The sequence below is a fragment of the Curtobacterium sp. MCPF17_031 genome, assembly GCF_003234035.1.
Lineage (GTDB): Bacteria > Actinomycetota > Actinomycetes > Actinomycetales > Microbacteriaceae > Curtobacterium.
The window spans coordinates 397026-453392 of the sequence record NZ_QKSG01000002.1 but is presented as its reverse complement, the minus strand read 5'-3'; the positions used below and the strand labels follow the sequence as shown (position 1 = coordinate 453392).

General features: G+C 69.8%; 56 protein-coding genes (2 of these 56 running past the window's edge). 34 read left to right on the top strand and 22 right to left on the bottom strand.

Annotation, left to right across the window (positions count from 1 at the left end):
• The 6 genes in view from DEJ31_RS05170 to DEJ31_RS05145 are tightly spaced (at most 35 nt apart) and all read left to right on the top strand, a layout consistent with a single transcriptional unit that may run on beyond the window.
• Nucleotides 1-1022 carry the 3' portion of a glycosyltransferase gene (locus DEJ31_RS05170; protein ID WP_146243100.1) on the top strand. The gene continues 79 nt to the left of window position 1, outside the view, so only the last 1022 of its 1101 coding nucleotides appear in the window; its start codon lies off the left edge, out of view; its stop codon occupies nt 1020-1022.
• Between the two features lie 35 nt (nt 1023-1057).
• A complete protein-coding gene (locus DEJ31_RS05165) occupies nt 1058-2326 on the top strand; it encodes an oligosaccharide flippase family protein (RefSeq protein ID WP_181433457.1) in 1269 nt (422 codons plus the stop codon).
• The gene (locus DEJ31_RS05160; protein WP_111121346.1) at nt 2323-3132 is read left to right on the top strand and encodes a glycosyltransferase; all 810 of its coding nucleotides are present in this window, start codon (nt 2323-2325) and stop codon (nt 3130-3132) included. Before DEJ31_RS05165 ends, DEJ31_RS05160 begins: the two co-directional genes overlap by 4 nt.
• Nucleotides 3129-4148 carry a glycosyltransferase gene (locus tag DEJ31_RS05155; protein ID WP_111121345.1) on the top strand — a complete coding sequence of 340 codons (1020 nt, stop codon included), beginning with the start codon at nt 3129-3131 and terminating at the stop codon, nt 4146-4148. The genes DEJ31_RS05160 and DEJ31_RS05155 overlap by 4 nt, the downstream gene beginning before the upstream one ends.
• Nucleotides 4145-5020, top strand: coding sequence for a glycosyltransferase (locus DEJ31_RS05150; RefSeq protein ID WP_111121344.1), 876 nt, complete (start codon nt 4145-4147; stop codon nt 5018-5020). Before DEJ31_RS05155 ends, DEJ31_RS05150 begins: the two co-directional genes overlap by 4 nt.
• On the top strand, nt 5011-5505 hold the full coding sequence (locus DEJ31_RS05145; protein WP_111121343.1) for a DapH/DapD/GlmU-related protein: 495 nt from the start codon (nt 5011-5013) through the stop codon (nt 5503-5505). Before DEJ31_RS05150 ends, DEJ31_RS05145 begins: the two co-directional genes overlap by 10 nt.
• On the opposite strand, the gene DEJ31_RS05140 is transcribed toward DEJ31_RS05145, so the two are convergent.
• Together DEJ31_RS05140 and DEJ31_RS05135 are read right to left on the bottom strand one after the other, a co-directional pair.
• Nucleotides 5483-6628: a glycosyltransferase gene (locus DEJ31_RS05140; protein WP_111121342.1), complete on the bottom strand. Its 1146-nt coding sequence runs from the start codon at nt 6626-6628 to the stop codon at nt 5483-5485. The two genes, DEJ31_RS05145 and DEJ31_RS05140, sit on opposite strands and share 23 nt — an antisense overlap.
• Entirely contained in the window at nt 6628-7755 is a 1128-nt protein-coding gene (locus DEJ31_RS05135) for a glycosyltransferase family 4 protein (protein WP_181433456.1), read from the bottom strand. Before DEJ31_RS05135 ends, DEJ31_RS05140 begins: the two co-directional genes overlap by 1 nt.
• Before the next feature lie 125 nt (nt 7756-7880).
• On the opposite strand from DEJ31_RS05135, the gene DEJ31_RS05130 reads away from it, so the two are divergent.
• The 4 genes from DEJ31_RS05130 (at nt 7881) to DEJ31_RS05115 (ending at nt 13407) form a co-directional block, all read left to right on the top strand.
• A complete protein-coding gene (locus DEJ31_RS05130; RefSeq protein WP_111121340.1) occupies nt 7881-8924 on the top strand; it encodes an acyltransferase in 1044 nt (347 codons plus the stop codon).
• 129 nt (nt 8925-9053) lie between these two features.
• The gene (locus DEJ31_RS05125) at nt 9054-10508 is read left to right on the top strand and encodes a hypothetical protein (RefSeq protein WP_146243099.1); all 1455 of its coding nucleotides are present in this window, start codon (nt 9054-9056) and stop codon (nt 10506-10508) included.
• A 74-nt stretch (nt 10509-10582) separates the two neighbouring features.
• The gene (locus tag DEJ31_RS05120) at nt 10583-12403 is read left to right on the top strand and encodes a DUF4012 domain-containing protein (RefSeq protein ID WP_111121338.1); all 1821 of its coding nucleotides are present in this window, start codon (nt 10583-10585) and stop codon (nt 12401-12403) included.
• A gap of 446 nt (nt 12404-12849) precedes the next feature.
• On the top strand, nt 12850-13407 hold the full coding sequence (locus tag DEJ31_RS05115) for a hypothetical protein (protein ID WP_110904933.1): 558 nt from the start codon (nt 12850-12852) through the stop codon (nt 13405-13407).
• Nucleotides 13408-13687: 280 nt separating this feature from the next.
• On the opposite strand, the gene DEJ31_RS05105 is transcribed toward DEJ31_RS05115, so the two are convergent.
• The 3 genes from DEJ31_RS05105 to DEJ31_RS05095 all read right to left on the bottom strand — a co-directional run bounded on the left by DEJ31_RS05105 (nt 13688) and on the right by DEJ31_RS05095 (nt 15822).
• Entirely contained in the window at nt 13688-14041 is a 354-nt protein-coding gene (locus DEJ31_RS05105; RefSeq protein WP_111121336.1) for a hypothetical protein, read from the bottom strand.
• Complete coding sequence (locus DEJ31_RS05100; protein ID WP_111121335.1) at nt 14038-15198, bottom strand: ATP/GTP-binding protein; 1161 nt, start codon at nt 15196-15198, stop codon at nt 14038-14040. The genes DEJ31_RS05105 and DEJ31_RS05100 overlap by 4 nt, the downstream gene beginning before the upstream one ends.
• Before the next feature lie 81 nt (nt 15199-15279).
• Nucleotides 15280-15822: a VanZ family protein gene (locus DEJ31_RS05095; RefSeq protein ID WP_111121334.1), complete on the bottom strand. Its 543-nt coding sequence runs from the start codon at nt 15820-15822 to the stop codon at nt 15280-15282.
• 284 nt (nt 15823-16106) lie between these two features.
• Here DEJ31_RS05095 and DEJ31_RS05090 point away from each other — a divergent pair, with 284 nt between their 5' ends.
• Complete coding sequence (locus DEJ31_RS05090) at nt 16107-16430, top strand: hypothetical protein (RefSeq protein WP_110904938.1); 324 nt, start codon at nt 16107-16109, stop codon at nt 16428-16430.
• Between the two features lie 322 nt (nt 16431-16752).
• Nucleotides 16753-23559 (top strand): Ig-like domain-containing protein, encoded by a 6807-nt coding sequence (locus DEJ31_RS05085; protein WP_111121333.1) that lies wholly within the window; start codon nt 16753-16755, stop codon nt 23557-23559.
• Between the two features lie 127 nt (nt 23560-23686).
• Here the strand turns inward: DEJ31_RS05085 and DEJ31_RS05080 are convergent, their stop codons facing one another.
• On the bottom strand, nt 23687-24214 hold the full coding sequence (locus tag DEJ31_RS05080) for a hypothetical protein (RefSeq protein WP_111044792.1): 528 nt from the start codon (nt 24212-24214) through the stop codon (nt 23687-23689).
• A gap of 96 nt (nt 24215-24310) precedes the next feature.
• Here DEJ31_RS05080 and DEJ31_RS05075 point away from each other — a divergent pair, with 96 nt between their 5' ends.
• Nucleotides 24311-24538, top strand: coding sequence for a hypothetical protein (locus tag DEJ31_RS05075; RefSeq protein WP_146240678.1), 228 nt, complete (start codon nt 24311-24313; stop codon nt 24536-24538).
• Nucleotides 24539-24598: 60 nt separating this feature from the next.
• On the opposite strand, the gene DEJ31_RS05070 is transcribed toward DEJ31_RS05075, so the two are convergent.
• Complete coding sequence (locus DEJ31_RS05070) at nt 24599-25330, bottom strand: SOS response-associated peptidase (RefSeq protein WP_111044790.1); 732 nt, start codon at nt 25328-25330, stop codon at nt 24599-24601.
• A 66-nt stretch (nt 25331-25396) separates the two neighbouring features.
• Between DEJ31_RS05070 and DEJ31_RS05065 the strand changes: the two genes are divergently transcribed.
• Entirely contained in the window at nt 25397-26023 is a 627-nt protein-coding gene (locus DEJ31_RS05065) for an NAD(P)H-dependent oxidoreductase (protein WP_111121332.1), read from the top strand.
• Here the strand turns inward: DEJ31_RS05065 and DEJ31_RS05060 are convergent.
• The 3 genes from DEJ31_RS05060 to DEJ31_RS05050 all read right to left on the bottom strand — a co-directional run bounded on the left by DEJ31_RS05060 (nt 26008) and on the right by DEJ31_RS05050 (nt 28320).
• Nucleotides 26008-26688, bottom strand: coding sequence for a maleylpyruvate isomerase N-terminal domain-containing protein (locus DEJ31_RS05060; protein ID WP_111121331.1), 681 nt, complete (start codon nt 26686-26688; stop codon nt 26008-26010). The two genes, DEJ31_RS05065 and DEJ31_RS05060, sit on opposite strands and share 16 nt — an antisense overlap.
• A gap of 52 nt (nt 26689-26740) precedes the next feature.
• Nucleotides 26741-27415, bottom strand: a complete 675-nt coding sequence (locus tag DEJ31_RS05055; protein ID WP_111121330.1) for a hypothetical protein — start codon at nt 27413-27415, stop codon at nt 26741-26743.
• Between the two features lie 119 nt (nt 27416-27534).
• Nucleotides 27535-28320, bottom strand: coding sequence for an SDR family oxidoreductase (locus DEJ31_RS05050; protein ID WP_111121329.1), 786 nt, complete (start codon nt 28318-28320; stop codon nt 27535-27537).
• Nucleotides 28321-28402: 82 nt separating this feature from the next.
• Here DEJ31_RS05050 and DEJ31_RS05045 point away from each other — a divergent pair, with 82 nt between their 5' ends.
• From DEJ31_RS05045 to DEJ31_RS05035, 3 genes are all read left to right on the top strand, one after another.
• Complete coding sequence (locus tag DEJ31_RS05045) at nt 28403-28990, top strand: TetR/AcrR family transcriptional regulator (protein WP_111121328.1); 588 nt, start codon at nt 28403-28405, stop codon at nt 28988-28990.
• Nucleotides 28991-29136: 146 nt separating this feature from the next.
• Nucleotides 29137-29562, top strand: a complete 426-nt coding sequence (locus DEJ31_RS05040) for an organic hydroperoxide resistance protein (protein WP_111044786.1) — start codon at nt 29137-29139, stop codon at nt 29560-29562.
• 188 nt (nt 29563-29750) lie between these two features.
• Nucleotides 29751-30131 (top strand): YchJ family protein, encoded by a 381-nt coding sequence (locus tag DEJ31_RS05035; RefSeq protein ID WP_111121327.1) that lies wholly within the window; start codon nt 29751-29753, stop codon nt 30129-30131.
• A gap of 154 nt (nt 30132-30285) precedes the next feature.
• Here DEJ31_RS05035 and DEJ31_RS05030 read toward each other — a convergent pair whose 3' ends face one another.
• Entirely contained in the window at nt 30286-31158 is an 873-nt protein-coding gene (locus DEJ31_RS05030) for a shikimate dehydrogenase (protein WP_111121326.1), read from the bottom strand.
• Between the two features lie 69 nt (nt 31159-31227).
• On the opposite strand from DEJ31_RS05030, the gene DEJ31_RS05025 reads away from it, so the two are divergent.
• Nucleotides 31228-32241, top strand: coding sequence for an iron-siderophore ABC transporter substrate-binding protein (locus DEJ31_RS05025; protein WP_258366167.1), 1014 nt, complete (start codon nt 31228-31230; stop codon nt 32239-32241).
• A gap of 222 nt (nt 32242-32463) precedes the next feature.
• Here DEJ31_RS05025 and DEJ31_RS05020 read toward each other — a convergent pair whose 3' ends face one another.
• Nucleotides 32464-32868 (bottom strand): DUF1304 domain-containing protein, encoded by a 405-nt coding sequence (locus DEJ31_RS05020; RefSeq protein ID WP_220034846.1) that lies wholly within the window; start codon nt 32866-32868, stop codon nt 32464-32466.
• A gap of 79 nt (nt 32869-32947) precedes the next feature.
• Here DEJ31_RS05020 and DEJ31_RS05015 point away from each other — a divergent pair, with 79 nt between their 5' ends.
• The gene (locus DEJ31_RS05015) at nt 32948-33265 is read left to right on the top strand and encodes a chorismate mutase (protein ID WP_110904041.1); all 318 of its coding nucleotides are present in this window, start codon (nt 32948-32950) and stop codon (nt 33263-33265) included.
• Nucleotides 33262-34410, top strand: a complete 1149-nt coding sequence (locus DEJ31_RS05010; RefSeq protein ID WP_111121325.1) for a beta-propeller fold lactonase family protein — start codon at nt 33262-33264, stop codon at nt 34408-34410. Before DEJ31_RS05015 ends, DEJ31_RS05010 begins: the two co-directional genes overlap by 4 nt.
• Before the next feature lie 44 nt (nt 34411-34454).
• On the opposite strand, the gene DEJ31_RS05005 is transcribed toward DEJ31_RS05010, so the two are convergent.
• Genes DEJ31_RS05005 through purS form a run of 4 tightly spaced genes read right to left on the bottom strand, consistent with a single transcriptional unit; the run spans nt 34455 to nt 38773 of the window.
• Nucleotides 34455-35390: a 2-hydroxyacid dehydrogenase gene (locus DEJ31_RS05005; RefSeq protein WP_220033212.1), complete on the bottom strand. Its 936-nt coding sequence runs from the start codon at nt 35388-35390 to the stop codon at nt 34455-34457.
• A 4-nt stretch (nt 35391-35394) separates the two neighbouring features.
• Nucleotides 35395-37776 (bottom strand): phosphoribosylformylglycinamidine synthase subunit PurL, encoded by a 2382-nt coding sequence (gene purL, locus DEJ31_RS05000; protein ID WP_258366166.1) that lies wholly within the window; start codon nt 37774-37776, stop codon nt 35395-35397.
• A 47-nt stretch (nt 37777-37823) separates the two neighbouring features.
• A complete protein-coding gene (gene purQ / locus DEJ31_RS04995) occupies nt 37824-38519 on the bottom strand; it encodes a phosphoribosylformylglycinamidine synthase subunit PurQ (RefSeq protein WP_111121373.1) in 696 nt (231 codons plus the stop codon).
• A 5-nt stretch (nt 38520-38524) separates the two neighbouring features.
• A complete protein-coding gene (gene purS / locus DEJ31_RS04990; protein ID WP_110823495.1) occupies nt 38525-38773 on the bottom strand; it encodes a phosphoribosylformylglycinamidine synthase subunit PurS in 249 nt (82 codons plus the stop codon).
• 156 nt (nt 38774-38929) lie between these two features.
• Between purS and DEJ31_RS04985 the strand changes: the two genes are divergently transcribed.
• Together DEJ31_RS04985 and DEJ31_RS04980 are read left to right on the top strand one after the other, a co-directional pair.
• Complete coding sequence (locus DEJ31_RS04985; RefSeq protein ID WP_146243098.1) at nt 38930-39538, top strand: PadR family transcriptional regulator; 609 nt, start codon at nt 38930-38932, stop codon at nt 39536-39538.
• Nucleotides 39535-41211, top strand: coding sequence for a DHA2 family efflux MFS transporter permease subunit (locus DEJ31_RS04980; RefSeq protein WP_375334556.1), 1677 nt, complete (start codon nt 39535-39537; stop codon nt 41209-41211). Before DEJ31_RS04985 ends, DEJ31_RS04980 begins: the two co-directional genes overlap by 4 nt.
• 789 nt (nt 41212-42000) lie before the next feature.
• Here DEJ31_RS04980 and DEJ31_RS04975 read toward each other — a convergent pair.
• Together DEJ31_RS04975 and DEJ31_RS04970 are read right to left on the bottom strand one after the other, a co-directional pair.
• Nucleotides 42001-42822 (bottom strand): cytochrome c oxidase assembly protein, encoded by an 822-nt coding sequence (locus DEJ31_RS04975; RefSeq protein WP_111121322.1) that lies wholly within the window; start codon nt 42820-42822, stop codon nt 42001-42003.
• 136 nt (nt 42823-42958) lie between these two features.
• Nucleotides 42959-44263 carry an acyltransferase gene (locus DEJ31_RS04970; protein ID WP_111121321.1) on the bottom strand — a complete coding sequence of 435 codons (1305 nt, stop codon included), beginning with the start codon at nt 44261-44263 and terminating at the stop codon, nt 42959-42961.
• Nucleotides 44264-44425: 162 nt separating this feature from the next.
• Here DEJ31_RS04970 and DEJ31_RS04965 point away from each other — a divergent pair, with 162 nt between their 5' ends.
• Nucleotides 44426-44893, top strand: a complete 468-nt coding sequence (locus DEJ31_RS04965; RefSeq protein ID WP_111044780.1) for a Fur family transcriptional regulator — start codon at nt 44426-44428, stop codon at nt 44891-44893.
• 30 nt (nt 44894-44923) lie between these two features.
• Nucleotides 44924-46429: a catalase gene (locus tag DEJ31_RS04960; RefSeq protein WP_111121320.1), complete on the top strand. Its 1506-nt coding sequence runs from the start codon at nt 44924-44926 to the stop codon at nt 46427-46429.
• Between the two features lie 220 nt (nt 46430-46649).
• On the opposite strand, the gene DEJ31_RS04955 is transcribed toward DEJ31_RS04960, so the two are convergent.
• Nucleotides 46650-47216: a GNAT family N-acetyltransferase gene (locus DEJ31_RS04955; RefSeq protein ID WP_111121319.1), complete on the bottom strand. Its 567-nt coding sequence runs from the start codon at nt 47214-47216 to the stop codon at nt 46650-46652.
• Between the two features lie 138 nt (nt 47217-47354).
• Here DEJ31_RS04955 and DEJ31_RS04950 point away from each other — a divergent pair, with 138 nt between their 5' ends.
• The 8 genes from DEJ31_RS04950 (at nt 47355) to DEJ31_RS04915 (ending at nt 52756) form a co-directional block, all read left to right on the top strand.
• On the top strand, nt 47355-47633 hold the full coding sequence (locus DEJ31_RS04950) for a hypothetical protein (RefSeq protein ID WP_111121318.1): 279 nt from the start codon (nt 47355-47357) through the stop codon (nt 47631-47633).
• Nucleotides 47634-47780: 147 nt separating this feature from the next.
• Nucleotides 47781-48299, top strand: a complete 519-nt coding sequence (locus tag DEJ31_RS04945) for a hypothetical protein (protein ID WP_111121317.1) — start codon at nt 47781-47783, stop codon at nt 48297-48299.
• Between the two features lie 137 nt (nt 48300-48436).
• A complete protein-coding gene (locus DEJ31_RS04940) occupies nt 48437-48856 on the top strand; it encodes a hypothetical protein (protein ID WP_146243097.1) in 420 nt (139 codons plus the stop codon).
• A 167-nt stretch (nt 48857-49023) separates the two neighbouring features.
• Complete coding sequence (locus tag DEJ31_RS04935) at nt 49024-49305, top strand: hypothetical protein (RefSeq protein WP_111044774.1); 282 nt, start codon at nt 49024-49026, stop codon at nt 49303-49305.
• A gap of 49 nt (nt 49306-49354) precedes the next feature.
• Nucleotides 49355-49909 (top strand): hypothetical protein, encoded by a 555-nt coding sequence (locus DEJ31_RS04930; protein ID WP_146240677.1) that lies wholly within the window; start codon nt 49355-49357, stop codon nt 49907-49909.
• The gene (locus DEJ31_RS04925; protein ID WP_111121315.1) at nt 49906-51054 is read left to right on the top strand and encodes a peptidoglycan-binding protein; all 1149 of its coding nucleotides are present in this window, start codon (nt 49906-49908) and stop codon (nt 51052-51054) included. Before DEJ31_RS04930 ends, DEJ31_RS04925 begins: the two co-directional genes overlap by 4 nt.
• Complete coding sequence (locus tag DEJ31_RS04920; RefSeq protein WP_111044771.1) at nt 51045-51647, top strand: ABC transporter ATP-binding protein; 603 nt, start codon at nt 51045-51047, stop codon at nt 51645-51647. The genes DEJ31_RS04925 and DEJ31_RS04920 overlap by 10 nt, the downstream gene beginning before the upstream one ends.
• A gap of 35 nt (nt 51648-51682) precedes the next feature.
• Nucleotides 51683-52756 carry a hypothetical protein gene (locus DEJ31_RS04915; protein ID WP_111121314.1) on the top strand — a complete coding sequence of 358 codons (1074 nt, stop codon included), beginning with the start codon at nt 51683-51685 and terminating at the stop codon, nt 52754-52756.
• Nucleotides 52757-52972: 216 nt separating this feature from the next.
• On the opposite strand, the gene DEJ31_RS04910 is transcribed toward DEJ31_RS04915, so the two are convergent.
• Nucleotides 52973-53902: a VOC family protein gene (locus tag DEJ31_RS04910; RefSeq protein WP_111121313.1), complete on the bottom strand. Its 930-nt coding sequence runs from the start codon at nt 53900-53902 to the stop codon at nt 52973-52975.
• Nucleotides 53903-53974: 72 nt separating this feature from the next.
• Entirely contained in the window at nt 53975-54754 is a 780-nt protein-coding gene (locus tag DEJ31_RS04905) for an SDR family oxidoreductase (protein ID WP_111121372.1), read from the bottom strand.
• Nucleotides 54755-54860: 106 nt separating this feature from the next.
• Between DEJ31_RS04905 and DEJ31_RS17530 the strand changes: the two genes are divergently transcribed.
• Nucleotides 54861-55394 (top strand): hypothetical protein, encoded by a 534-nt coding sequence (locus DEJ31_RS17530; RefSeq protein ID WP_258366163.1) that lies wholly within the window; start codon nt 54861-54863, stop codon nt 55392-55394.
• The gene (gene lepB, locus DEJ31_RS04900) at nt 55391-56023 is read left to right on the top strand and encodes a signal peptidase I (RefSeq protein ID WP_258366161.1); all 633 of its coding nucleotides are present in this window, start codon (nt 55391-55393) and stop codon (nt 56021-56023) included. Before DEJ31_RS17530 ends, lepB begins: the two co-directional genes overlap by 4 nt.
• A 147-nt stretch (nt 56024-56170) precedes the next feature.
• Here lepB and DEJ31_RS04895 read toward each other — a convergent pair whose 3' ends face one another.
• Nucleotides 56171-56367 carry the 3' portion of a hypothetical protein gene (locus tag DEJ31_RS04895; RefSeq protein WP_111121311.1) on the bottom strand. Its footprint extends 124 nt past the window's final position, so 197 of the gene's 321 nt are visible here — the last part of the coding sequence; its start codon lies off the right edge, out of view; it ends in the stop codon at nt 56171-56173.

Below are 56367 nucleotides of genomic sequence, written 5' to 3'. Positions count from 1 at the left end.
TCCCCGATGCTGCGATCCAGACACTGTGGAGCGATGCGCCCGAACGGTTCCCCGGCCGGACTGTGCACGAGTCGTGGTTGGCGAAGACCCCGCTCCGGCGCCACAAGGCGCTCGCACTGCCGTTCATGTCGTCAGCCTGGACCAGGGTCGACACCGCTCCGTACGACTTCGTGCTCGCGAGCTCCCACGTGTTTGCCCACCATGTCGGCGGCCGGAATGCGACCGGATCGACGCCGAAGTTCGCGTACGTCCACACGCCGATGCGCACCGTTTACGCAGCGGACCAAGATTCACGAGGAGCTGGGCTTCTTGTCAAGGCGTCGGCTTCACTTGTCCGGACCTTCGACCGACGCTTCGTGAGCGGCGGGGTGCAGTACGCGGCAAACAGCGACTACATCCGTCGTCGTATTGCGCAGGTGTGGCACCAAGAAGCGAGGGTGCTCTACCCGCCAGTTGACACCACGTTCGCAACGGGGGAGCCTGTTGGGCTTAAAGCAGGAGAGGGAGAACTGCTGGCGTCGCTTCCGGAAGGCTTTCTACTGGGTGCGTCGCGATTTGTGCCCTACAAGCGCCTCGATCTCGTTATCGCCACCGCGGAAGAGTTGAAGCGACCGGCGGTCATTGCAGGGCGAGGGCCGGAACTGCCTGCGCTCCGTGCGCTGGCCGACGCCGCGACGGTGCCAGTGTTGGTCGTCGTCGGGCCGTCAGACGCGATGTTGCGCGAGTTGTACCGTCGCGCCTCTGTGTTCGTGTTCCCCGCAGTCGAGGACTTCGGGATCATGCCGCTCGAAGCGATGGCAGTCGGCACTCCCGTGGTCGTCGGTGCAGATGGCGGTGCCCGCGAGGGCGTAGAAGCCGTGAGTGGCGGCGTCGTGTCCCCGTCAGTCGAACCGGTTGCGTTCGCGGATGCCGTCCGCCGAGCCGAGCGGCTCGACACCCGCAATGTGGCAGGTCACGTCGAAGAGCAGTTCGGGACTGAACGGTTCGCCCGTGAACTGCGGCACTGGGTCTCAGGAGGATGAGCGGGGTTGGTCTCCTGAACCGTTTCGGTGCCGGGGTGCGCCGTGTCCTCCGCCACCCCAGCGCGACTCTGCTCGCGTCGAGCGCCGCCTCGACCCTCTTCGGACTCGGAACCGCGACGTTGCAGGCGCGTCTTCTCGGCCCAGCGGGGCGCGGTGAACTCGCTATGGCGATGGTCCCCGCTGGAATCGTCGCGATCTTGCTGAGCTTCGGACTCCCGGATTTCGCGGCTCGACGAGCCGCGAAGGGAACTGACACTCGTTCCCTGTCGAGACTCGCGCTGGTCGCTGGTGTCGCCATTGGGCTGGTGGCGTTCTTCCCGTACATCCTCCTGGCCGGGCTGCAGGCGGACGGGCAGACCGAGGTGTGGTGGCTCTTCGTCGCCTGGGCCGCGACTGTCCCGTTGTTCGTGTTCGGCTCGACCTTGACGGGTGTCGCGATCGGGAGCGGGCGGTGGCTCGCCTCGGCAGTCGTTCGCGCACTCCCGGGGTTCGCGGCGCTCGTCGTTCTCACCGCGCTGTTCTTCCTGCACGTGGACGCCTCGCCGCTTCTGGTCGGTCTGATCCTCATCGCGACCACAGTCCTCAGTCCTCTGACGTACATGGTCAGACGTTTTGCCCGACCAGCAACCAGCTTCGGGCGCGAACTCATCGTCGACGCGGCGAGGTTCGGAGCCAGAGGCTGGATGGCTGGAGCGACCGCGTTGGTCAATCAACGGATCGACCTACTCATGGTCTCGGCGATCGCCCGACCGCAGGAGGTCGGCCTCTACGCGGTCTCGACGACGTTGGCTGCGACGCTGAATGCAGTGTCGAACGCGGTCGCCATGCCCAACCGCAATCGCGTTGCCCGGGGCGATGTCACGCGTGTGGCGCGCACGTGTGCGTCAACCATGCTCCTGATCGTCTGTCTGGCCCTCGTCGTGGCGGCGGCGGTGCCGTTGCTCATCTTCGTCCTGCTCGGTTCGGCGTTCCAGGCGGCGGCGGCACCCATGTTCGTGCTACTCGCCGCGCAAGTGCCTCTCGCAGGGGTTGTCGTACTCACACAGAGCCTCAACGGGGCAGGGAAGCCCGGAAAGCCGCTCGTCGGGGAGGTCGTTGCCCTCGTCACAACAGCGGGGATGATCCTCCTCTTGTTCAGTCCAGGAGGCTTGGTCCTCGCGGCGACTGCGACGGGCGTCGGGAACCTGTTGAGCCTCGCCGTACTCATCGTTCTCACTCGCAAACACATCCAGGCTGCTCCGATCCGGAGCTTCTGCTTCATCGGACCCCGCGCCATGATCTCGACACTCAGGAGCTTGCGATGAACCCAAGGACAGTCACCGCCATCGTCGTCACCTACAACTCTGGACGGTTCGTCGATCGCATTCTCGAGGACCTGCTTGCGATGGACCACGTCGATCGCGTGGTCGTGGTGGACAACAACTCGTCGGACGACTCGACGGCACGAGTCCGGAGCCGGATCGTCCGGGAGAAGGTCACGTTGATCGAGTCCGCCTCGAACGTCGGGTTCGGCGCAGCTGTGAACCGGGCCGTCAACGAGGAGTGTCAACACTCCGAGTTCATCGCAGTGGTGAATCCGGATGTGGGACTCGGAGCCGATGTCTTCGATCGATTGCTCGACCAGTTCGACGACGACCAGTTGGGTGTGATTGGGGTTCAGCTTGCTCGCTCGGACGGAACTCCTGTCTCGTCCGCGCGCTCCTTCCCTTCCAGATCGACGATCCTCCGCAGAACCGCTGTCGAGGTCGAGCATGGTGGTCGCACGATCTCGGTCGACTGGCTTTGCGGAGCGTTCATGCTCTGGCGCCACGATGCCTTCCGGGAGGTCCACGGATTTTCATCCGATTACTTCCTCTACTACGAAGACGTCGACATCTGCCGGCGGGCACGAGAACTCGGATGGGACGTCGTGATCGCAGGGTCTGTCTCGGCGGTCCATGACCAGGGCCACGGGGCAAAGACAAGCCCGGCGCTTCTCCGCGCCAACCGGCGCAGCCGACGGCGTTATGCACGACGGTGGCTCGGTAGGTCAGGTTGGGGTGCTGCGCTGGCCGCAGACGTGCTCGAGCAGGCGGGCACCACCCTTCGACGGATCGGTCTGCGCCGATGAAACTGCTGATGGATGGCCGCGTTCTGGAAGGCAGCAGTAGCGGGGTGCGAGACGTTGCGTCTGGTCTGTTGCAGGGACTCCGATCGCTGCAGCAACAGAGGCGCGTGGACGTGACGGTCGCCACAGTCGGCACCACGCACGCGGAATCCGATGTCCAATTGCCGAGTCGCTTCTTCATGCACGCCTGGCTTCCGCTCACTGCGCTCAGAGGTCGATTCGACCGCATCGTGGTCCCGCGGCAGACGATTCCTTTTGTGTCCCCCGTGCAGAGCGTTCCCGTGTTCCACGACGTCGGTTTCATCGACGAGCCCACGCTCTATCGTGACGCCGCAAAGATCACAGCCACGACTCGGTACGCCAGCCGAGCAAAAAAAGCGCTCGCAGTTTCGGGTTACACCGCGGACCGGATGGCCCAACTAGGCCTGAACAATCGGGTCACTCCTCTGCCGATCGAAGCCGTGCACGACATCGTCTGGCGACCTGAGCGCGATGATCCGTACCTGCTCTGCATCGCAGCCCAGGAGCCGCACAAGAACCTGCCCAAGCTCGTCGACGCTTGGGGAACCCTCGACGACATCGATGCGCGTCTCATCATCTGTGGCCGCCCCGGGAATGACTCTGACGCGCTCGATCGTGCCCGGTCCCGTCTTCGTCGCCCCGCCTCGGTGGAGATCGCGAGTGGTCTGTCCGCCGCGGCGTACGCAGCGCTTCTGGCCGGTGCTCACGGCTACGTCCAGCCGTCTCTCTACGAGGGCCTGTGCATCCCAGCGATGGACATGGCCGCGGCCGGTGTGCCCATGGTGGTCGGCAATCACTCCAACCTCGGTGCGCGCTTCTCTGGCGCTCCAGACGGACAAGCGATCGACGCAACAGACGTCGATTTGCTCGCAGCCGCACTACGCGCACTCTTGACTGACGAGCGGTTCAGGCAGGAGTCGATGTCGTACAACCGCGAGAACGTCCACATGACCGACTGGCTCCGTGTCGGAGAGATCTTCCTGGAGGCGATCGCATGATCTCACTCACAGTGGTCACCGTGTCGCACGAGTCCTCGCAGGTGCTGCAGGGTTTCCTCGAGCGCCTCGGCCACGGCCGTGGGCCCATGGATTCGGTCGTCGTGGTCGACTCAGGATCGCTTGACGCAGAACGTTCTCGCGCCGTTGCAGAACGTTTCGACGCCGACTTTCGACGAGTGCCGGTGAACGTCGGCTTCGGTACCGCCTCGAACATCGGCGCATCCGCCGTTGACACCGACTTCTTGGCGTTCGTCAATCCGGACGTCGAAACGACCTTCGAAGATCTCCACGCGCTTGCGGTCGAAGGCGATCGAGTCGGCGCAGCGTGTGTGGGCCCGCGGGTCCGGGACTCTCGTGGTAACTACGCGCGAGCCGAGCGGGGAACGATTGCTTCTCCTTTGGCCCGACGGCGCGACGTTGATGCCTCTGGGGAGCAACCTGTCGAGTCGATCGCGGGCTGTTGCATGGTGCTCCCGACGAAGTGGTTCCAAGCCGCCGGAGGGTTCGATCCGTTCTTCTTCATGTTCACCGAGGAGATCGACCTCCATCGTCGGATCACCCGAGCGGGCGGCTTGATCGGCGTTGTGGACTCTGTCACGGTCGTCACCGAAGGCGGTGGAAGCTCATCCGAGGTGGGCTCTCGGTGGAGTGTCACCGAGAGGGAAGTCGCGCACGTCCGTTTCACTTGGAAGTGGTACGGCCTGCCGGCCGCGGCGCTTGATTTCCTTTGGCGCATTGTGTTGATCGTGCGAAAGCCCGCATACCGGCCCACTCGAGTGAGCCTGGCGCAGTTCTTCCGGGGAGTTCTGAGTCGCGCTGGTCGGCAGCGACGCGTCATCACTCGAGAGTACGGAGCCCTGCCTTGGGACTGAATCGTCTGTGGCGTGACGCTGCGATCAACGCGCTTCTCAACGGCCCTGTCGTGCCGCGGAGTCTTCGATGGCGGCTGCTGCGGGTCTGGGGCGTCACCATCCCGGAATGGGTATCGGTCGCGCCTGGATGCTGGTTCGGTGGGAAGAACATCGAGATCGGGCCCGGGACGACTGTCAACTACGGCTGCGTGTTCGACAATTCGGCGGAGATCGTCGTCGGACCCAGGTGCGACATCGGGCATCACGTCACGTTCATCACGAGTACTCACGAACTCGGCCCGCGAGAACGGCGGGCTGGTCGCGCGATCGGTCAGCCGATCCACGTCGAGGCGGGAACCTGGATCGGTGCCCGGGCAACGATCCTTCCGGGTGTGACGATCGGTGCAGGCTGCGTAATCGCCGCCGGGGCCGTCGTCACGAGCGACTGTGCCCCCGACGGGCTGTACGCGGGTGTCCCTGCCGTCAGGAAACGCGATCTCGCATGAGTTCGTCGACGAGGCCCCTCGCCTCTGCGCCGCGGCGGGTCCAGGAGTGACGGTCTGCGAGCTCTGCTCTCGCTTCGAGGCTCTCCGCAGAAGGAGTTCCAGTCGAGGCAACCACAGCCTGCAAGAACTCCTCCGGACCTGCTGCGACAGTGACGTGCCCCGACACCGCTGAAACAGCTGGGACTCGCGTCGACACGACGGTCAGACCCGCTGCCAGGTACTCGTACGTCTTCAACGGGTTGACACCTACCGTGTACTCGTTGATGAGGTAGGGGATCAAGCCGACGGTCGAACGGGCGTAGAGCTCACTTAGCGATGCAAAGTCCAGGTGGCCATGGTGTGTCGCACCAGCCGCAACCAGTTTCTCGACAGCGCGTGCCGAGGACCCTCCCCCCTCTGACACTGGCCCGGCGAGGTCCAGGCGCACTCCACGCTTCAGCAGCCCTTCCAGCAGCTCGAAGTCGACTTTGCTCGCCGTCAGGTTCCCGGCGAAGACCGCTCGCTCTACACGGGGGCGCCCTCGGTGAACTGCCTCGGCGATCGGCTCGACGTCGGCGACGTTGGGCCACAGGCGTCGAGAGTCAAAGCCGATTGCGGCCAGATGTTTGTCGACGACCTCACTGCTCGCAACGGCGGTGACCCCCGCACCTGCGAGACGTCGTTCTTGTTGCGCGATGAGTTCTGCGTTGATGCCAGGTACGGAACCGAGCAGATCGACGCAGTGGTAGACCGTGGCGTCGGCGAAGCGTTCGAGACCGTAGGTGTTGGGCGTGTAGGTCCAGAGGAGTCGTTGACCTGGCCGCGCGATCCAATTGCTGACGAGTCTGTGGAGCAAGGGACGATTGACGATCCTGCTGACGCCCGTGTGGATTGGGAGGACCAGCGGACGCAGGACGTTGATGCCGTTCGTCGGCCGTTCAAACGATGTGCCTGCAGATCCTGCTCCGATGCGCCGCAGCATCCGCTTAAGATCGCTGGGCCGTAGCTCCGGCTTCCGTAGGCCCATCGACTCGACGTAGGACACATCCCACCGAGCGGAGAGTTCCCGCGCGACGTAATGCTGGTTCGTAGCGATCGGTTGGTTCCAATCGGCCGTGCCGAGCATGAGGATCGAAACGTCCATCAGTTACTCCCGGGCCGCTGCGACGGCGGCATCCACGACGAGCGAGTGGACTCGAAGCGGGCTCGGTGTGCTGCGACCCAGGATTCTTCCGAATGTCGTCCAGCCCATGCAACCATGCCCGATCTACTGCGCTCTCGCTCAGCCGTCGCACGGTGTATCGCGCGCGCCCACTCGTGGGGGCCGCTACCGCTCGGTGCGACCTCCGCACCGAGCTCTGTCATGAGCTCATCGAGGCCTGTGTCAGCGACCGCAACGACCGGAAGCGCGTGGGATGCAGCTTCGACGAGCGTCGTCGGCAGGCCCTCCCGAGCTGCACTCGATGACGTGAAGAACACTGCGTCTGCGGCCGCGTAGGCAAGCTCGGGTTCGTCGAGGTGTCCCAGCAGCCGGACGTTCGTCATCGAGGAACTTGTTCGCTCCAGCGCCGCCCTCTCCGGCCCCTCGCCAGCAATGAGCACCACCCCTTCGAACTCGCCAGCCAATCGGACCGCCATCTCCGGCCGCTTCGCCGAGTGGAGGCGACCGATCCAGAGGACGACCGGAACGTCCTCGGCCACCCCGAGCCGCTGACGAGCCGCGGTCCGGGCCGCGGCCGTCGCTGAGGTCGAGGAACCGTCTCCGACGCCGTTCTCGATCACGTGCACAACAGAGGGGTTGGCTACAACCGCGCGGACATCCGTTGCCACAGCCTCCGAAACACAGATGATGGCGGCGACGTACCGCGATGCGACTCTGTACTGGGACGCCAGGAGCCGACCGGAAACGCCTCGCAGAAACTGTCCGTGTTCGGTCCAGACGACTGGACCGAGCTTCGCAAGGGCCTTCGTGAATCCGATCTGCTCCCGCTTGAACTGCAGGTGGAACAGATCGACTTCTCGAGCACGAACGGCTCGAACCACGCGCCGACGTTCGGCGGGAAGGCGCAACAGACCGCCGATCATGGTCGATTTCGACCACTTCGGACCCAGACGAACATCGACGTGGCGGAGAGCCTCCTCGTCCCATCCCGGTACGTGCCCGACGAGTAGCGGTTCGTCGCCGGCGACCCGGAGGCGTGAGAAGAGTCGGTTCAGGTAGCGCTCTGCCCCACCGAACGTGCTCGACTGACTGACGACGACTAGATGCATGGGTCGATTATGCGGGGTTGAGGGAGACCCGTTGCCCATGGGAGGCACTGCTCGTACTGCGTTGGGGAGGATTTCACGCGCGACATCTGTTGCCGCGAGGCGTGACGCCCGTCAGGATGTGACGCGTGAACAGCTTCGGCCAGTACGAGCGCACGCGCTACTTCCCTCAGCTCGACGGCCTCCGAGCAGTGAGCATCCTCCTCGTGCTGACCATCCATTCTCATGTCACGCAACTGCGTGTTCTGAACGGCTACATCGGTGTGACCGTGTTCTTCGTTCTGAGCGGCTTCCTCATCACGACCCTGCTTCTCCGCGAGGCGGACCTGCAAGGGCGGGTGTCGTTGCGGAACTTCTACATCCGCCGCGCGTTCCGCATCTTCCCGCTCTACTACCTCGTCTTGGGCGCGAACATCGTCGCGGTGGCTGCAGGCTTCGCCGATAACCCAGGAGACTTCGGCCAGCGCCTTGTCTTGTTCCTGACCTACCTCAACGAGTTCGCCAGCCCCGGGACCTTCGGGCACAGCTGGTCCCTAGCCATCGAGGAGAAGTTCTACTTCGTCTGGCCGCTGCTTGCTTTCGCGGTGCCGGCGGTGTGGCGGTGGCGCCCTTGGGTGGCTGCTGCGCTCGTGGTGCTCTGCACTTCTGCGGGTCTCGTGGGCGGATACCTCGGGACGTACGCACCGATCGTCTTCGGCTGCGTGATGGCACTCGCGCCCCACAACCCTCGGAGTCACAGGGTGGTGCGGCTTCTCGCCCGGCCACTACCCGGGGCCATCCTCGGCGTCGTCGTGGTCGCGGTTGGCTTGTTGTCACGAACCGACTCCCACATCCACCTCGCCTTCGGTGCGGCGGTCGCCCTCGTTCTACCCGTCCTGCTCATCGGCCCGGATGGTGCTCATGCATGGCTCCGCTGGTCGCCGCTCCGATTCGTCGGGCAGCGGGCGTACGCCATCTACCTCGTTCACCCGCTTGTAGGGAGTGTCATCGATTCAGTCCTCCCTACTGACACCGTGATCTTGACGGTGGTGCACCTCGTCCTGATGTTCGCGGGCTCGCTCGTGGTCGCACACGTGCTCTTCATTCTCTGCGAGCGCCCGTTGATCGTCGTCGGTCGTCGACTGACTGGTTCTCGACGCGCTGTCGAAGCTCTGCCCTCGGCAACTCCGTAGGCCCCCGGGCCCGAGGGGACCACCAGCAAGGGCAAGGCTGGAGTATCGCTCGGAGCGACCGACCGCATGTCATGATTGCGATCAGACAGGGGGAGCGGGGTCCTGTCCGGGGAGCGATAGGACGAGGACTTGCAGACACAGCAGATTGCGCGTGGTCGAGGTGTCGGCCGGCGAGTGCTCGAGAGCGTGCGGGTGAGCCAGCGGGCGATGTTCGCGGCGGTGGCCATCGTCGCGGTCGTAGGAATCGCAGGTGTCACGGTCACATCGACCCCTCTCATCGCGGTCGCCGTTGTGGCGCTCGCGGTAGCGATGTTCTTGCCGAAACCGACCTTCGCCGTTTCCCTGTTCTGGATCTTCCTGGTCAGGCCGGGCTACGAGCTGCTCCACATGACAATCGGTGGTGTGGCGGTCACCGAGATCGATCTGCTGCCGGTTCTCGCGCTCGCCGCAGTCCTGGCGATGCCGAGGAACGCGAAGGTCTCGGGAAAGAGAGTGACCGTAGGAACGGTGGCGCTGATCCTCGCGATGCCGGCCTGGTTGACTCTGCGATTCATCGTCGTCCCGCCGTCCGGGCTGCTCCATGTGTCTCCGGTCGTCGACTACCGGAACATCACCATGTTCTGTGTGGTCGTTCCGATCTGGATCTACATCAACAAGCTTGGTTTCGCCGCTCTGTTCCGGCTGCTGATGGCTTGTGCGTACCTCGCCTGTGGGATTGCGATCTTGGCCTGGGTGTTGCTGATGTCGCACCTGGTGGCGCCGGCGAACACTACATTGGTGTACTTCCACGCGATCAACGACGTCCGTCCGGGAGGCGAGCTGCTCGTCCTCGTGCTGGCTGTCGCACTTCTCGTCAAGCGGGCACCTCTGCTGCTCGGAAACAGACTCCTGTCGATGGTCGTCGTCGCCGCTGAGTTCGCCGTGAGCCAGACGCTGTCGATGGTCATCGCCGCCGTCGTGGGCTTCGTGTTCTTCACGGTCCTGTTCCGCGGCGCGAGATCCACGGGGCGGGTCCTGGCTGCTCTGGTCGTACTTGTGCTCTTCGGTGGTGTCGCTGTGGGGGGAGTCGCCGCTGGATCGCGGTTCGACCTGGGCGAGCGGCTCGGGGAATCCTCTGCGCAGTATCGCGCGACCGAGTTTTCCCAGCTGACCGCGGCGGTTACGCAGTCTCCGGCGAATCTCGTACTCGGCGAAGGCCCGGGCTCGGCGCTTGCCGTGAAGAACGTGTACTCCGGCGTCGTCGAGATCAAACGGGACACGCACAACACCTACGGGAACATCACGCTCAAGGGTGGGTTGATCGCCCTTGTGCTCTTCCTCCTTCCGTTCGGTATCGGGCTGAGGAGACTTCTCAAGACGAAGAACGAGGACGACTTGCGACTCGCCGCCTCCCTCATTGCGGTGGCGGTCCTCACCATCACTGTCCCTTTTGTCTGGACGGCCGCCGGCTTGAGTGCGCTCGTTGCTCTGCTGTTCGGTGCCCTTCAACCACCTGAGTCGCCTGTCATCGACACGACGACGGTTGCTTCGCGCTCCGCAGCACTCGAGCGACGCAGCCCCATGACCCCTGTTACGCGGGCCTGAGTGCTGATGTGGCGAACACCCGACGTGGTGTGAACATCGACGGCATTGGATACGGCCCAACTAGGCTTACCCCCATGTCCGACCAGCCCGAGTCGGGACGCACTGCAGCACGTCGGGGGTCTCGGCCCCACGTTTTCCTGTGGGTCGTCCTCGCCCTCGTCCTCCTGCTGATCTTCGCCGTCGCATGGGTGGGCATCCGTGGTGTCCTGGCGAAGGGGCACCTCGAACGCGCCGTGGGTGACGTCAACACGCTGCGGTCGCAGCTCACCGGCGGCGACACTGCTGCGGTGCAGGGGACTGCCAAGCACCTGCAGGACGAAGCGGGCGCTGCCCGCTCGCTGACCGGCGACCCGATCTGGGGCGCCTCGCAGTACATACCGTTCTTCGGGACGAACCTGCGCGCCGTGCGACAGGTGTCCGTCGTCGTTGATGACGTTGCCCGGAACGCCGTCACGCCGGTGTCAGGCGTTGTCGGGAAGTTCAGCACCGACAGCTTCGCGCCCAAGAACGGCAAGATCGATCTGCAGCCGATCGAGGACGCCCAACCAGCGGTCGCGAAGGCGACTTCGACCCTGCAGCGGGCCGAGCGTGATGCGCAGACGATCGACACGAGCGCCACGCTGTCGCCGGTGACCACAGCGGTCGGACAGCTGCGAAACGCGCTGCAGTCGGCCTCGGCCCAAGCCGGGACCGCCAACCGCATCGTTCAGCTCGCCCCGGCGATGCTCGGTCACAACGGCGACCGGAACTACCTGCTGCTGTTCCAGAACAATGCCGAGCTGCGCGCAGGCGGGGGAATCCCTGGCGCTGTCGCGCGCCTGCAGGTCGATGATGGGCACATCAGTCTGGCGGCACAGGCGTCGAGCACGGACTTCGGGAAGTTCGATCAGCCCGTCTTGCCGCTCGACCAGGACACGAAGAGCCTGTACGGATCGATCACCGGCGAGTACATCCAGGACGTCACACTGACCCCGCGGTTCGACGTGTCAGCGGAGCTGGCGCGGGAGATGTGGAAGCAGAAGTTCGGCGAGCAGGTCGACGGGGTCCTTGCCATCGACCCCGTCACGCTGAGCTACATCCTGCGGGCGACTGGGCCGGTGCAGCTGCCGATCGGCGAGACGCTGACGTCGGACAACGCTGTCAAGCTTCTGCTGAGCGACGCCTACAGCAATTACCCTGATCCGAAGGTGCAGGACGCGTTCTTCGCTTCGGCTGCGAGCGCTGTGTTCGACAAGGTGTCCAGCGGCGGATCCGACGCGAAGAAGTTCATCACGGCTCTGACCGACGGCACTGGAGAGGGCCGCCTTCGCCTGTGGAGCGCGAACAAGGGTGAGCAGCAGCAGATCGCAGGGACGGCCGTGGCCGGGACCCTGCCGATGGCTTCGAAGCAGACTCGTGAGTTCGGTGTCTACCTGAACGACGGCACCGCCGCGAAGATGGACTACTACCTCGACAAGCAGGTCTCGGTCGGCAGCTCCGTGTGCAGGAAGGACGGACGCCCCACCTCGGTGGTCGAAGTGACGCTCAAGAACGCGGCTCCCGCGGACGCGGCGACGAGCTTGCCTCGGTACGTGACTGGTGGCGGCGACTTCGGTACCGAGCCCGGAAAGATCAAGACGCTCGTCGCGGTCTACGCACCGGCGAACGCCATCTACCTCGGCGCCTCGCAGGACGGCAAGACAGCGGGCTTGCAGACGACGGTCGACGGTGACCACCCGGTCGCGCAGCTGCAGACACTTCTTGCCCCAGGGCAGAGCACCACGTTCCGTGTCGCGTTCCTCGGCGACGCCAAGTACGCCACGGCTGGCGTGCAGGCGGAGTCCACGCCCGGCGTGCGGCAGTCGAAGGTCGAGCCGCTGCAGTTCGACTGCGCGAAGCCGGTCCCGGTCGGCTGAGCCGACCGGCGGCAACCGGATCGCGAACTGTAGGGGCAGAAGACCCGGTCGCCAGTGCAGGTGTGATCGGTGAGTCGCCGCATACCGCGGTTCTGCAGGACCCCCACTCCGGGGGGTCCTGGCTGACCTGAGCAGGTGTGAAGCCTTCCCATCGAGCGGCAAGATCCGTTCCTTCATTGCCCAATGCGTCAACTGATCTGGGATTTCGTGCGCTGTGAGCCCCGAGGAGGTCGCCTCGCGGTCCGATGCACGGTCCAGGCTGGGAGCAGATCCAGCTGCAGTTCACGCACTCGTTGCACAACGGGTGGTAACAAACTGTGAAAGTCCGCTACATTGAGGGAACTTCGCCAATCGCACTCGCCATCTCTGGCTGTGGGGGATTGACTTCTGCGGAGGCAGGGCTCTGGTATCAGGGTCTGTCAGATCAGATCACTAGGGGAAACTTCATGAAGAAGCTCATCGCCGCGGTCGTGCTGGCTGGCGCCGCACTGCTCGCAACGCCGGCTGCCGCCAACGCCGCTGGTTACGCACCCGACTCCAACGTTGTCGTCTCCGGCAACTACGTCGCCGGTGGCGTCGTCATCGTGAACTTCAGCGAGGGCGCCTTCCAGAACAACGAGACCGTCAACGTGCAGATCACCGGTGCCGGTGTCTCCTCCGCGACGCTCGGCGCTCTGCCGGTCACCACCGTCTCGAAGGCGTACACCGCCGGCGCCGACGGCTCCCTCCCCGTCCGCGTCACCCTCCCCGTGGGTGGCTCGGGTTCCTACAACCTGACCGCCACTGGCGCCACCTCCGGTGTCGTCGGCGTTGCGTCCTTCACCATCGCGCCGGCTGACGCCGCCGCGGTTGCTGCTGGCTCCAACGGCACCAACGGTTCCCTCGCCTTCACGGGTTCGACCGTCTCCGCCCTGGCCCTCTGGGTCGCCGGTGGCGCAGTCGTCCTCGGTGGCGGCCTGCTCGTCGTGCGCGGCTCGGTCCGTCGCCAGCGCGAGACCGTCTGAGCTTCAGCTCACTGAACGAAACCCCCGGGGCCGAGAGGCTCCGGGGGTTTCGTCGTTCGTGGGGTCGAACTCGAGCTCCGGATCAGGTCACGATCAGGAGGACGGCGACCACGGCGATCACGGCGATCGGGGCTGCCACCCACAGCCACCACGGGAAGGCGGAGGGACGACGGTACTGTCTGCGATTCGGGTTCACCTGCTGACCGTACGACCTCGACGTGCAGGTCTGGCGTCGTGAAGAGCCGTCGACGGCGAACTCCATGGAGTTGTCGGCTGATTGTCACATGTCGGACACAGAGCCCGGAGCCTTCGGCAACTCCCACACCTCCGCGTAGCGCTCCCGCACCAGTGGCCACACCTGCGCGACCGCGTCCTCGACCGAGCGCACCGAGTCGCTGAGCGGCGGGGTCAGCACGAACTCGTGGGGGATCGGCCGACCGGAGCGGTCCTGCCGGCCTTCGGGGTCGGGGAACCGCACGGCGAGCATCCCGGTCCGCCGCCGGATCGCGGCGGGCACGTCCCGGACGCCGGCGAACGCCTCCTCGTAGCGCGCTAGTGGGTCCTGGCCGGGCTGCTCGGTGGACAGGAAGCGGAAGCCCCACGTGCGGCCTCGGGTGGCCCAGATGAAGTTCATGCGTCGTCTCCTCGGCGCAGGACACGGTCGTCGACTCCGCGGTCCAGGTCCTCGGCGAAGCGTGCGAGCACCCGGGTGGTGAACTCCCGTTCGGCTTCGGCCTGGTCCTTCACCTTCGCCACCTTCTTGGCGGCGAAGCTGACGGCCCTCGAGCCGAGTCCGCCGCCGATCATGCTGACGGCGGCGCCGACCAGGTTCGACTTCACGAGCTTGGACGTGCCGAGGAACCCGACGACCGGTCCGACGAACTTCAGCAGCTGTTCGGCGACCTGGGCACCGCGTTGCCGTGTGGAGGCCCACTTCGCGAAGCGCTCGAACGGCAGCATCGCGGTCATCGGCAGCAGCAGGTCCACACCCGTTCGGGTGGTGACGTCGATCTTCCCGGGCTCGAACTTGGCGGACGACAGCAGCAGGAAGTCCTCGCCGACGTCGAGCGCGTCGGGGTCCTCGACGAAGCTCTGCAGCACGCTGCGCAGCTCGTCGAGCTCCCCGCCGGCCTTGCCGATCACGAGCTCGCGGAAGTCCTCGACGTCCAGGTCGGGCAGCAGGTCGGCCTTCGACAGTGCGATCGTCCAGATGCGTGGGAAGCGGGTCAGGCGCTTGCCGTCCTCGAGGACGTCGTCGCGCAGGGCGTAGAGCCCGGTGTGGAAGTCGGTGAGCAGGGCCTTCAGGTAGCGCTCCTCCTCTCCGGCGTTCTCGGCGAGCAGCTGTCCGTCGACGAGGACGACGGCGACGTCCGCGCTGAGGAGGGACCGGAAGGTCTCGATCCGGCGGGCCTCTTCGTCCGCCGAGCTCGGGTCCTCCTCGAACCACTCGCCCGGGTAGTCGTGCCACACGATGCCCAGGGGTTTCGCCGCCTTCTGCTTCGACCGGCCCTTCGGCAGGTCGTCGGCGGACGGCTCGATGACGAACCGGTACGCGGAGGCGCTGAACCGGTTGGCGCTCGGGACCGTGGAGCTGTCGCGCATGCCGAGGTAGTTGCGGTGCAGGGTCCGGCCCTGCGCACGGTCTTCGGCGGTCACGGCGTACCGGTTGGCCCGCCGGACCTTCGGCTCCTGTGCGGCGCCGTAGAACGACGAGAGCAGGACGGTCTTCCCGCTGCCACTGCCTCCGAAGACGGCGATGTGCTGTTCCATCGTGGTGCTGGTCGAGGCCATGCTCCGACCGTAGGCGCGTGCACCTTGACGCTCGTCGCGCGACGGCGGGCAGGTTGGTGCAAATTGGCCGTTGAGAGTGCGTCAGCCCCGCCGTCGCCGGGCCGCCGCCGCGAGCAGCACGACCCCGAGCAGCGCCCCGAGGACCGCGCCCATCGTGTTCGCCACGACGTCGTCGATGGTCGCGAACCGTGCTGGCAGGAACAGTGCCTGCCCGGTCTCGATCGTGGCGCTGACGAGCAGGCCCGCCCCCGCACCGGCCCACCACCACCGCGCACCGGCGAGCAGGACCACGAGCAACCCGAGCGGCACGAAGAACCCCACGTTCGCCAGCGACTCGATCATCGGGTAGCCGAACCAGCTCGGCGCTCCGTGCCGGTGGGCGGCACCGATCAGACGATCGATCCACGGCTGCGCCCGCGAATCGACGGGCGTGCCCCAGAAGCCGATGAGGACCACCGCCACCGCGTACGCGACGGCCAGTGCCCCGGCGATCCGGCGACTGCGGCCGGTCGCGTGGGCGCTCGTGCCGCCTCGTCGGCGGAGCGCACGACCGGAGGCGGCCATCCGCCGGACCGCAGCCGACGTCACGTCACGCACGTCGGGCTCGGGCCGGTCGGGGGTCACGGGAGCGACGCTACCCGGGCGGGCCTCCAGGCCGGATCCGTCGCAGGGCTGACAGTCGGACTGGAGGCCCGTCCCGCCTTCTGTGGACCCGGTCCAGATTGCGAGTACCCCGGTTGGTCCCCTGTACCCCGGAAACGTGACGTCTCGTCCCGGTTTTCCGGGCTTCGATACCCGAGCGGATCAGGAGAACCCGTGAATCAACGGGGGTCGCTGGTAGCCGGTGGCGGTCGCCCGTAGCGTTGACCCGCAAGCAGATGTACCCCAGAACGCGAAGGAGCAGGGCCATGACGATCATCAGCCACGACGTGCACCAGGTCGAGGTGACGCTGGACACCGACACGGTGGACACGATCGCCGTCCTCGAGGCCCAGGTTGCCCACACTCCTTCCCGCGCCTCCCTCTCGTGGGCCGAGGTCGAACCCGGCCTCTGGTCCGCCAACTACGGCGGCTACTTCGGTGGCACGGTCGACAAGCGCGACGGGCACTACTTCGTGTCCGACACGTTCGGCCAGTACGTCGGGGACTTCCGCTCGCTGGAGGACGCACAGTCGCGTCTCGCCGAGCGCCTGCACATCGTGCTCCCGTCCGTCATCCGACCGGTCGACTGACCGGCACTGATCGTCTGATCACGATCACCCGACCACGAGGGATCGAACGCAGTAGCCAAGCACCACCCGGAGCATGACCTCCGGAACAGCAAGACCGAGGCCCCGCCGGAACACCGGCGGGGCTTCGACGTTGGCCCTGGGCGACCCCAGTCTGGGGGTCTGTACCCCGTTCTTTCAGGCTGGTCCCCCCTATTGGGGACGCCTCGTGTCCCCATCAATGCGGACAAGGCTGTCAGGATCGAGCTCGGCGCAAACGGTCGTTCTCCGATTCCCTCGGGTCCTCGAGCGCGCCAGGTTCGCTGTCTCGACCCGAAAGTGACTGATGCTGCCTGCTCCCCACGGCACTGCCCTGCCCCGCCGCACGTTCGGCCTCCGCCCGCTCGCCATGCTGGGCGCCGCGCTGCTCGTCGGTGCCGGCCTGAGCGCCGCCGCCGTCCTCTCGGCCGCCCCCGCCTCGGCCGCGGTGCAGGCGACGCAGGACAGCCACTTCGTCTGCGACCAGAACACGCTCTACGCGACGAACAGTGCCGGCTCCGTCATCGCGATCGACATCACGAAGGGGACCAGCGCCGGGACGACCGTGCCGGTGGCTGTGCTCGGCGAGCACGCGAACAACGGTCTCGGGATCTCGCGCGAGGGCACGTCGATGTTCGCTGCGGCGAACGGCACGTACGCCACGCTCCGGACCTACGACCCGGCGACGAAGGCCGTCTCCGGGGACATCGCCACCGACAAGCCCCGCCCGGTCATCCGCGGTGCGGTCAACCCGGTCACCGGCTTCTACTACTACGGCGACAACACCGGCGCCCTGATGGCGTACGACCCGGCGACTGGCAAAGCGATCGGGCAGGTCGGGCAGATCAACGGCCTGAAGTCCGGCAACGGCGACTTCGCGTTCAGCTCGCGCGGCCTGTTCTTCGTCGTCGCGGCCGACAAGGTCTACCGCGTCGACACCGAGACCGTCCCCACCACCGCGGGCGCGACGGCGCTGACCACCACCGAGATCGCCACGCTGCCGGCCGGCACGAACAGCCCGGGCATCGCGTTCTCGTCCGACGGCTACCTCTACGTCTCGAACTCGGTCACGACCGGCACCGCGCCGAACACCACCACGACCACGACGCTCATGCAGCTCGACCCGACCTCGGGCGCCCAGGTCCGGAGCTTCCCGGTCGTCGGCAACTACAGCGCCAGCGACCTCGCCACCTGCAACTACGCCGACACCGTCACCGGCCGCGCGAGCATCGACCAGCGGTGGAAGGCGACCGACCAGTTCGGGCTCGCGATCACCGGCGACGGCATCACCGCGACGAGCAAGGGCACCAGCGCCAGCACCACGGGCAGCGCCACCGGTCTGCAGGACCAGAAGGCCGGCGCGATCCTCACCACGCCGGGCAAGAAGTACACGGTCACGCAGACCGCCGTCGGCACCACCGACCTGGCGAACTACACGACCACGTGGAAGGCCGTCGACGTCAACAGCGGCACCGCCGTCGCATCCGGGTCCGGCCAGACCGCCGCGTTCGCGTTCCCGCAGGCCGTGGGCACCGACGGCACCGACGTCGTCGTCACGTTCACGAACACGCTCAAGCTCGTGCACGCCTCGACCACGTCCGACACCTACGCAACCCCGGTCGACACCACCCTCACGGTCCCCGCCGCCGGCGTGCTGGCGAACGACAAGGGCACCGGGCTGACGGTCACGAAGCACACCGACCCGGCCAACGGCACCCTGACGATGGCCGGCACGGACGGCAGCTTCTCGTACGTGCCGAAGGCGGGCACCTCGGGCACCGACCAGTTCGACTACACCGCGACCGACGGCAGCGGGCAGACCTCGACCAGCACCGTGACGATCACGGTCACCCCGACCGCCACCGACGACGCGTTCAGCGTGCACGCCGGCTCGACCGTCACCGCGGACGCCGGCCACGGCCTGCTCGCCAACGACCACGGCTCCGGCCTGACGCTCGCTGGCAACTCGACGCCGGCCCACGGCTCCCTGACGCTCGCCGGCAACGGGGCCTACGCCTACACGCCCGACGACCACTTCTCGGGCACGGACTCCTTCACGTACACGGCGAAGGACGCCTCCGGTGCGACGATCACCGGCACGGTCAGCATCACGGTCCTGCCGACCGCGAAGGCCGACACCATCACCGCCACCGCCGGTCAGACCACGACGGTCGCCGCCCCCGGGCTGCTCGGCAACGACCTCGGCACCGGGCTGACCGTCTCCGGCAACACCACCCCCGGGCACGGCACCGTCTCGGTCGGCACGGACGGCACCACCACCTACACGCCCGCGCCGGGCTACTCCGGACCGGACGCCTTCGACGTGACGATCACCGACGGCAACGGGAAGTCCGACACCGTCACGATCACCGTCCGCGTCGCCCCGAAGGCCACGGACGACACCGCGACGGTCGACGCCGGCAGCTCGGTCAGCACCGCCACCCGGGCGACGGGCGTCCTGGGCAACGACTCCGGCACGGCCCTGACGATCACGAACTCCACGACGCCCGACCACGGCACGCTGGTGCTCGACGCCTCGACCGGCACGTACACGTACACGCCGACCGCGGGCTTCTCCGGCACCGACCGCTTCGGCTACACCGCGACCGACCAGTCCGGTGCGACGACGTCCGGCACGATGACCATCACCGTCCGCCCCGCCGCCACGGCCGACACCGCGACGACGCCCGCCGACCACCCCGTCGTCGTCGACGTGCAGGCGAACGACCACGGCACCGGCCTGACCACCGCGGTCGTCGGCCAACCCGCGCACGGCACGGTCGCGGTCGCCACCGACGGCACGGTGCAGTACACGCCGGCCGCCGGTACCTCGGGGACCGACTCCTTCACCTACACCGTGACCGACTCCGCCGGCCGGACCACCGCCCCGGTGACCGTCACCGTCTCCGTGACGCCCGTCGCGACGGACGACAGCCAGGCCACGCAGGCCACGAAGCCGCTGTCGATCCCGGCCGCGACCCTGCTCGGCAACGACTCCGGCACCGGCCTGACGATCACCAAGGCCGTCGGCGCGTCCCACGGCGACGTGACGCTCGGCACGGACGGCACGATCAGCTACACGCCGGAGCCCGGGTTCTCGGGGACCGACACCGTCACGTACACGGTGACCGACGCCTCCGGGCAGTCGACCACCGCGACGATCACGGTCGTCGTCGGCCCGATGGCCGTGCGCGACACCGCGACCGCCACCGCCGGCGCGACCCTGACGGTCACGAAGGCCGACGGCGTGCTCGCGAACGACAAGGGCTCGGACCTGACCGCGAAGGTCGATCGTGCCCCGACGAACGGCACGCTCGACCTGCACGCCGACGGCTCGTACACGTACACGCCCGCTGACGGGTTCTCCGGTACCGACCGCTTCACCTACACGGCGACCGACGGCTCGGGCCACACGTCCACCGGATCCGTCACCGTCACCGTGCGGCCGGAGGCCCAGGACGACCGCCTCACCACGACGGCCGGCAGCCCGCTCGTCGTCACCTCCGGCACCCTCACCGGCAACGACGCGGGCACCGGCCTGACCGTCACCGCCGTGACCGGCGGCACACGCACCGCCGTCGTGCTCGGCGCGGACGGTTCGATCACGATCACGCCGGCCGACGGCACCTCGGGTACCGACTCGTTCACCTACACGGTGACCGACGCCGCCGGGAACACCAGCAGTGCCACCGTGCGGATCACCGTCGCCCCGGTCGCGACCGACGACTCCGGAACCGTCCGTGCGGGGGAGACCCTCCCCCGCACGACCCGAGCCACCGGGGTCCTCGGCAACGACCGCGGCACCGACCTGACCATCACCCGGCACACCGAACCGGGCCACGGCGTCCTGGTCCTCGACGACACCACCGGCGCCGTCAAGTACACGCCGGTCGACGGGTTCTCCGGCGACGACTCGTTCACCTACACGGTGATCGACACCGCCGGCACGCCGGCGACCGCCACGATGACCCTCGTCGTCACCCCGACGACCGCGGACGACCGGGCGACGACCCCGGCGAACCGGCCGGTCACGATCGACGTCCAGGCGAACGACTCCGGCGTCGGCCTCCACACCGAGCTCGTCGGGGCCCCCGCACACGGCAGCGCCGTGCTCGAGCGGGACGGCAGGGTCACCTACACGCCGGCAGCCGGGACCTCGGGGACGGACACGTCCACCTACCGGGTGACGGACGCGAGCGGACGCCCGAGCGGGCTGTCGACGGTGACCGTCACGGTCCTCCCGGTCGCCATGGCCGACACCGTCGGGACCGCAGCCGGCAGGCCCGTGTCGATCCCGGCGGCCACGCTGCTCGGCAACGACTCCGGCACCGGTCTGACCGTCACGGCGGCCGGCGGCACCGACCACGGTGACGTGGTCCTCGGCACCGACGGCACGATCCGCTACACGCCGCAACCCGGGTTCTCGGGGACCGACACCGTCACGTACACGGTGACCGACGCCTCCGGGCAGTCCGCGACCGCGACGGTCATCGTCGTGGTGGGGCCGATGGCGATGCCCGACAGCGCGACCGCGACGGCCGGATCGACGCGCACCGTCTCGAAGGCGGACGGCGTCCTGGCCAACGACCGGGGCACCGGGCTCACCGCCACGGTCGATCGGGCACCGGCACAGGGCACGCTCGACCTGCACGCCGACGGCTCGTACACGTACACGCCGGCCGACGGGTTCTCCGGCACCGACCGCTTCACCTACACGGTGACCGACGGCTCCGGGAAGAAGGCGACCGGCACCGTCACCGTCACCGTGCGGCCCGCCGCCGGGGACGACACCCGCACCACCAGTGCCGGCCAGCCGGTCACCGCGACCTCGGCCGCGCTGACCGCGAACGACCACGGCACCGGCCTGCACGTCACCGACGTCACCGACGGTGCGCACGGCACCGCCACGGTCGACGCCGACGGCACCGTCACCTACCTACCCGCCGCCGGCTGGTCCGGCACCGACACCGTCACCGTCACCGTGACCGACGCGATCGGCAACACCGCGACGAGCACCCTCACCATCACGGTGGACCCGGTGCTCGCCGCGCCCGACGCCAGCGCCACCGCCGACGGCCAGCTCGTCGTCCCCGCCGGACAGGGCGTCCTCACCGGCGCCACCGGCACCGACCTCGAGGTCACCGGTCACGGCACCCCCGACCACGGCACGGTCGAGGTCGGCGGGGACGGCTCGTACACGTACACCCCGGCGCCGGGCTACTCCGGCCCGGACGGGTTCGACGTGACCGTGACCGACGGCAGCGGCGGGACCACCACCGGCACCGTGACGATCACCGTCGCCCCGAAGGCCGTCGACGACACCACCACCACGACGGCCGACGCCCCGGTCGCCGTCCTCGTCATCGCGAACGACTCCGGTACCAGCCTGCGCGTCAGCGGTGTCGGTACGGCCGCACACGGAACGGTGAGCGTCACCGGAGGCGGGACCGTCACGTACGTCCCCGCCGCCGGGTACTCCGGCGCCGACGCGTTCCGGTACACCGTGGTCGACCCCACCGGCGGCACCGCCTCGGCATCCGTCACCGTCACGGTCACCCCGACGGCCACGGGTGACGTCCTGCGCACCGCCGGTGGGACCCCGCTGGTCATCGCCGGCACCGCCCTCACCGGGAACGACTCCGGCACCGGCCTCACCGTCACCGGACACGGCGACGCCAGGCGCGGGACCGTCACCGTCGGCACCGACGGTGGGCTCGTCTACACGCCGGCCACCGGCTTCTCGGGGACCGACCGCTTCACCTACACGGTGACCGACGCCTCCGGGCAGACGACGACGGCCGACGTCACCGTCCTGGTCGGCGCCGTCGCGGTCGACGACTGGAGCACCACGAAGACCAACGGCGTCGTCCGCATGGCCCGCGCCCACGGTGTCCTGGCCGACGACTCCGGCACCGGACTGTGGGCCTCGGTCGACGTCCACCCGCAGCACGGCACGCTCCGGCTCGCGAAGGACGGGGCGTACGTCTACTCCCCGTCCGCGAACTGGTCCGGCCGCGACTGGTTCACCTACACGGCCCACGACGCCGAGGAGAACACCGCCGTCGCCCTGGTCGCGATCGACGTCACCCCGACCGCGACCGCCGACACCGCCCGCACCACCGCGGGTGCCGCGGTCACCGTCCGCGGCCCCGGCGTGCTCGGCAACGACCGCGGCACGGCGATGACCGTCGTCTCCGTCGGGAACGCCGCGCACGGCACCGCCACCATCGCCGCCGACGGCACGTTCGTCTACACGCCGGCCGCCGGGTTCTCCGGCACCGACACCGTGCCGTACACGGCTCGCGACGCCAGCGGGCAGACCGTCGACACCACCGTCACCGTCACGGTCGGCATCACCGCGACGGACGACTCCGGTCGCACGATCGCCGGGACGGCGCTCGCCGTCGACGCCCGCCACGGGCTGCTCCGCAACGACTCCGGCACCGGGCTCACCACGAGCCTCGCCCGGAAGGCGGCACACGGCAGCATCCGGGTGCAGGCGGAGGGCTCGTACGTCTACACGCCGGCCGCCGGGTTCACCGGACGCGACACGTTCGACTACACGGTGACCGACGCCTCCGGGCAGACCACCCGGGCGACCGCGACCATCACGGTCGTCGCGAAGGCCGTCGCCACCGACGACCGGGGCACCGGCCGCACCGGGCGCACCGTCACCGTCGAGCCGCTCGGCAACGACAGCCCCACCGGTGGCGCCACCTTCGACACCGACACGCTGCACCTGGTCGACCCCGGCACCGGGCACATGACCGACCGGGTCTCCGTCCGCGGCGCGGGCACCTGGCACGCCGAGGACGGGGTCGTCACCTTCACGCCGGCACGTGGGTTCCACGGCACCGAGGCGATCGACTACACCGTGCAGGACAGCGCCGGACAGGTCGTCACCGCGACGATCACCGTCACCTACCCGGTCGGGATCGCGGCCGTTGCCCACGTGGCGCAGCTGGCCTTCACGGGCAGCACGGGCCTCGCCGGACTCGGGCTCGGGGCGCTCGCGCTGCTGCTCGCCGGGGCGGCGCTGCTGCTGCGGCGGCGGATGGTGGCCGAGGGGCCGGCCGGGGCGGCCGGGCCGGTCGGGCCGCGGCGGCGCCGGTAGGCGCCGCGGCGGCGCCGGTAGGGGGCGGTCAGACAGCCGTCCCGGACGGGAGGCCCGGATCACGTGAGCGGGAACGCTCACGTGATCCGGGCCTCCCGTCCGTCTGCGCCGGGTGCGGTGCCGCGGGTCAGTCGGTGCGGAGGGTGTCGTTCCCGTCGGACTCCACCGGCTCGACCGGGGTCCAGCCGTACCAGCGACCGTCGATCTCGGTCGTGAGGCGCCCGTCGCCACAGGTGACGAGCGAGGTGGTCGGCAGCTTCTCCGGCAGGAAGCCCGCGGTCATCGCCGGGCCACCCTTCGCACCGTCGACCGGTTCGCACCCACTCGTGTCGACACCATCGGCCGAGGTGAAGCCGATCACGTAGCCCGGCTTGCTCGTGTCGAGACGCACGTCGATGTCCTTCGCATCCGCCGGCACCCACTCGGGCATGAACCAGGCGAGGTCCTCCGAGTTCGCCTTCGAGGGGGCGTCGGCGTAGGTGTCGTAGTGCTCCTGCTGTTCGGGCAGGTAGGGCTTGACGACACTGCAGCCGGCGAGGGCCAGGACGATGACGCCCATGCCGAGGACGCCGACCGCGGAGGTCAGGGCAGAACGCTCGGATCGGGTGGTGGGCTGCGAGGTGTCGATCGTGGTGGTGTGCTGCGTCGAGGTCATGTGTCCATCGTCGCGGCGGCCGTCCGGCCGGAGAATGCGGCCACCTCCCGGATGCGGGTGGGGTTGACCCCCGGGCAGCCGGGCTACGCTGCGGCCATGGCTGACGACCCGATGAGCGCCCTGTTCTCCAGTGCGACGACCGCAGTGGCGGGCGGCGGGGACGCCCGTCGGGCACTCGGACTCGTGGGGCTCCTCGGACTGCTCACCGCGATCGTGTCGGGGGTCGGCGCGGTGGTGGTGGCGGTCGGCGTGTTCGTCGTCGTGCTCGGGCCGATCCTCCTGGCCTGGTCGGGTGTGCTGTTCGACGGGACGCCGGGGCCCTGACGGTCGGTCGTCGTCCCTCGCGCGCTGCTCCCTGAGCCTCGACCCACGGAGCGGGAGCGATCAGAACAACGGCTCGATGAGGTGCGGCCCGTCGTTCCGCACGCTGTTGACCGTCCGGGCGACCTCGTACTGCTCGAGGCCCGCCGCGACCTCGAGCGACTCACGGTCGAGCAGGGCGAGCAGGTCACCTGTACCGGCGCCGTCGCCGAGCCAGGCGTCGTACCCGTCGGGCGTGAGGAACGCCGGCATCCGGTCGTGCACCTCGCCCGGAGCGACGTGGGCGTCACGGGTGATGATCGCGAGCGACAGCCGCCACTTGTCCGGGGCGTCCTCGGGCTTCGTGGGGTCGGGCCAGGCGCTGACGACACCGGCCATCGCGAGCGCCCCGCCGGGCTCGTGGACGAAGTGCGGCTCCTTGCCGTCCTCACGCACGACCCACTCGTAGTAGCCCTGCGCCGGCACGATGCACCGGTTCGTCGCGAACGCACGCTTGAACATGCCGCTCGTCGCCACGGTCTCGATGCGCGCGTTGATCGGCTTCGGTCGCTGCTTCTGGAAGTCCTTCGCCCAGCTCGGCACGAAGCCCCAGCTGATCCGGGGGAGTTCGCGCTGCCCGTGCCGCTGCCGGACCGCGTACACGGGGTCGGTCGGAGCGACGTTCCAGCTCGGCGCGAGGCCGGCGCGGACCTCGCCCGTGTCCTCGTCGACGTGCTCGGTGCGCGCGGCGAGCTCCCCGACGAGTTCGGGGAGCAGGTCAGCGGTGGTGTCGGAGACGACGAAGCGGCCACACATGCGACCAGTGTGCCCGGACCCCCCGACGTCGGTACGGGCTCAGCCTGGTCCGCTTGACTGACGGCCGTGCAGACCCTCATCGTCACCGCCCACCCCGATCCGGACTCGCTCACCGCGGGCATCGCCCGACAGCTGCAGGACGCCCTGTACCCCGGCGAGGTCGAGCTGGTCGACCTCGCTGCCGAGGGGTTCGACCCGCGGTTCCGTCCGGCGGACCGGGACGCCTACCGGGGCACCGGTGCGCTCCCCGACGACGTCGTCCGCGAGCAGCAGCGCCTCGACGCCAGCGACCACCTCGTGCTGGTGTTCCCCGTCTACTGGTGGTCGATGCCGGCGCTCCTGAAGGGCTGGGTCGACCGCGTCTTCGTCAACGGTTGGGCGTTCGACGTCGACCCGGCCGGTGGGACGCGTCGGAACCTCGGGCGGCTCACCGTGCACCTGCTGCCGGTCGCCGGTGACGCTGCCGGGACGTACGAGCGGCACGGCTACGAGCAGGCGATCCGGACGCAGATCGAACACGGGATCGTCGACTACTGCGGGGCGGTCCGTGGAGCGACGGCGTTCGTGTTCGAGTCCGAACAGGACGACGACGTGACCCGCCGAGCCCTCGTCGACGACGCCGTCGATCGGATCGCACGGGCCGTCGCCGGTGCTGCAGTCGTCGTCGGTGCCGACGCTCAGAGCACGGAGTAGCCGGGCGGCAGGGACCCCCGACCGGTCAGGGCGGCGAGCAGCAGCGCACCGTCGCCGCGGCGCGCCCCGACCTCGGCGAGCAGCAGGGTGGCGGCGACCACCGCCTCCGCCGGCGGGGAGGCCGAGACGGGAGCACCGGCTGCCGTCGCGGCTCGTGCGACGTCGCCGCCGTGCACGACCAACTCGACGATGCGGGTGCGCAGGTACTCCTCGACCGGCAGGAGCAGACCGCCGACCACCGGGATGCGGGTGCCCGACGGGACCGCCGCGAGGACAGCCAGGGCCTGGTCGCGAGCCGCCGTCACCGCGGCCTCCGGATCGGTGCCGAGTGCTGCGCCGGCGGCGACACCGCGGGCAGCGACCTCGTCCGGGTCGGTCGCCGTGCGGGTCGCGGCCTGGAGGTACTCGGCCGCGTCGTCGAGGACCGCTCCGGACGTGGACGTGGACGTGGACGTGCTCGGATCGGCGCCGTGCTCGATCGTGGTGGCGGCGTACGTCGACACCGTCACGAGGGCACGGTTCGTGTGCCCGACGAGCGCCCGGAGGTCCCAGACCCCGAGCGCGGGGGAAGACCAGAGGGCCGGATCCGCCACGGGGGAGGGCAGCGCGGTGACGAGGTCCACGAACGACTGGGCGGTCGCGGCGAAGAGTGCTCGGGTCTCCACGTGCTCATCCTGCCGTGGCAGGTGGCTGCCGTGGCAGGTGCTCGCCGTCCGGTCAGTCGTCGGGGAGGCCGACCTTCGAGCCCGACGGGAAGCGGTTGCGGCCGGTCGGGGTGGTCGACCTGAGCTCGGACGGCGGGAGGGCAGTAGCGGCCCGGTGAGCCCGCTCCGCTCGTCCGAGGCGGGTGACGTACGTTGGGATGAGCGAGGTGTAGCCGGCGACGAGGATGAAGTTCAGCCCGTGCCCGTCGCTCGCGACCAGCCCCGTGATCGCGAGCAGTGCGACGCCGATCAGCCCGGGGCTCGCACGGACGACGTCGACCACCAGGGTCCGTCGCATCAGGGCCGTGTCCTGCAGCACGGCGTCGCGGTCCTCGGGGAGCACCTGCGGCATGCGTCGACGCAGGTACCGCTGGACGGAGTCGCGCGCAAGACGCATCGTGTCCGGACGCACCTGCCTGCCGTTGATCGTGGCCGGCGGGTCGGCGGTCTGCTTCACCGGGAAGCAAGACATCGTCATCAGTCCGGCCGCCAGTGCAGTGGACACGACGACCACGGTGGAGCGCGCCGTCCCCAGGCCGGCCCATCCCGTGTGCGCTGCGGCCACCCCGAGCACAACCGCTGCCACGACGCCGACGACGAGTCCGAACGTCACCGCCCGGCGGAAGGGCTCCAGCGACACGTCCTCACGGAACCGCGCACGCAACAACTGCCACCCCAGTCTGAACACGTGCCATGTCTACCCGCTCGCGCTGCGGATGGCTCGTGCCCGTCCGACGACCCTGGGACGGTTCCCGCGCGCCCGGGCCGGTCGTGCCTCCGACTGATCTCCCTGGTGCGGTGACGAGGTCAGGCCGTCGTCCTCGGGGAAGAGTCGGCCAGGCGCAGGACCGTCCGCCTCGGCAGCAGTGGCGCGATGCGGCTGGTCCGCGTGTTCGCACTGCCCGACACGGCACTGACCGGGGGCGTCGACTTGTCGAGGGCTCGGAACGCCGCAGCGACGACCTGCTCGGGCGTCTCGAACCGCACCCGGCCCTCGTCCGTCCCGGAGTTCCGGTAGAACTCGGTCTTCGTCGGACCGGGCGAGAAGGCCATGACGGTGACCCCGGAGTCGCGCAACTCGTACGCCAGCGCCTCGGTGAACCGCAGGACGAAGGCCTTCGAGGCTGCGTAGACCGCCATCCCCGGCGTCGGCATGTAGGCCGTGAGACTCGCGACGTTGAGGAGCACGCCCCGGCTGGAGGACACGAGCCGCGGGAGGAACGCGCGGCACACGTCGACGACGGCGTCGATGTTGACGGCGAGCTGGTCCCCGAGTTCAGACGGCGTGCTGTCCACGAAGTCTCGGGTCAGACCGATGCCGGCGCAGTTCACCACCGTGTCCACGCGGACGCCGAGTCGGTCGAGTTCGGTGAGCAGGCGCGTGCCGCTCGCCGGCTGCGTGAGGTCGAGCGGCACGACCGTCACCACCCGTCCGTGGTCCGATCGGAGCGACTGTGCCAGCTCCTCGAGGACGTCGGCTCGGCGCGCGACCAGCACCAGGTCGGCTCCGCGCGCGGCCAGGGCGCGGGCGAACTCCCGTCCGATGCCGGAACTCGCGCCGGTGATGAGCGCGGTCGTGTCGGTGTGGTCCATGCCTGCTCCTTCTAGTTGACAGGTGTAAACCTAGGCGGCTGGTTGACGGGTGTCAACCGCGCGCTCGTGCGACAGTTGCTCCATGACGAACACGTCGCGCACCCGCACCGGCGACCAGCTGCGTGACGACCTCCTCGCGGCCGCGACGGACCTGTTGTCGCAGCGCCTGGCCGTCACCCCACCGTCCCTGCGCGAGACCGCGCGTGCGTGCGGGGTGTCAGCGACCGCCGTGTACCGGCACTTCCCGTCCCAGCAGGCGCTGCTCATCGCCGTGGCCACCCAGAGCCTCACCGCGCTCACGACGGCGATCGAGGCCGCAGGCGCGGGTGCCTCGACCGACGACGACCGCGCCGCTGCCCTGCGGACCACCGCGAGCGCGTACGTGACGTGGGCGGTCGCGAACCCCGGCGCGTACCAGCTGCTGTTCGAGGGACGTGATCTGCTGGAGGACCCGGTGACGATCGAGTCCGGGATCGACCGACTACAGAGCCGCCTCGATGCCCTCCTCGTCGGCCTGCCTGCCGGCGATCGGGACGAGCGGTTGCAGGCCGACCTGCTCTGGATCTCCCTGCACGGCCTGGTCGTCACCCGCATCCGGAAGACCCGGCAGCAGTGGCAGCGCTCGGTGGTCGAGGACGCCACCGCGCTCGTCGACACCTTCATCGGCTGAACCCGGTCGCGGGGCCCTCGCGGGGGCGGGGCCCTCGCCTGCGAGGGACCCGGACACGCCCGGCGCTGTGCGCGGGCCGAGCCGGTGACCAGCCCGCCCCCGGGCCCCCTCAGCGAGTGTCCAGCCACTCCCGGTCATCTGGTCGGATGAGTCTCGACATCGTCTACACCGCAGCCGCCCACGCCACCGGAGGCGGCCGCGACGGCCACGTCCGCACCGAGGATGACCGCATCGACCTCGACACCCGACCGCCGAAGGAGATGGGCGGCAGCGGCGAGGGCACCAACCCCGAGCAGCTCTTCGCCGCCGGGTACGCGGCTTGCTTCCTCGGCGCCCTGCACGCCGCCGGCCGCGAGCTGACGCTGGACACCGCCGGCGCCGAGGTCTCCGCCGAGGTCAGCATCGGCGGGAACGGCTCGGGTGGGTTCGGTCTGGCGGTGGAGCTCGACGTCTACGCGCCGAGCGTCGCCGGACCTGAGCGGCAGCGGCTGGTCGAACTCGCGCACACCATCTGCCCGTACTCGAACGCCACGCGTGGGAACATCACGGTGACGCTGTCGCTCGTCGACTAGGTCCGGCCGCGTTGGGTGTGGGTGAGACGCCGGCGTCTGGTCGAGACGTCGTGCTGATGCCGAGACGCCTCCGTACCCGGCGGCGTCTCACCTGCGGAGCGGCGTCTCGCGCAGACGGGGGCGTCTCGCCCACACAGGGGCGTCTCGAGGCCGTGCGGCGGCGGGCGGGAGCTGCCTAGGCTGGTGCGGTGCCGACCGACCGCTGCCCCTGCCTGAGTGGCAACCCCTACGACGAGTGCTGCGGCCCCCTCCACGCCGGCGCTCCTGCACCGACCGCCGAGCGGCTGATGCGGTCGCGGTTCTCGGCCTTCGCGCTCGGCCTGCCCGAGTACCTGCTGCGCAGCTGGCACCCACGTACCCGGCCGGCGTCGGTCGACCTGGACCCCGGGCAGCGCTGGACGCGGCTCGACGTCGTCGGCACCCGGTCGGGAGGCCCGTTCGACTCCGCGGGCACCGTCACGTTCCGCGCGTGGTGGCGCTCCGACACCGAGCGCGGGACGCTCGAGGAGACGAGCGACTTCGTCCGCGAGGGCGGGCACTGGTACTACGTCGACGGCGTCGTGGTCTGAGGGTCGCTGGCCCCCACTTGCGCGTGTGAGACGCCGGCGTCTGTGCGTGACGCCGCCGAGTGCCCGAGACGCCTCCGGAGTCGGCGGCGTCTCAGCTGCTCGGCGGTGTCGCGTGCGGACGGGCCCGTCTCGGGAACGCCTGCGCGCCGCCCCGTCAGCCGATCGTCTCCGGCAAGCTCACGGCAGCGCGCATCGCTCGGCGGACCTCAGCCTCGTCTGGCAGCAGCTCGTCCTCGTCCCCGGTCAGGAAGAAGCGGATCTGCCCGATCGCCTGCTCGCTGAGCATGTCGAGGCCGTTCAGCACCCGACCGCCCGCGGCCGTCCACGCCGTCGAGGCCCGGGTCGGCCACGGCTCGTACGCCACGTCGAACAGCACCGCGTCCGGGCCGGACGGCACGAGGGGCAGGTCGTCAGCAGCACCGCCCGGCAGGGCCGACACCACGAAACCCATCGGGTCAGCGGAGGCGAGGTCCTGCAGGTCGTGCACCTCGATCGTCACCCCGAGTCGGGCCGCGAGCAGCACCAGGTCACCCGCCTTGCCGGTGTCGCGCAGGAACACCCGCACCAGGGAGGCTCCGAGCCGGAGTGACGCGGTGAGGGCGCTCGCCGCCGTCGCTCCGCCGCCGAGGACCGTCGCCTCACCCGGCACGTGACCGAGTGCGGCGACCGGGCGGACGATCCCGGCGACGTCGGTGTTCGCTCCCGCCAGGACGACCGACGAGCCTTCACGGCGGAACGCGACGGTGTTGGCGACACCGAGCTCGTCGACGAGCGGGGTCGTCCGGTCGAGCAAGGGCAGCACCTCGCGCTTCAACGGCATCGTGAGGCTCAGGCCGCGCCACTCCGGACCCAGCCCCGAGACGAACGCAGCGAGCCCACCGGAGGCGACCTCGTGCCTCCCGTACGAGAACGGCAGCCCGAGCACGTCGTAGGCCGCAGCGTGCAGCGCGGGGGAGAGCGAGTGCGCGATCGGGGAGCCGAGCACGGCGAGTTCGGTGCGGTCGGCGTCGGGGAAGGTGAGGGCCACGGGCGCAGCCTATCCACGGGCGTCACACGAGCCTCCCGGGGGAGGAGCGCTTAGGTTAGGCTACCCTTCGTGATCCGTACCTCCCTCCCCAAGCGTCGCCTCGGGCGCGTGCTCGCCGCGGCCGGTGCCGTCGTCGCGGCCTCGCTCGTCCTGGCTGGCTGCTCCTCGTCGAGCCCCTCGTCCTCGTCGTCCTCCGCCGGTTCGTCCGACGGTGCGTTCCCGGTGTCCATCTCCACCGGTCTCGGCACCACGACGATCGACTCGGCGCCCAAGCGCGTCGTCGCCCTCGGCTGGGGAGACGCCGAGACGGCGCTCGAACTCGGCGTGCAGCCAGTCGGGGCCAGCGACTGGCTCGCCTTCGGTGGCGAGGGCGTCGGCCCCTGGCTGAAGGGTGCGTACGACAAGGCGCCGAAGATCATCAACACGCTCGAGCCCAGCTACGAGGAGATCCTCAAGCTGAAGCCCGACGTGATCCTCGACGTGAAGTCCTCGGGGGACAAGGACCGCTACGACAAGCTGTCCGCCATCGCCCCGACGGTCGCGATCCCGAAGGGCGGCGAGAACTACCTGGCCTCCACGACGGAGCAGGTCGACATGATCTCGAAGGCGCTCGGCAAGGAGACCGAGGGCAAGAAGCTCCTCAGCGATCTCGACGACTCCTACGCCGCCGCCCGCAAGGCGCACCCCGAGTTCCAGGGCAAGACCGCAGCGATCGGCGCGTACACGTCGGAGGGCTTCGGCGTCTACGCCTCCCGCGACAGCCGCGCCACGTTCATGCAGAACCTCGGCTTCACGATCCCGAAGGCGATCGACGAGGCCGCCGGCAAGGAATTCTCGGTCTCGCTGTCGAACGAGAACCTCGACCTGCTCGACGCCGACCTGACCGTCGTGCTGCCGATCTACGTCGACGCGTCGAAGGCGTCCTCGGACCCGCTGTTCCAGAAGGTGCCCTCGGTCGAGGCGGGGCATTCCATCGTCATCGACGACTCGGACGTCTCCACGGCGTTCTCGCTCGGGACGACCGCGGCGATCGAGTGGGCGCTGCAGCGTCTGCCGGACGAGTTCGCGAAGAAGCTGGGCTGACGCCGGCCGCGGCGCGGCGCGGCTGCGGCTGCGGCGCCAGCCGGACCCGCACAACAGGAACCGGCCCGCACCACGAGATGTCGTGGTGCGGGCCCGTTCCTGTTGTGCGTGGACCCAGCCGCGCTGCCGGGGCCGATGGGGCGTCGGGCGGCGGGGCGTCCTGCGGAGGTGGGGCGGGCCTCCAGGCCGGGCGCTGCGCGCGTGCCGGACGGGAGGCGCGGGTCAGGACCCGAAGGACGAGCCCACGAACGCGAACAGGAGCGCGAGCAGCGGGAACGCGCCCTGCATCGACGCAGAGCGCAGGTACTTGCGGCCGGTGCCCGCGAGGACGACGGCGGCACCGAGCATGCTCGCGCACGAGAAGACGACGAGCGTCCAGCCGGTCGCACCGTTGCCGGCGAGCACCAGCACGACACCGAGGACCGCGCCGATCGCCAGGAAGAGGTTGTAGAAGCCCTGGTTGAAGGCGAGGGAGCGGGTCGCCTGCGCCTCGCCTTCGCTCGAGATGCTGAAGATGCGTCGGACCCGAGGGCTCGTCCATGCGAGGGACTCGAGGAAGAAGATGTACGCGTGCACCAGGCCCGCCAGGACCGCGAAGACACCGGAGATCGCCAGCAGAACCGTCATGACGACCATCCTCCCAGCAACGGGACGGCCCCCGGGGTCACATCTCGTCGGGAGCGACCTCGATCAGTAGGCTCTGACCATGAACGAGGCCCGAGGGACGACCGACGATGACGCCGTGGCCGAGCTGCAGAGCATCCGGCAGAGCATCGACAACATCGACGCTGCCGTGATCCACATGCTCGCGGAGCGGTTCAAGTACACGCAGCGGGTCGGGTACCTCAAGGCCGCGGCGGGCATGCCGGCGGCCGACCCCTCGCGCGAGCAGATCCAGGTCGCACGGCTGCGTGCCCTCGCTGCCGAGTCCCACCTCGACCCGGCCTTCGCCGAGAAGTTCCTCAACTTCATCGTGGCGGAGGTCATCCACCACCACGAGCGCATCGCCGTCGGTGAACTGTGACCCTGCCGCCACTGCACCTGCTGATCGGTTCGTACACGGCGACCGGAGGTGGGAACGCGACCGGCATCTCCATCGTCGACGGTGACGTCGTGTCGACGGTCGCGGTGCTCGACGATCCGTCGTTCCTCGCCGTCGACGGTGACCGGGTCTACGCCGTCTCCGAGACGGTCGACGGCGGCGTGCACGCGTTCCGCCGCACGGGCTCCGCTCTGGAGCACCTCTGGGACGCCCCCGCCGGCGGAGATGCACCCTGCCACGTGCGGGTCGACCCCTCGGGAGCGCTCGTCGTCACGAACTACGTCTCCGGGACGGTGACCGCGGTCTCGCTCGAAGCGGCGGAGGCGTACGTCGTCCCCAACGGGGTCGGGCGCGGCGGGACTGCTGGTGGCGGCCTCGTGCACGGTGTCGGCGGCCAGGGTGCCGGGGTGTCCGCCGTGCTGCCCCACGCGGCACTCGCGACCGAGGCCCTGCCCGACGCGACCGGCCCCGACGAGGAGCGCCAGGAGGGCTCACACGCCCACCAGTCCATCGCCACACCGGACGGCACCGTGCTGGTCGCCGACCTGGGCGGCGATGCCCTGCACGAGTTCCGGATCGACGCCGATGCGGGCTCGGTGTCGATCGAGCCGCTCCGCGTGCACCGCCTCACCCCCGGTGCCGGACCGCGGCACATGGCCTGGGTCTCCGGTTCGGTGGGCGGCGAGCTGGGCGGTGACTCGGGCGGTGACCTGGGCGGCGATCTGGTCGTCGCTGGGGAGCTCGACGGACGGGTGTACCGCCTCCGCCGTGACGAGTCCGGGACGTTCCGGGAGGTCTGCGCCACTCCGGTGTTCGACGGACCCGGTGTCCCGTCGCTCCTCAGTCACATCGAGGTCGACGAGCGCGGCCTGGTCACCGTCGCCGTCCGCGGCCGCGACCAGATCGTGGTGCTCGACACGGCCGACGACGGGCTCCGGGTCGTCGGGGCAGCGTCGGCCGGGGGAGCCTGGCCCCGCCACTTCGCCAGGGTGCCCGGGTACCTGCTCGTCGCGAACCAGAACTCGGATGCGGTGGCGGTGCTGCCGGTCGGGGACGACGGCGTGCCGGGGGCGACCGTCGGGCAGATCGCCGTCGGCAGCCCGACGTGCGTCATCCCGTTGGGGTAGCGCGTCCGGGGGCTGTCGGCGCTGCGGTTGTCGCCCTGCAGCTGTCAGCCCTGGGGGACCGGCAGGTCGATGACGTTCTCGAACGGCCGCCCCTCGGCCAGCGCCGCGACCTGGCGTCGGATCAGGTCGAGCGACCGCGGGACGCTGAGGTCCGTGTTGCCGCCGACGTGCGGCGTGAGCACGGTGTTCGGCGTCGTCCAGAGGGCGTGGTCGGCAGGCAGGGGTTCCGGGTCGGTGACGTCGAGCGCCGCCGAGATCCGGCCCGAGCGGAGTTCCGCCACCAGTGCGTCGGTGTCGACGACCTTGCCACGCGCGACGTTCACCACGAGGGCGCCGTCCGGCAGCGCTGCGAGGAGGTCCGCGTCCACCAGCCCCTCGGTCTCGTCGGTGAGCGGCGCGATGAGCACGAGGACGTCCGTGGTCCGCGCGAGTTCCGGCAGTTCGCCGAACGCGTGCACCCGCCGGCCGTCCTGCTGCCGCGCGGTCCGGGCGACGACGGTGACCCGGGTGCGGAACGCCTCGAACCGGGTCGCGATCGCGGACCCGATGGCGCCGTAGCCGACGACCGTGACGCGGCGATCGGCGAGCGAACGGGTCTCCCGCGAGTCCCACCGCTGCTCGGCGCGGTCGAACTGGAACGCGGCGATCTCACGGAGCGAGGTCAGCGCCAACCCGACGGCGAGCTCGGCTGTCTCGTCGTCGTGGATCCCGCGGCCGTTCGCCAGATGAGCGTGACCGGGCACGTGCGGGGTCGCCCACTCGTACCCGGCGCTCGGCAGCTGCAGCAGTTCGAGGTTCGGCAGGTCGTGCACGAACTGCCACCGGTGCCGCCCGCCGAAGTAGAACGGCAGGAAGGCGATGGCGACCTCGTCGGCCCGTTCGTACGGAGCCTCGACGTCCCAGACGTCCAACTCGATGCCGTCCGGGACCGGGCCGAAGCCGTCGACCAGTTCCTGGAAGGGCAGCGTGACGATCGGCACCGGGTCAGGAATCCGTGCGCGGCGAGAAGGACCCGTGGTCGTCGAGCGGCCCGCGACCGACGTAGCCCTCGGTGACGTTCTCCTGGATGACGGCACCGAAGTGCGTCGGCAGGGTCGCACCGTGTGCGCCGCGGAGCTCGTCGATCGTCGCCTCGAACGCACCCTGGACCTCGAGCGAGCCTGACGCCGCGTCGGTCACGCCGATGCGCAGGACGGGGTACCCCCGGCCCGTGCAGAGGCCCTGGAAGCGCACGTCGTCCTCACGTCGGACGGTCACGATGACGCGGCCCGTCGACTCCGAGAACAGCGCGGTCGCGGTGTCGACGCCGTCGCGGGACTCGAGCTCGTCCAGCACGACACGGGCACCGAGGCCGAAGCGGAGCACCGACTCGGCGAGGGTCTGGCCGAGGCCGCCGTCCGCCAGGTCGTGCGCGCTCGTCAGCAGCTGCTCGTCCGCCGCGGCGGCGATGAGCTCCGCCAGGGCCTTCTCGCGCCCGAGGTCGACCATCGGCGGACGTCCACCGAGGTGGTCGTGCACGGTGCCGGCCCAGGCCGAACCGTCGAGCTCGAGGCTCGTGGTGCCGAGCAGGTAGATGTTGTGGCCGTCGTCCTGCCACCCCGAGGGGATGCGCTTGGCGACGTCGTCGATCACGCCGAGCACACCGACGACGGGCGTCGGGTGGATCGGGGTGTCACCGGTCTGGTTGTAGAACGAGACGTTGCCGCCGGTCACCGGGATGCCGAGCTCCATGCAGCCGTCCGCCAGGCCCTCGACGGCCTCGGAGAACTGCCACATGACCTCGGGGTTCTCCGGCGAGCCGAAGTTCAGGCAGTCGGTGACCGCCGCGGGGACGGCTCCGGTGACGGCGACGTTCCGGTACGCCTCGGCCAGGGCCAGTCGAGCACCCTGCTTCGGGTCGAGCTGGCAGTAGCGGCCGTTGGCGTCCGTGGCGATCGCGACACCGAGACCGGTCTCCTCGTCGACGCGGATCATGCCGCCGTCGTCGGGGAAGGACAGCGCGGTGTTGCCGAGCACGTAGGTGTCGTACTGGTTCGTGACCCAGCGCTTGTCGGAGAGGTTCGGCGACCCGAGCAGCTGCAGGAACTGCGCCTTCAGGGCAGGGCCGGTCTCCGGACGGTCGAGCGACTCGGCGCCGTCGGCCTGGAGCGCGTCGATCCAGGTCGGGTACTTGACCGGACGGTCGTACACCGGGCCGTCGACCGCGACGGTGCGCGGGTCGACGTTGACGATCTCCTGGCCCTGCCAGTCGATGACGAGGCGACCGGTGCCGGTGACCTCGCCCAGCACGCTGGTCTCGACCTCCCACTTGCCGACGACCTCGAGGAAGGCGTCGAGCTTGTCGGGGCGGACGACCGCCATCATCCGCTCCTGGCTCTCCGACATGAGGATCTCCTCTGCCGTGAGCGACGGGTCGCGCAGCAGGACGTCGTCGAGCGAGATGTGCATCCCGCCGTCACCGTTGCTCGCGAGCTCGCTCGTCGCGCAGGAGATACCCGCGGCGCCGAGGTCCTGGATGCCCTCGACGAGCTCCTTCTGGAAGAGCTCGAGGCAGCACTCGATGAGGACCTTCTCGGCGAACGGGTCGCCCACCTGGACCGCCGGACGCTTGGTCGGGCCGCCCTCGGTGAAGGTGTCGGACGCCAGGATCGATGCGCCGCCGATGCCGTCGCCACCGGTGCGGGCACCGAAGAGCACGACCTTGTTGCCCGCGCCGGACGCGTTCGCCAGGTGCAGGTCCTCGTGCCGCAGCACACCGACCGCCAGGGCGTTGACCAGCGGGTTGCCCTGGTACACCGGGTCGAAGTAGGTCTCGCCGCCGATGTTCGGCAGGCCCAGGCAGTTGCCGTAGAACGAGATGCCGCCGACGACCCCGTGCACCACGCGTGCGGTGTCCTCGTGGTCGATCGCGCCGAAGCGCAGCTGGTCCATCACCGCGACCGGACGGGCACCCATCGAGATGATGTCGCGCACGATGCCGCCGACACCCGTGGCCGCGCCCTGGTACGGCTCGACGTAGGAGGGGTGGTTGTGCGACTCGACCTTGAAGGTCACCGCCCAGCCGTCACCGACGTCGACGACACCGGCGTTCTCGCCCATGCCGACCATCAGGTTCTTGGTCATCTCCGGCGTGACCTTCTTGCCGAACTGCCGGAGGTAGTTCTTGCTCGACTTGTAGGAGCAGTGCTCGGACCACATGACGGAGTACATGGCGAGCTCGCCCGACGTGGGACGACGACCGAGGATCTCGCGGATCTTCGCGTACTCGTCGGCCTTCAGCCCGAGTGCCGCGTAGGGCTGTTCCTTGTCGGGCGTCTCGGCGGCGTCCTGGACGGTGTCGGGCTTCGGGCGGACGGGCGTGGTCACGGTGTTGTCGTTCCCTGTCACTGGAGTCGCGGGCGCTGGAGTCGCGGTCACTTGACGAGCGCGCGCTCGATCACGGAGGTGAAGAAGGTCAGGCCGTCCGTGCCGGAGGCCATGGCCGCGCGGGTGTCCGGGCCGAACCCGGGCTCCGTCGCGTGCTCGGGGTGCGGCATCAGGCCGACGACGTTGCCGCGCTCGTTCGAGACACCGGCGATGTCGCCGATCGACCCGTTCGGGTTGACGCCGACGTAGCGGAACACGACCTGGCCGTTGTCCTCGATGCGCTTGATCTCGTCCGCGTCGGCGACGAACCGACCGTCGGCGTTCTTCAGCGGGATGGTGATCTCCTGCTGCGCGTCGAAGCCGGAGGTCCAGGCGGTGCCGGCGTTCTCGACGCGGAGCACCTGGTCGCGGCGGATGAACTGCTGGTGGGCGTTCCGCGTGTGCGCGCCCGGGACCAGGCGGGCCTCGGCGAGCATCTGGAAGCCGTTGCAGATGCCGAGCACGGGCATGCCCTTGCCGGCGACGTCGATGACCTCGGCCATGATCGGGGCCTTGGCCGCGATGGCGCCCGCGCGGAGGTAGTCCCCGTAGGAGAACCCGCCCGGCAGGACGATCGCGTCGACGCCCTGGAGGTCGTGGTCACCGTGCCAGAGCGCCACCGGCTCGGCTCCGGCGAGACGCACGGCGCGCTGGGCGTCGCGGTCGTCGAGCGAGCCGGGGAAGGTGATGACCCCGATGCGCATCGCGGTCACTCGACGACACTCACGGAGACGACGTCCTCGATGACTGCGTTCGAGAAGACGTCGACCGCGATCTCGCGGACCTCGGCGAGCTTGGCGTCGTCGACGGGGCCGTCGACCGACACCTCGAATCGCTTGCCGATGCGGACGTTGGTCAGGTCGTTCTTGCCGAGGCGGGCGAGGGCGTTGCCCACCGCCTTGCCCTGGGGGTCGAGGATCTCGGCCTTCGGCATGACCTCGACGACGATCGTTGGCACGTGTTCACTCCAGCACAGGGGTCGGGTGGGGACGTCACCAGTCTAGGTGGCCCGCGGGGGCAGCCGGAGCGGTTGTGGACGGACCATCGGAGACGTACTATTCGATGTCGAACAATCGGCATCGAACACCCGTCGCTCTCGAACACCGGAGACCACGTGACCGACCTGACGCCATTGGCGTTCGCGGCACTCGGCCTGCTCGCCGAGGCGCCGATGCACCCCTACGAGATGTTCCAGACGATGTTGCAGCGTCGCGAGGACCGGAACGTCAAGGTGCGCCCCGGGACGCTGTACCACCAGGTCGGCCGCCTCGCGGACCTCGGGTACGCCGAGGTCGTCGGCACCGACCGCGCGGGCAAGCGGCCCGAACGGACCACCTACTCGATCACCGACGCCGGCCGCGCGGCGCTCGAGGAGGGCCTCCGACGCATGGTCGCCGAGCCGGCCGACGAGTACCCGCAGTTCGGACTGGCGGTGTCCCACATGGACAACCTGCCCGTCGAGGACGTGGTCACCGCGCTCCGCGCTCGCATCCACGCGCTGGACGCCCGACGCGACGGGTACGACGAGACCGCCACGGGCCTCCAGGCCAAGGGCCTCGCCGAGCGCTACTGGCTCGACGTGTCGTACGTCCGTGCCATGCTCACCGCGCAACTCGAGTGGCTCACCGCCATCGCTGACCGCGTGGAGCGCGGCGACATCCCCTGGGACGGTCCGGCCGTCCCCGCAGAACCCACACAGAACAGCAAGGACACCACTCGATGACATCCGCATCAACCGCCGCCGACCTGGAGCACGGCAAGAAGCCGTGGCCAGCGCTCTGGGCACTCGTCGTCGGCTTCTTCATGATCCTCGTCGACTCGACGATCGTCTCGGTCGCGACGCCGACCATCGCGAAGGCGCTCGACGCCGACATCAACGCCGTCATCTGGGTCACCAGCGCCTACCTGCTGGCGTACGCCGTCCCGCTGCTCATCACCGGTCGACTCGGTGACCGCTTCGGACCGAAGGTGCTCTACCAGGTCGGGCTCGTCGTCTTCACGCTCGCCAGCCTCTGGTGCGGACTCGCAGGCTCGATCGAGATGCTGATCCTCGCCCGCGTCGTGCAGGGCCTCGGCGCCGCGATGATGACCCCGCAGACGATGTCCGTCATCACCCGCATCTTCCCGCCGCAGAACCGTGGCGCAGCCATGGGCCTCTGGGGTGCGGTCGCCGGTGTGGCCTCGCTCGTCGGCCCGATCGTCGGCGGCCTGCTGGTCGACGGCTTCGGTTGGGAGTGGATCTTCTTCGTCAACGTCCCCGTCGGCATCGTCGCGTTCGTCCTCGCACAGAAGTTCGTCCCGTCCTTCGAGCGCCACGGACACCGCTTCGACTACCTGGGCATCGTGCTGTCCGCAGTCGGGCTGTTCCTGCTCGTCTTCGGCATCCAGGAGGGCGAGACCTACGACTGGGGTACCATCACCGGCCCGATCTCGGTCTGGTCGCTGATCATCGCCGGCATCGTCGTGCTCGCCGCGTTCGTCGTCTGGCAGGGCGTGCAGAAGGGCGAGCCGCTGTTGCCGCTCGGCCTGTTCAAGGACCGCAACTTCACCCTGGCGAACATCGCCATCACCGCGGTCGGCGTCGCGATCTCGTCCTTCGCGCTGCCGATCATGCTGTGGGCGCAGGACGTCCTGCGCTTCTCGCCGACGCAGGCCGCGCTGCTCCTCGTGCCGCAGGCGGTCATCTCGGCCGGCCTCGCGCCGGTCGTCGGCAAGAAGCTCAACGTCTGGAACCCGCGCTGGGTGGCGTCCTTCGGGCTCGCCTGCTTCTCCGGCGGGCTGTTCTGGTTCGGCGCGCTGATCGCCGCGAACGCCGACTGGGGCTGGGTGCTCCTGCCGAGCGCGCTGCTCGGCCTGGCCAACGCCTGCATGTGGGGACCGCTGTCGGTCTCCGCCACGCGCAACCTGCCGCCGCGTCTGGCCGGCGCCGGCTCGGGCGTCTACAACACCACCCGTCAGATCGGTGCGGTGCTCGGTTCCGCCGGCATCGCCGCCCTGATGGAGGCTCGGATCACCGCCGAGTTCCCGCAGCAGTCCGGTGGTTCCGGCGCTGGTGCCGCGCAGACCGGGTCGCTGCCCGGGTTCCTGCTCGAGCCGTTCTCGCGAGCCATGGGGCAGTCGCTCGTCCTGCCGGCCGTCGTGCTCATCGCGGCGATCGTCGCGGCCCTGTTCCTGGCGAAGCCGAAGCAGACTGTCGCCTGGAAGCAGACCGGCTCGGTCGCCACGCAGCCCGACGGGTCCGCCGACGTGGCGCAGGCCGGCGCGGCGCACGCCGGAGCGGCGCAGGCCGATGATGAACGGGAGCACGTCGGTGCCCACGCCTCGGCCGCCGCACCCGCGACCGCCGCTGACGAGCTCGCCGCCGGGCAGCACCCGGGCAAGCACGTCGAGGCGTAGCCCGAGCGTCCCGCACCACCGGAGCCCCGGTCCCTCGCACGAGGGGCCGGGGCTCCTTCGTCTCCGGGTGTCCCGGTCGGCCGGCGTGGTCGCCGAGCGGGCGGAAGTGCACCGCTGGCGTCCACGGCACCAGGGTCTTCCGCCCGCTCGCGGGGTGCGCGGCCCGTGAGCCGGCGCCGAGGCGGGCGCAGTGCGGCGAGCGGGCGGAAACGCGCCTCCCGGGTCGCCCGCGCCGGAGGATTCCGCCCGCTCGCCGCGTCGCGCGCACTTCCCGGCCAGCCGGGAGGCCCGCCCCACGTCGAGCGGGCGGTTCCGCGCCCCCTGTGCTCGCGACACTCGGGGATTCCGCCCGCTCGCGGGTCGGGGCGGCGACGGGACGGACGCACGTCGGCGAGTGGGCGGAAGAGCGTCTCCGGACCGGGCGGGGCCGAGGCATTCCGCCCACTTGCGGGTCGGGGCGGCGACTCGTCGGTGAGCGGGCGGAAGCGCGTCTCCAGACCGGGCAGGGCACTGGTGTTCCGCCCGCTCGCCGGCGGGGGCGGCAGCCGAGCTGGCGCGCTTCGGCGAGAGGGCGGATCCGCGCTCCGCGGGGTCGTCGGGCCGGGGGATTCCGCCCGCTCGAGCGCGACGGACGCCCGGCGCGGATCGAACGGTCAGATCTGCGCGGCTCGGAGCGCTCGGACCCTGGTGTTCCGCCCGCTCGCGCCAGGCGGCCGAACCTCCCGCCGACCCGACCCGACCGACCCGACCGACCCGCGCCCCTCAGGCCAAGCCGCGAGCCCCGACCCATCAGGACCGTCGCTGCAGGTGCTCCCGTGTCAGTGCGTCCATCTGCTCGTCCGTCAAGTCGTCGACTTCGCGGGCCTCGCGGCGGTCGGAGCGTTGCCACCGGATGAAGAGGGCGATGAGCACGGGGACGTCCGCCACCTCGGCGATGAACCACAGCAGGTCGCCCGCCAGGTGCTGGTCCCGCAGTGGCGACGGCGCCCAGGGCACGTGCAACGCCACCCTGCCGGCTCCGTCCAGCACGTGGTCGCTGACGCGCATCACGACCGCCGGCACCGCGTCGAGCACGAGCTCCACGAACGCCAGCAGGAACTCTGCGGTGGCGAAGGCGGAGGAGCGGAGCACCCCGACCTCGGACAGCGGCGCGAGCAACCCGAAGCCGAGGACGGGCACGAGGACGGTGATCCCCTCGCTGCTGACCAGGGACTGGCGGAGCACGGCCGCCAGCGGGGTGAGCATCACGCAGAACAGCGCGAGGGCGACCAGTGGCGAGACGATCGCGTTGCCGAGGAGCCGCGCCGGACGTGAGCGCAGGACGGCGTCGGCGGTCTCGGCGAGGCGGGTCGGGCCTCCCGTCCGCAGCAACGCGAACGGGCCGGACAGTGCGGCGAACGTGGGGACCGCGAAGAACAGGACGGCGATCCGCAGGACGAAGGCCCACCGGAGCTGCCGGTCGTACTCGCCGACGATCCCGAACTGCACGACCGCGAACAGGGCCAGCGCGGCGACGAACGCCAGGGTCCGCCACCAGGGCCAGCGAACGCTCCGTCGTCGGGCCACGACGAGTCCGGCGCCGTACGCGACGGCGGCGACGACGACGAGCACCGCCGCCAGGGGGTCGACGTGCCAGGTGTTCCAGAACTCGGAGGGTGACGGCGTGGGGTGCCTCCCGGTGGTCGCGCTGCGGGAGTCATCTTCCTCCGGCCGGGAGGCCCGACGCGGCTCCGGCAGATGAGGATCCCTACATGGTCCGCACGCCCCGCGCCGCGACGGTCTTGCTCAGCAGCCACGTCCCGACCGGGATCGCGACCGCGCCGAGGAGCGCGAGCGGGAACGAGAGGTGCAGCTCCATCACGGCGAACGCCGGGCCGATCGTGCAGAGCGCCGCGACCGCGAGGACCGGCCATGCGGGGCGGTCCGCGCCGGGCACGAGGCGGGGGAGTGGACGGTCGAAGCGGCGCACGGCCCGGGCGACGCCGAGGGTGGCGGCGAGCAGGACGACCACGGCGACGATGCGGGTGGCCCACCAGGTGCGCGAGCCGGGGTCGGGGAACGGCAGCCCGACGAGCAGCCCGATGCCGTTGAGGAGGATGAAGAGCGGCAGGTGCCACAGGTAGATCGTCATGCCGTCGCGGCCGAGCAGGAACACGACGGCCTGTGCGGGTCGGGTGCGCATCAGCCGGGTCAGGGGAGCGTGCACGACCTGGACCAGGCAGGCCTGCCCGACCGCGAGCAGGGCCAGCGGCAGCATCGGCGGGTTGAGGTCCTGCAGCATGTCCGGAGACCAGAGCCCGACCGAGGTGATCGGCACGAGGACCGCGGAGGCGGCGACCGCGACACCCGCCAGCAGGAGCTTCGAGCGCCGGGCGAACCAGCCGTCCGCCCAGAGGAACCCGAGCTGCTGGGCGAACAGCCACACCGGGCCGAGGTTGAGCAGGCCGATCTCGGCGACCCCGCTGGCGAGCCGGACCCCGTCCACCGCCGCGGCCAGGAGCAGCAGTACCGCCAGCGTGCGCCACGGGACGGTGGCATGCAGCCGGGCCATCAGGGGCACGCAGCACTGCGTGATGCCGTAGGTGGCGAGGAACCACAGCGGTGACCCGATGCCGAACGCGAGTTCGTCGAGCAGGTCCGCGGGCGTACCGAGGACGGTCGCGATGCCGAGCCCGACCGCGAGCACCGCGAACAGCGGCACCGCCGGACGGTAGAGCCGCACGAGCCGGGTCGCGACCCAGTCCCGGGCGCCGCCGCCCCGGGCAACGGTGCTGCGCCACCCGACGGCGCTCGCGAAGCCGCCGACGACGAAGAAGAGGGGCATCACCTGGCCGATCCAGGTCGCCGCCACGTACCAGGGCAGTTCCTGCAGCGGGCTCGTCACCCGCAGGCCCGAGGAGTCGGAACCGACGCCGACCATCGTGACGTGCACGATGACGACCAGGACGACGCAGGCCGTCCGGATGAGGTCGACGACCAGGTCCCGCTGCGCGATGGTCCCCCGGGCGTCCTGAGCGGTGTTCGCCGACGCGTCGGCCTGCTGCATGGACATGGCTGGACGCTACCGGTCGTTCCACCCCTCCCAGGTCGGGTCCAGCCGATCGCGACAGGATCGTGACACATTGCATTCCGGGAGGCGCATGTGTCGCCCGAAGGGCCGCTCCCGCCGTGTACAGTGGGCGTTGTCTTGAATCCTGCAAGAGAAGGGCTCCGCATGGTCGACGACAACGAACTCCTCCGTGGAGCCGGTCTCCGCGTCACCGCGCCACGCCTCGCCGCCCTCCGGGCGATCGAGACGCAGCCGCACACCACCGCCGACGACCTGGTCACGGCGCTCGCCGCCGAACTCCCGACGACCAGTCACCAGGCGGTCTACGGCGTCCTCGCCGCACTGACCGGCGCCGGACTCGTCCGTCGCATCGAGCCGGCCGGCAGTCCCGCCCGCTACGAACGGCGGACCGGCGACAACCACCACCACATCGTCTGCACGATGTGCGGCGCGATCGGTGACGTGGACTGCGCCGTCGGCCACGCGCCGTGCCTGACGCCGTCCGAGACCCACGGCTTCGCCGTCACCACCGCAGAGGTCACCTACTGGGGCATCTGCGCGCAGTGTGCGGCAGCCGAGCAGAGCGGTGTCGAGACCGACGCCGTCGCTGCGAACCGACCCGAGCCATCCTGACCGAACCTACGTTCCACCTGAGGAGGAACCGTGTCCGACCAGAACACGCCCACCACCACGACCAACAGCGGGGCCCCGGTCTCCAGCGACCAGCACTCCATGGGAGTGGGGGCCGACGGCCCCATCGCCCTGCACGACCACTACCTGGTCGAGAAGCTCGCCCAGTTCAACCGGGAGCGCGTCCCGGAGCGTGTCGTGCACGCCAAGGGCGGCGGGGCGTTCGGTACCTTCACCGTCACCAACGACGTCTCGAAGTACACGCGGGCCGCGTTCCTCCAGCCCGGCCAGACCACCGAGATGCTCGCCCGCTTCTCGAGCGTCGCCGGTGAGCAGGGTTCGCCCGACACCTGGCGGGACCCCCGCGGCTTCGCGCTGAAGTTCTACACCGAAGAGGGCAACTACGACCTCGTCGGCAACAACACCCCCGTCTTCTTCATCCGCGACGGCATCAAGTTCCCCGACTTCATCCGCTCGCAGAAGCGTCTGCCGGGCTCGCACCTGCGCAACCACGACATGCAGTGGGACTTCTGGACCCTGTCGCCCGAGTCCGCGCACCAGGTCACGTGGCTCATGGGCGACCGCGGTCTCCCGTCGTCGTGGCGCCACATGGACGGCTTCGGGTCGCACACCTACCAGTGGATCAACGCCGCGGGCGAGCGCTTCTGGGTGAAGTACCACTTCCTCACCGAGCAGGGCCACGCGACCCTGACGCAGGAGGACGCCGACCGCATCGCCGGCGAGGACGCGGACTTCCACATCCGTGACCTGTACGAGGCGATCGAGCGTGGGGACAACCCGCGCTGGACCCTCAAGGTGCAGGTCATGCCGTACGAGGACGCCGCGAGCTACCGCTTCAACCCGTTCGACCTGACGAAGGTGTGGCCGCACGCGGACTACCCCCTCATCGAGGTCGGCACGATGGAGCTCAACCGCAACCCGGAGAACTACTTCGCGCAGATCGAGCAGGCCACCTTCGCGCCGTCGAACTTCGTCCCCGGCATCGCAGCCAGCCCGGACAAGATGCTCCTCGCGCGCATCTTCAGCTACGCGGACGCCCAGCGATACCGCGTCGGCACGAACCACGCGCAGCTGCCCGTCAACGCCCCGAAGAACGAGGTGCACTCGTACTCGAAGGACGGTGCCATGCGCTTCGACTTCCAGAAGTCCGAAGTCCCGGTGTACGCGCCGAACTCGCTCGGCGGTGCCCACGCCGACCCGAACGCGACCGATGACGCCCCGGGCTGGGAGTCCGACGGAGCGCTGCAGCGTTCCGCGGCGACCCTGCACCCGGAGGACGACGACTTCGGTCAGGCGGGCACGCTCTACCGCGAGGTCCTCGATGACGCCGCACGTGCGCGTCTCGTCGGCAACATCGCGGGGCACGTCTCCAAGGTGACGCGTGACGACCTCCGCGAGCGGGTCTTCGCCTACTGGACGAGCGTCGACCCCGATCTCGGTGCGCGCGTGCGTGCTGCCGTCGTGCCGAGCGCGCCCGGCTCGAACGAGGACCCGGAGAAGGTCGCCGTCGAGGCGTAGCAGCCAGGACACAGACGGGAGGCGCGGTGCGAGATCGACTCGCACCGCGCCTCCCGTCTGTGGTCCGCTGGCTCGCCTGGCGAGCGTGGGCGGCGCGCCGACCGGTCGAGACGCCCCGCTCAGTTCCGCCGGGTGGTCACGGAGTGTCGTTCCGGGAGGCTCGGTGCGACCGTTCCTGACCGCTCGGCGACCGCGGTCGGGTGCGTCAGGTCGGGTGTGTTCAAACCTGCTGGCCGTTGAGGAGGATCGGACCCTCCGGCCAGTCCTCGAGGCGGGCGGTCACCGGACGGACCATCCAGCCGCCCTGCTCGGTCTCCACGACCCCGGCACCGTCCGCGGTGAAGGCGCTGAAGGTGCCGACGGCCTCGGGGAACTCGTGCCAGCCCATGTGAGCGTAGAAGGGGATGCGGTCCTCGCCCGCACCGAGGAACCCGTACGGCACCCGGAGCCCGTCGAGCACGTCGTGGACGCGCTCCATCAGTTCTCGGCCCACCCCTGAGCCCTGGAGGCGGGGCGAGACACCGACCAGGCCCGTGTCCCCGACCAGGACGTCCTCGCCGCCGACCGTGACGAACATCCGGCGGATGCCGACGTGGGCCAGGACGACGCCGTCCTCGGTCCGGCCGAGCACCCGGCGCTCGGGTTGCATGCCCGCCCAGCTCCGACCGCCGACGTACCAGTGCGACCAGCTCGGGAAGGCCTGCGCCAGCATCGCCGCGATCGCCTCGTGGTCGGTGAGCGTCAGTGCGCTCTCCTCGACCACCTCCCACCGGATGTCTTCGCTCATCGGTCCATCCTGCCCGGGATGTGAACAACGCGGCGGAGGTCTTAAAAATGTCGTATACCGAAAGGTGGCATTCCGGAGTTCCGCCGTTCTACTGTCACGTCATCCACGAGAGGGCTCGTGGCGGAGGAGGGAGGACGGATGATCACGAAGTTGATCCTCGGCGCAGCGGTCGTCGGCACGGTCATCGGCGGCACTCTGACGCTCGACGTGGCGACTGCGCCCGGAGCAGAGGCGGCGACGTGCTACGGCTCGGTGAGCATCTGGAAGGGCAAGAACAACACCTGTTGGTCGGCCCGTCATCGGGACGCGATCAAGAACGCCAAGTCGAAGTACGGAGCGTGGGTCGGACGGGGCCGGTACTCGGTCCAGAACGCCTGCTGGGCGAACGTCGTCTCGTACGGGATGACGGCCAGGTAGATGCGACGTCGAGAGCACGGCCGCGTTGCGACGGCCATCGCGTGCGCGGCCGTGGTCTCGCTCGGCCTCCCGGGTTGTGCCCGGACCGAGGATCCGCGTGCGACCACTGCTTCCGCCGTTGCCTCGCTGACTGCTGGTGGGCCCTGGGTGGACGAGTTCCGCGAAGCACTCCGGCAGGGGGTCTCGCCGTACGAAGCGGCGATCCTCAGTGACGGTGAGGTCACGGCGGCGGAGCTCGAGGACGCGCACCACCACGTCCGGCAGTGCCTGCGGGAGTCCGGCCTGGACATCGAGTACGACCCGGACGGCGGCTTCGAGCTCTCGTCCCGTGACGGCAAGTACCCGGACGACTTCTTCAAGCGGTCGGATCCGGTCCTCCGCGCGTGCGAGGAACGGTACGACGAACACGTGACGATGCTCTTCGAGGAGACGCGTCGGAACCCGGAGAAGCAGGACGAGGCAGAGATCGCCGTTGCGTGTCTGCGGAGAGCCGGTCTGGTCGGGAGGGACTACACCGAGCGGAAGTGGCGGGCCGAGGGCGATACCGGAGTCTTCTCGTTCGACGAGTACGACAAGCGTGCGCAGCAGTGCCAGCTCGATCCGCTCGGGCTCTGGCGGGAACCGTGGCGCCGCGGTCGTGCGCCCTGGTGGCGATGTGCGCCCTGATTCTGAGCGGCTGTGCCCAGGCTCCTCTGGACCGCGGCGAGCCGACTCCGGGGCGGATGGATCCCTCGAGGTTCGCGGCCGCAGGGCCGTGGGCGGAGGAGTTCGCTGATGCTGCGGTGAGCCCGTACCAGATCGGCATGCTCGCCGACGGTGTGATCACAGCCGATGAACGCGCAGACGCCCGAGCGCGGACGAAGGTGTGCATGCGGGAGCACGGATACCGGTATGAGGAACACCGCGACGGCGCGGCGGACATCGATCCGTTGCATGGTCAGAGGGAGGGCATCGAACAGGTGATGTCGTACCTGCGGGGCTGCTCGCGGAGGTTCGACCACGACATCTCGAGGCTGTTCGACGCGATCCGACGGAACCCGGAGCACCGGGATGAGGCTGCGCTCCAGGTGGCGTGTCTGCGACGCGCAGGAGTCGTCGGCCGGGACTACACCGAGCAGCGCTGGCGGACCGAGCGCGAGGCCTACGACTACTCCTTCGTGGAGTGGTCACCGGAGGCGACGCAGTGTCGGCTCGACCCGCTCGGCCTGTTGCAGGAGGGGTGAGCGGGCGGCGCAGTAGCGCCGCGTGCGGGTGGCGTGACCGCCGCAGAGCTCACCGACTTGTAACAACCCGCTGACATCGAAGATGTCATATTTGAGTTGACCTGACGACAAGAATCTAATACGTTGCACTCTACCACGAGGTGCTTGCGGAGTGGAAGGAGAAACAAATGCTCACGAAGTTGATGGTCGCAGTTGCGATCACCGGGACCATCCTCGGTATCGGCGTCGCAATCGACACAGCGACGGCAACTGAAGCCGAAGCAGCTGCGTGCTGGGGGCAGATCACCCAGACGAGGGGGAAGAACTACACGGGTTGCGGAATGGCCCATCACTTCAATCGCATCAACAACAAAGACCTCAAATACGGTAACAACGCCAAAGCAAACACCTGGTCGTACGAACCGGTTTGCTATGCGCACGTGACGCAGTACGGGATGGTCCGGGTCTGAGGTGGTACTGAGGAGGCCCGGTCGCGGCATTGCGATCATGGTGTTGTCGATGCTCCTCATGAGTGGATGTGCCCAGGACCCAGCGTCGGCACCGTCAACTCCGCAGCGCCTTCCGGCCGCCGGTCCCTGGGCGCAGGAATTCGGAGAATCTCTTGCACTCGCCAGCGACTACGAGACTCAGATTCTGCGAGACGGTGAGATCTCCGCAGCAGAGCTCGCGGACGCGCAGGCCCGAGACCGCGCCTGCATGCGTGATGCTGGCTACGACCTGCAGGTGGCCGATGACGGAACTTCGAGCCTCAGTAGGATCGACGGAGCCGATCTTCCTGAGATGGACGTCGTCGAAGCCGTGAGGCGGCGATGCTCTCACCAATTCGACAGGAGCATCACCTATCTGTTCAACGAGGTGCGGCGGAACCCGGAGAAGCAGGACGAAGCGAAGATCACCGTCGCGTGTCTGCAGAAGTCCGGGCTCGTCGGGAAGGACTACACCGAGCGGAAGTGGCGGTCGGAGAACGACACCGGCATGTTCTCGTTCGACGACTACGACCCTGCTGCCGTGCAGTGTCGGCTCGACCCGCTCAGCCTCTGGCGGCAGGGATGAGCGGGCGACGCAGCGCAGCCGTGTCCGGCTCACTCATCGGCCTCGGCAGCCTGCTCGTCGCGGCCGCCGCCGCGGTCGGTGCGGTCGTGGCGCTCCCGACCGACCCACCCGCGGCACTGCGGACGGCGTCTCCGGTCCAGACCGTGGCGGTCACCGAGCGGACGGACGCCGACGAGCACCAGGTGCAACTCGCGCTCGACACCGGTGCGCCCCGATCGGTGGTGACGAGCCGGACCGGCATCGTCACGTCCTCGTCGTGTTCGACGGGCGGGGTTCTTCGCAGCGGCACGGAGATCGCCCGGGTCGACGACGTGCCGGTCATCGCGTTCGCGAGCAGGACGCCGCTGTTCCGGGACCTCACGCTCGACGACCGGGGAGAGGACGTCCGCGGTCTCCAACAGGAACTCGCCCGACTCGGCTCGACGATCGCGGTCGACGGCATCGTCGGACCGGGGACGCTCCGGGCGACGAGGTCGTTCCTCCTGTCCCACGACGTCCCCCGGGCGGCGGTACCGGACGACACGATCGAGCGCTCGGCGTTCGCCTGGATCCCGGCGGCCGAGGCGACGGTCCGGACGTGCACCGCCGTGGTCGGGGCGCCGGTCGACGCCGACGGCACACTCGTCGAACTGCCCGCGGAGCTGCGGGGTGCCCGGATCGAGCAGCTCCCGTCGGAGGCCGTGGCTGGCGCACGCGAGATCGCCGTCGGGCAGTTGCGCACGGCCGTCGACGACAACGGTGTGGTGACGGACCCGGACGCACTGACGCAGATCGGTGCCCTGCCGGAGTACGCCGCCACCGTTGCTTCTGCGGACGGCGTGCCGACGCTGCCGGCGTCGTGGGTGCTCGCCGAGCCGCTCGAGGTCCGCGTCGTGCCCCCGAGTGCGCTCTGGGACGTTCGGGACCACCATGCGTGCGTCCAGCCGGTGCCCGGCGATCCGGTCCGGGTCGAGGTGGTCGGCTCGGAGCTCGGGCAGTCGTTCATCCGCGTCGACCCGGGCGGGACCGCCGACCCCACGACCGCTGACCCCACGACGGCCGAACCCGCGACCGCCGAACCCGCGACCGCCGGCCCCGCGACGGCCGTCCCGACACCGCTCGATCGCGTCCGCGTTGTCCCGGACACCGGTCGGTCATGCCGGTGAGCCTCCGCGGAGTCGGGCACCGGTGGCCGAACGGGACCGGGCTGTTCCACGACGTCAACCGGACCTTCGACGACGGCACGGTGACGGCGCTCATCGGCCCGAGCGGCTCCGGCAAGTCGACCCTGCTCGCGATCCTCGCGCGGATGACCACCCCGACGTCCGGACGCGTGGAGCTACCCGACGACGCGGCCGTGCTCTGGGTGTTCCAGAACCCCCACGGTGTTGCTCGGCGCACGGCCCTCGACCACGTGACCCTGCCGCTGCTCGCTCACGGGATGCGCCGGCGGGCAGCGGAGCAGCGGGCACGGACGATCCTCGAGCGCTTCGGCCTGGCGCCCCGAGCGACAGCGCGTTTCCGTGAGCTGTCCGGCGGCGAGGCGCAACGGCTGATGCTCGCCCGGGGTGTGGCCGCGGCGCCGACCCTGATGCTCGTCGACGAACCGACCGCCCAGCTCGACCGGACGACCGCGGCAGAGGTGAACGGCGTGATCGCCGAACTCGCAGCCGCCGGCACGACCGTCGTCGTCGCGACGCACGACGACGCCACACGGTCTGCATGCGGCGAGGTCCTGGACCTCGGTGCGTTCCGGTGAGTCCTCGCACCGTCCCCGGGAGGACCCGGCACCCCATGCGCGTGACCGAGGTACTGCGCGAGGCCTGGCGCGACCTGGCGACCGGCGCGGGCTCCGCGGTGGCGTGCGCGGTCGTGCTCGCGGTGTTGATCGGCGGTGTCGTCAGCCTCCGGACCCAGACCGTCGCCGGGGACGTCCGTGCTGCCGCCCAGTGGGTGGTGTCCGGGGCGGCGACGCAGGTGTTCACTGCGGCGGGACGGATCGACGGTCGCGCGTGCGCGGCGCTCGCGGACGAGCCGGACGTCCTGGCGGCCGGGGCGCTCCGCCGGCTCGACGACGGCATGGTGGTCGCAGCGCTCCCGGGGACCTCGATCCCGACCTACGAGGTGACGAGCGGGGCGACCTCGCTCTTCAGCGTCACCGAGACGACCGGCGGTCCGGGTGTCGTCGTCGCGCCCGAGGTGGCCGACGAGCTGGGCGTCCATCCGGGCGAGCAGATCGTGACGCCGGACGGGCCGGTCCCCGTCGCGGGCGTCTACTCGTACCCGGACGACGGCCGGGACCCCGACCTGGCGTACGCGGTCCTGGCGCCGACCGCTGTCGACGACGCACCCTTCGACGCCTGCTGGGCGACGATCTGGCCGGAGGACGAGACAGCCCTCGCGAGCGTGCGGCGGACGCTGCTGCCGGCGACCGGTTCCGAGGAGGGCGAGCGGTCGACCCTCGGCCAGCTCAACCCGCGGTCCGGAACGGCGTTCGCCCCGAGCGAGCTCCCGACGCCGGGCGTACTCGAGGGAGCCGCACTCGGACTCGGACTGGTCGTCGGGGGCGCGGCGGTCCTCCGTCGGCGCCTGTCGATCGCCTCCGACCGGCACGTCGGCGTCAGCACGGCAGCGCAGGCACTCGGCATCGCGGTCCAGCACCTCGCGTGGGGTGTGGTCGGAACCACCCTGGCGCTCGCCGTGTCCGTCGTACTGGTGCGGGGCCTCCCGGTCGCTGACGGGCTGCCGATCGTCGCGGGTGGCGCGGTCCTCTGCGGACTCGGACTCGTCGGTGCGGTCGCGGGCGGCGCGGCCGCGGTGCCGCTCATCCGGGAGCGCGCGTTGCACCGCTACTTCCGCACCCGCTGACCGGGCGGGTGCTGGGTGGTGACACGTGCCTCCCGGCCGGACCAACGCACCCGCACCTGCGCCCGCACCCGCGCACGGGCTGACGGTCTCGCGTGCCGGAGATGGTCCTCAAAGCGACAGATGTGCACAGGATGACGCCGCACTTCTGTCGCTTCGCCGACCATCTCCGGCTCACCACCGCGCACCAGCCGGGAGGCACGGCGCGCGCCCGCCGCGTCAGCCGCGCCCGGCTGTGGTCACCTCGATGCGGTTCGCCCACGGGTCCTCGAACGCGACCGTCCATCCCTCGTCAGCGGTCTGCACCCCGGCGTCCCGCATCCGCGCGGTCAGCGCACCGAGGTCGTCGGCGGCCGGGACCTCGATCCGGACGAGGCCGAGTCCGAGCGCCTGCTGCCGACGGCCCGCCCCTCGGGAGTTCCACGTGTTCATCGCCATGTGGTGGTGGTACCCGCCAGCGCTGACGAACAGCGCCTGGCTGCCCATCGCTGCGGTCGTCGCGAAACCGAGGGTGTCGACGTAGAACGCCTTCGCCGAGGCCACGTCGCCGACCGACAGGTGCACGTGGCCGACGCGGCCGGGCCGGGTGTCGGCGTGCTCGAGTGCCTCGGCGGTGAGGTGCTCCTGCAGGAACGCGTTCGGGTCGATGTACACGGTGTCCATGTCGATCGAGCCGTGGGTCCACGACCACTCGGTGCGGTCGCGGTCCCAGTACAGCTCGACGCCGTTGCCCTCGGGGTCCGTGAAGTAGAAGGCGTTGCTGACGAGATGGTCGGCGCTGCCGGTGAACGACTGCGGGTACCGCGTGGCGACGGAGTACAGGGCGGCGGCGAGGTCCGCTCGGCCGTCGAACACCACAGCGGTGTGGAACAGTCCGGCCTGGCCGGGACTCGCGTGCCGGAGCGCCGGCTCGTGCTCGAGCACGACGACCGGCACGGCGAGCGCGCCGCCAGCTGGCACGGTGCCGCCAGCTGGCACAGCATCGCCACCCGGTACGGGCCGCCCGAGCACCACCCGCGCCCCCTCGTGCACGAGCACCGTCAGCCGCACGCCGTCCCGGTAGAACGCCGTCATGGCGTCGAGGTCGGCGACCCGGAGCGTCACGGCGCCCATCCCGGTGTCGGCGGCGAGGAGGTCCTGCGAGTTCATCCCACCAGTCTGCGCCCCGTTCGGTGACACGTCAACGACTCCCCGGGGGCCGGTGCTCCGGCACCGCGCCCGTCACTTCGCGCTGAAGCCACCGTCCGTCTTGAGCAACTGCCCGTTCACCCATCCGCCGTCCGGCCCACACAGGAACCCGACGAGCGCCGCGGTGTCGGTGGGCATCGACGGCCGTCCGAGCGGGGTCTGGTCGACCGCGGCCTGTCGGATCTCGTCCGTCATCCACCCCGTGTCGTTCGGCCCCGGGTTGATGGTGTTCGCACTCACCTGCACGTCCCCGAGCTCGATCGCGGCCCCCACGATCAACCGGTCGAGCGCGCCCTTGCTCGTGCCGTAGGGCAGGTTGAACCCGACGTGGTCACTCGTCAGCGCGATCACCCGACGCCGGTCGAGCGGTGCGTCGGCCCCCTCGCGCAGTCGCCGCGCGTACGCCTGCACGATGAGGAACGGTGCGCGGACGTTCACGGCCAGGTGCTTGTCGAACGACTCGACGGTGGTCGTCGCGAAGTCCGAGTCCACCGACTCGCAGTGCGACATCACGACGGCCGTCACCGGCACGCCCGCCTCGGCCTCGGCGCGGCCGACGAGTGCGGTCGCCTGCTCCGGGTCGGCCAGGTCGACCGGGAGGCGCGTCACGGCAGCTCCCGCCGCCACACACTCCGCGACGACCGCGTCCACACCGTCCGGGTCGGCGCCCCCGTGCACCCGCTCGTCGTACGGCCCCCACCAGCTGATCGCGAGGTCCCACCCGTCGGCAGCCAGGCGTGTCGCGATGGCGGCCCCGATCCCGGCTCGTCGGCCGACCCCGGTCACCAGGGCGAGTGGTCTGCGGTTCGTCATGCGGGCCTCCATCCCGACCGTGCGGCGGTGCGCGGTCCTGACCACCTTGGCATCGCATCCGGTTGCTCGTCAGCCGGACCGGGCCGGGACGGGCCAAGATGGACCGATGCCCCCTGAACGCCGAGGTCGCCGCCCGCGACCCCAGGACCTGCCGGTCGAGCACGTCCGCGACCGCATGTCGTCGTACATCTACGGCAACATCACCGTCCTCGCCGTCGCGATCGCCGTCTCGCCGGAGCAGATCCAGCACGGCTCCGCGGTCCTGACGGTGCTCGCGACCGCGGTCCTGACGTACCTGGCGCACGTGCTCGCGCACCTGGTGGCGCACTCCATCGGCGCCACCGGTGACGAGGACGCCCGTCGCGAGACCGTCGCCGTCATCACGCGGAACGCGAACCCGATCGCGACCTCCGGGCTGATCCCGGCCGTGCTCTACGCGGGCGCGTGGCTCGGATGGCTGCCAGCGGAGTGGGCGCAGATCGCGGCGGTCGTCATCCTGGTCGTCCGAATCGGTCTGGTCGGGGTGTTCCTGCAGCGGTTCAGCGGCAAGCAGCCGTCGTTCCTGGGCCTGTGGGGCGGGATCGTGCTCGCCGCGGTCGCGCTCGCGATCTCACTCGTGAAGGTCGTGGCGACACATTGAGCAGCGACACACCGATCCAAGGCGCAGCCGATGAGCGCCGCAGGTCGACCAAGCGGTTCCTCCGCGACCTGGTGATCATCGTGGTGGCGGCCCTGCTCGCGTCGTTCCTGGTGAAGGCGTACCTGGTGCGCTCGTTCTACATCCCGTCGGAGTCGATGGAGAACACGCTCCTGGTCGGCGACCGGGTGCTGGTGAACGAACTCGTGCCCGGGGTGATGCCGCTGGAGCGCGGCGACGTCGTGGTCTTCCGCGACCCGAACGCGTGGCTCAGCCCGGGGCAGGGCGAGGACCTCATCAAGCGCGTGATCGGCCTGCCGGGGGACCGGGTGGAGTGCTGCGACGCCCATGGCCGGCTGTCGGTGAACGGGCACGCCGTCGACGAGCCGTACGTGCGGCTGCCGGAGGACGTGGAGCGGGTGTCGGGCGAGGACTTCTCGATCACGGTGCCCAAGGGGCGGATCTGGGTGATGGGCGACAACCGCTACAACTCGGCGGACTCCCGGATCCACGGCAACGTCCCGATGGACGACGTGGTCGGACGCGCCTTCGTCATCACCTGGCCGGCGGACCGGTGGTCGGTGCTGTCGCGCTACGGCGCGGAGTGGGACGCGGTTCCCGACCGGGACTGACCGTCGGGGCGCGACCGGCAGGGCGCGAGCGGCGCGGCGCGACCGGCGCGGCGAGACGCCCCGGAAGGCGCGAGACGCCGCCAGACCCGGCGGCGTCTCAGCAGTTCGGCAGTGGCTCAGCAGCTCGCCGGCGTCCGGACGGGAGGCTCAGCAACCGACCGTCGTCAGCGTCACCTTCGCGACCCGGTCGGCTCGGACCTCCGCGCGCTGCGGGCAGAGGTCGCCCGCCCGGACGGTGACCTCGCCGAGGGGCACGCCCGCGAAGTCCGCGGTGTCGCCCGGGTAGACCTGCTGGTGGGACAACGGTTCGCCGTTCGGCAGGAACACCTTCACCTGGTACGGGT

Coding starts and splice junctions, on each gene's coding strand:
- DEJ31_RS05140 (WP_111121342.1), bottom strand. CDS start 6,628: ATGGACGTTTCGATCCTCATGCTCGGCACGGCCGATTGGAACCAACCG.
- DEJ31_RS04980 (WP_375334556.1), top strand. CDS start 39,535: ATGACATCCGCATCAACCGCCGCCGACCTGGAGCACGGCAAGAAGCCG.
- DEJ31_RS04905 (WP_111121372.1), bottom strand. CDS start 54,754: ATGACGAACCGCAGACCACTCGCCCTGGTGACCGGGGTCGGCCGACGA.
- DEJ31_RS04965 (WP_111044780.1), top strand. CDS start 44,426: ATGGTCGACGACAACGAACTCCTCCGTGGAGCCGGTCTCCGCGTCACC.
- DEJ31_RS05100 (WP_111121335.1), bottom strand. CDS start 15,198: ATGGCCTCGACCAGCACCACGATGGAACAGCACATCGCCGTCTTCGGA.
- DEJ31_RS04910 (WP_111121313.1), bottom strand. CDS start 53,902: ATGAACTCGCAGGACCTCCTCGCCGCCGACACCGGGATGGGCGCCGTG.
- DEJ31_RS05080 (WP_111044792.1), bottom strand. CDS start 24,214: ATGACCTCGACGCAGCACACCACCACGATCGACACCTCGCAGCCCACC.
- DEJ31_RS05085 (WP_111121333.1), top strand. CDS start 16,753: ATGCTGCCTGCTCCCCACGGCACTGCCCTGCCCCGCCGCACGTTCGGC.
- DEJ31_RS04925 (WP_111121315.1), top strand. CDS start 49,906: ATGAGCGGGCGACGCAGCGCAGCCGTGTCCGGCTCACTCATCGGCCTC.
- DEJ31_RS04950 (WP_111121318.1), top strand. CDS start 47,355: ATGATCACGAAGTTGATCCTCGGCGCAGCGGTCGTCGGCACGGTCATC.
- DEJ31_RS05045 (WP_111121328.1), top strand. CDS start 28,403: ATGACGAACACGTCGCGCACCCGCACCGGCGACCAGCTGCGTGACGAC.
- DEJ31_RS04930 (WP_146240677.1), top strand. CDS start 49,355: ATGCTCCTCATGAGTGGATGTGCCCAGGACCCAGCGTCGGCACCGTCA.
- DEJ31_RS05115 (WP_110904933.1), top strand. CDS start 12,850: ATGAAGAAGCTCATCGCCGCGGTCGTGCTGGCTGGCGCCGCACTGCTC.
- DEJ31_RS05160 (WP_111121346.1), top strand. CDS start 2,323: ATGAACCCAAGGACAGTCACCGCCATCGTCGTCACCTACAACTCTGGA.
- DEJ31_RS05155 (WP_111121345.1), top strand. CDS start 3,129: ATGAAACTGCTGATGGATGGCCGCGTTCTGGAAGGCAGCAGTAGCGGG.
- DEJ31_RS05020 (WP_220034846.1), bottom strand. CDS start 32,868: ATGACGGTTCTGCTGGCGATCTCCGGTGTCTTCGCGGTCCTGGCGGGC.
- DEJ31_RS05135 (WP_181433456.1), bottom strand. CDS start 7,755: ATGCATCTAGTCGTCGTCAGTCAGTCGAGCACGTTCGGTGGGGCAGAG.
- DEJ31_RS04970 (WP_111121321.1), bottom strand. CDS start 44,263: ATGTCCATGCAGCAGGCCGACGCGTCGGCGAACACCGCTCAGGACGCC.
- DEJ31_RS05090 (WP_110904938.1), top strand. CDS start 16,107: ATGACGATCATCAGCCACGACGTGCACCAGGTCGAGGTGACGCTGGAC.
- DEJ31_RS04915 (WP_111121314.1), top strand. CDS start 51,683: ATGCGCGTGACCGAGGTACTGCGCGAGGCCTGGCGCGACCTGGCGACC.
- DEJ31_RS05015 (WP_110904041.1), top strand. CDS start 32,948: ATGAACGAGGCCCGAGGGACGACCGACGATGACGCCGTGGCCGAGCTG.
- DEJ31_RS05050 (WP_111121329.1), bottom strand. CDS start 28,320: ATGGACCACACCGACACGACCGCGCTCATCACCGGCGCGAGTTCCGGC.
- DEJ31_RS04920 (WP_111044771.1), top strand. CDS start 51,045: ATGCCGGTGAGCCTCCGCGGAGTCGGGCACCGGTGGCCGAACGGGACC.
- DEJ31_RS05040 (WP_111044786.1), top strand. CDS start 29,137: ATGAGTCTCGACATCGTCTACACCGCAGCCGCCCACGCCACCGGAGGC.
- DEJ31_RS04940 (WP_146243097.1), top strand. CDS start 48,437: ATGCTCGCCGACGGTGTGATCACAGCCGATGAACGCGCAGACGCCCGA.
- DEJ31_RS05120 (WP_111121338.1), top strand. CDS start 10,583: ATGTCCGACCAGCCCGAGTCGGGACGCACTGCAGCACGTCGGGGGTCT.
- purQ (WP_111121373.1), bottom strand. CDS start 38,519: ATGCGCATCGGGGTCATCACCTTCCCCGGCTCGCTCGACGACCGCGAC.
- DEJ31_RS17530 (WP_258366163.1), top strand. CDS start 54,861: ATGCCCCCTGAACGCCGAGGTCGCCGCCCGCGACCCCAGGACCTGCCG.
- DEJ31_RS05150 (WP_111121344.1), top strand. CDS start 4,145: ATGATCTCACTCACAGTGGTCACCGTGTCGCACGAGTCCTCGCAGGTG.
- DEJ31_RS05105 (WP_111121336.1), bottom strand. CDS start 14,041: ATGAACTTCATCTGGGCCACCCGAGGCCGCACGTGGGGCTTCCGCTTC.
- DEJ31_RS04955 (WP_111121319.1), bottom strand. CDS start 47,216: ATGAGCGAAGACATCCGGTGGGAGGTGGTCGAGGAGAGCGCACTGACG.
- DEJ31_RS05070 (WP_111044790.1), bottom strand. CDS start 25,330: ATGTGTGGCCGCTTCGTCGTCTCCGACACCACCGCTGACCTGCTCCCC.
- DEJ31_RS05075 (WP_146240678.1), top strand. CDS start 24,311: ATGGCTGACGACCCGATGAGCGCCCTGTTCTCCAGTGCGACGACCGCA.
- DEJ31_RS04935 (WP_111044774.1), top strand. CDS start 49,024: ATGCTCACGAAGTTGATGGTCGCAGTTGCGATCACCGGGACCATCCTC.